The sequence below is a fragment of the Pseudomonas sp. NFACC04-2 genome (assembly GCF_900119265.1).
GTDB classification, from domain to species: domain Bacteria; phylum Pseudomonadota; class Gammaproteobacteria; order Pseudomonadales; family Pseudomonadaceae; genus Aquipseudomonas; species Aquipseudomonas fluorescens_AA.
In genome coordinates this window covers 1-55,818 of the sequence record NZ_FPJC01000015.1, presented here as the reverse complement: position 1 = coordinate 55,818, position 55,818 = coordinate 1, and the positions used below count along the sequence as shown (strand labels likewise).

At 61.1% G+C, this 55,818-nt stretch carries 56 protein-coding genes and 1 tRNA gene (1 of these 57 only partly in view); 30 read left to right on the top strand and 27 right to left on the bottom strand.

The window, feature by feature from the left end; genetic code table 11:
• Positions 1 to 650: the 5' portion of a thioredoxin-disulfide reductase gene (gene trxB / locus BT125_RS19520; RefSeq protein ID WP_003205459.1), read on the bottom strand. Its footprint begins 313 nt before the window's first position; only the first 650 of its 963 coding nucleotides appear in the window; its start codon is at positions 648 to 650; its stop codon lies off the left edge, out of view.
• Positions 651 to 960: 310 nt separating this feature from the next.
• Here trxB and cysZ point away from each other — a divergent pair, with 310 nt between their 5' ends.
• Both cysZ and BT125_RS19510 read left to right on the top strand, forming a co-directional pair.
• The gene (gene cysZ / locus BT125_RS19515) at positions 961 to 1,716 is read left to right on the top strand and encodes a sulfate transporter CysZ (protein ID WP_072409404.1); all 756 of its coding nucleotides are present in this window, start codon (positions 961 to 963) and stop codon (positions 1,714 to 1,716) included.
• 39 nt (positions 1,717 to 1,755) lie between these two features.
• Positions 1,756 to 2,955, top strand: a complete 1,200-nt coding sequence (locus tag BT125_RS19510) for a glycosyltransferase family 4 protein (RefSeq protein ID WP_072409402.1) — start codon at positions 1,756 to 1,758, stop codon at positions 2,953 to 2,955.
• A gap of 138 nt (positions 2,956 to 3,093) precedes the next feature.
• Here BT125_RS19510 and BT125_RS19505 read toward each other — a convergent pair whose 3' ends face one another.
• The 3 genes from BT125_RS19505 to BT125_RS19495 all read right to left on the bottom strand — a co-directional run bounded on the left by BT125_RS19505 (position 3,094) and on the right by BT125_RS19495 (position 5,546).
• Complete coding sequence (locus BT125_RS19505; protein WP_072409400.1) at positions 3,094 to 4,197, bottom strand: NADH:flavin oxidoreductase; 1,104 nt, start codon at positions 4,195 to 4,197, stop codon at positions 3,094 to 3,096.
• A 263-nt stretch (positions 4,198 to 4,460) separates the two neighbouring features.
• Positions 4,461 to 4,943, bottom strand: a complete 483-nt coding sequence (locus tag BT125_RS19500; RefSeq protein ID WP_072409398.1) for a glutathione peroxidase — start codon at positions 4,941 to 4,943, stop codon at positions 4,461 to 4,463.
• A 117-nt stretch (positions 4,944 to 5,060) separates the two neighbouring features.
• Complete coding sequence (locus tag BT125_RS19495; protein ID WP_072409396.1) at positions 5,061 to 5,546, bottom strand: FKBP-type peptidyl-prolyl cis-trans isomerase; 486 nt, start codon at positions 5,544 to 5,546, stop codon at positions 5,061 to 5,063.
• Here BT125_RS19495 and BT125_RS19490 point away from each other — a divergent pair.
• The 3 genes from BT125_RS19490 to BT125_RS19480 are packed head-to-tail and all read left to right on the top strand — an operon-like array spanning position 5,515 to position 8,922.
• The gene (locus tag BT125_RS19490) at positions 5,515 to 5,853 is read left to right on the top strand and encodes a DUF3565 domain-containing protein (protein ID WP_072409394.1); all 339 of its coding nucleotides are present in this window, start codon (positions 5,515 to 5,517) and stop codon (positions 5,851 to 5,853) included. The genes BT125_RS19495 and BT125_RS19490 overlap by 32 nt on opposite strands.
• Positions 5,854 to 5,913: 60 nt before the next feature.
• Positions 5,914 to 8,013, top strand: coding sequence for a phosphate acetyltransferase (gene pta, locus BT125_RS19485; RefSeq protein ID WP_072409391.1), 2,100 nt, complete (start codon positions 5,914 to 5,916; stop codon positions 8,011 to 8,013).
• Entirely contained in the window at positions 8,014 to 8,922 is a 909-nt protein-coding gene (locus BT125_RS19480) for an acyltransferase (RefSeq protein ID WP_072409389.1), read from the top strand.
• Between the two features lie 175 nt (positions 8,923 to 9,097).
• On the opposite strand, the gene cysN is transcribed toward BT125_RS19480, so the two are convergent.
• From cysN to BT125_RS19465, 3 genes are all read right to left on the bottom strand, one after another.
• Positions 9,098 to 10,996: a sulfate adenylyltransferase subunit CysN gene (gene cysN, locus BT125_RS19475; protein ID WP_060740680.1), complete on the bottom strand. Its 1,899-nt coding sequence runs from the start codon at positions 10,994 to 10,996 to the stop codon at positions 9,098 to 9,100.
• 9 nt (positions 10,997 to 11,005) lie between these two features.
• Entirely contained in the window at positions 11,006 to 11,923 is a 918-nt protein-coding gene (cysD, locus tag BT125_RS19470) for a sulfate adenylyltransferase subunit CysD (protein ID WP_003178041.1), read from the bottom strand.
• 249 nt (positions 11,924 to 12,172) lie between these two features.
• Entirely contained in the window at positions 12,173 to 12,931 is a 759-nt protein-coding gene (locus BT125_RS19465; RefSeq protein WP_072409387.1) for a Nif3-like dinuclear metal center hexameric protein, read from the bottom strand.
• A gap of 103 nt (positions 12,932 to 13,034) precedes the next feature.
• On the opposite strand from BT125_RS19465, the gene algW reads away from it, so the two are divergent.
• The 3 genes from algW to BT125_RS19450 all read left to right on the top strand — a co-directional run bounded on the left by algW (position 13,035) and on the right by BT125_RS19450 (position 17,177).
• A complete protein-coding gene (algW, locus tag BT125_RS19460) occupies positions 13,035 to 14,195 on the top strand; it encodes a Do family serine endopeptidase AlgW (RefSeq protein ID WP_072344423.1) in 1,161 nt (386 codons plus the stop codon).
• 143 nt (positions 14,196 to 14,338) lie between these two features.
• Entirely contained in the window at positions 14,339 to 16,444 is a 2,106-nt protein-coding gene (locus tag BT125_RS19455; RefSeq protein ID WP_072409385.1) for a TonB-dependent siderophore receptor, read from the top strand.
• 13 nt (positions 16,445 to 16,457) lie between these two features.
• Complete coding sequence (locus tag BT125_RS19450; RefSeq protein ID WP_072409383.1) at positions 16,458 to 17,177, top strand: DUF4198 domain-containing protein; 720 nt, start codon at positions 16,458 to 16,460, stop codon at positions 17,175 to 17,177.
• 137 nt (positions 17,178 to 17,314) lie between these two features.
• Here BT125_RS19450 and BT125_RS19445 read toward each other — a convergent pair whose 3' ends face one another.
• From BT125_RS19445 to BT125_RS19435, 3 genes are read right to left on the bottom strand one after another with little or no spacing between them, the layout of a single operon-like run.
• Positions 17,315 to 17,938 carry an SOS response-associated peptidase gene (locus tag BT125_RS19445; RefSeq protein ID WP_072409381.1) on the bottom strand — a complete coding sequence of 208 codons (624 nt, stop codon included), beginning with the start codon at positions 17,936 to 17,938 and terminating at the stop codon, positions 17,315 to 17,317.
• Positions 17,939 to 17,977: 39 nt separating this feature from the next.
• Entirely contained in the window at positions 17,978 to 18,238 is a 261-nt protein-coding gene (locus BT125_RS19440) for a putative signal transducing protein (protein WP_072409379.1), read from the bottom strand.
• A gap of 10 nt (positions 18,239 to 18,248) precedes the next feature.
• Positions 18,249 to 18,431, bottom strand: coding sequence for a CPXCG motif-containing cysteine-rich protein (locus tag BT125_RS19435; RefSeq protein ID WP_072409377.1), 183 nt, complete (start codon positions 18,429 to 18,431; stop codon positions 18,249 to 18,251).
• 139 nt (positions 18,432 to 18,570) lie between these two features.
• Between BT125_RS19435 and BT125_RS19430 the strand changes: the two genes are divergently transcribed.
• Positions 18,571 to 19,737, top strand: coding sequence for a 1-acyl-sn-glycerol-3-phosphate acyltransferase (locus BT125_RS19430; RefSeq protein ID WP_072409375.1), 1,167 nt, complete (start codon positions 18,571 to 18,573; stop codon positions 19,735 to 19,737).
• Between the two features lie 222 nt (positions 19,738 to 19,959).
• Here BT125_RS19430 and BT125_RS19425 read toward each other — a convergent pair whose 3' ends face one another.
• Entirely contained in the window at positions 19,960 to 20,241 is a 282-nt protein-coding gene (locus tag BT125_RS19425) for a hypothetical protein (RefSeq protein WP_060740672.1), read from the bottom strand.
• A gap of 365 nt (positions 20,242 to 20,606) precedes the next feature.
• On the opposite strand from BT125_RS19425, the gene BT125_RS19420 reads away from it, so the two are divergent.
• Positions 20,607 to 20,813 (top strand): hypothetical protein, encoded by a 207-nt coding sequence (locus BT125_RS19420; protein WP_003185312.1) that lies wholly within the window; start codon positions 20,607 to 20,609, stop codon positions 20,811 to 20,813.
• Between the two features lie 116 nt (positions 20,814 to 20,929).
• Here BT125_RS19420 and BT125_RS19415 read toward each other — a convergent pair whose 3' ends face one another.
• On the bottom strand, positions 20,930 to 21,514 hold the full coding sequence (locus tag BT125_RS19415) for a YajG family lipoprotein (RefSeq protein WP_003205489.1): 585 nt from the start codon (positions 21,512 to 21,514) through the stop codon (positions 20,930 to 20,932).
• 205 nt (positions 21,515 to 21,719) lie between these two features.
• Here BT125_RS19415 and BT125_RS19410 point away from each other — a divergent pair, with 205 nt between their 5' ends.
• Positions 21,720 to 21,953: a hypothetical protein gene (locus BT125_RS19410; protein ID WP_014340171.1), complete on the top strand. Its 234-nt coding sequence runs from the start codon at positions 21,720 to 21,722 to the stop codon at positions 21,951 to 21,953.
• Between the two features lie 737 nt (positions 21,954 to 22,690).
• Positions 22,691 to 24,196 carry a malate dehydrogenase (quinone) gene (gene mqo / locus BT125_RS19405; RefSeq protein WP_072409374.1) on the top strand — a complete coding sequence of 502 codons (1,506 nt, stop codon included), beginning with the start codon at positions 22,691 to 22,693 and terminating at the stop codon, positions 24,194 to 24,196.
• Between the two features lie 64 nt (positions 24,197 to 24,260).
• Here the strand turns inward: mqo and BT125_RS19400 are convergent, their stop codons facing one another.
• The 3 genes from BT125_RS19400 to BT125_RS19390 all read right to left on the bottom strand — a co-directional run bounded on the left by BT125_RS19400 (position 24,261) and on the right by BT125_RS19390 (position 25,747).
• Positions 24,261 to 24,722, bottom strand: coding sequence for a hypothetical protein (locus BT125_RS19400; protein ID WP_072409372.1), 462 nt, complete (start codon positions 24,720 to 24,722; stop codon positions 24,261 to 24,263).
• A 189-nt stretch (positions 24,723 to 24,911) separates the two neighbouring features.
• Complete coding sequence (locus tag BT125_RS19395) at positions 24,912 to 25,199, bottom strand: PA4642 family protein (protein ID WP_072409370.1); 288 nt, start codon at positions 25,197 to 25,199, stop codon at positions 24,912 to 24,914.
• Positions 25,200 to 25,261: 62 nt separating this feature from the next.
• Positions 25,262 to 25,747 (bottom strand): hypothetical protein, encoded by a 486-nt coding sequence (locus BT125_RS19390; RefSeq protein ID WP_072409368.1) that lies wholly within the window; start codon positions 25,745 to 25,747, stop codon positions 25,262 to 25,264.
• A 265-nt stretch (positions 25,748 to 26,012) separates the two neighbouring features.
• Here BT125_RS19390 and dauA point away from each other — a divergent pair, with 265 nt between their 5' ends.
• Entirely contained in the window at positions 26,013 to 27,755 is a 1,743-nt protein-coding gene (gene dauA / locus BT125_RS19385; RefSeq protein ID WP_072409366.1) for a C4-dicarboxylic acid transporter DauA, read from the top strand.
• A 94-nt stretch (positions 27,756 to 27,849) separates the two neighbouring features.
• On the opposite strand, the gene BT125_RS19380 is transcribed toward dauA, so the two are convergent.
• Positions 27,850 to 28,323, bottom strand: a complete 474-nt coding sequence (locus BT125_RS19380) for a WbuC family cupin fold metalloprotein (RefSeq protein WP_072409364.1) — start codon at positions 28,321 to 28,323, stop codon at positions 27,850 to 27,852.
• Between the two features lie 3 nt (positions 28,324 to 28,326).
• Positions 28,327 to 28,884 carry a hypoxanthine-guanine phosphoribosyltransferase gene (locus BT125_RS19375; protein ID WP_053125250.1) on the bottom strand — a complete coding sequence of 186 codons (558 nt, stop codon included), beginning with the start codon at positions 28,882 to 28,884 and terminating at the stop codon, positions 28,327 to 28,329.
• Positions 28,885 to 29,048: 164 nt separating this feature from the next.
• On the opposite strand from BT125_RS19375, the gene upp reads away from it, so the two are divergent.
• Together upp and BT125_RS19365 are read left to right on the top strand one after the other, a co-directional pair.
• Positions 29,049 to 29,687, top strand: a complete 639-nt coding sequence (gene upp / locus BT125_RS19370; protein WP_003185330.1) for a uracil phosphoribosyltransferase — start codon at positions 29,049 to 29,051, stop codon at positions 29,685 to 29,687.
• Between the two features lie 2 nt (positions 29,688 to 29,689).
• Positions 29,690 to 30,964: a uracil-xanthine permease family protein gene (locus tag BT125_RS19365; RefSeq protein WP_072409362.1), complete on the top strand. Its 1,275-nt coding sequence runs from the start codon at positions 29,690 to 29,692 to the stop codon at positions 30,962 to 30,964.
• 115 nt (positions 30,965 to 31,079) lie between these two features.
• On the opposite strand, the gene hemH is transcribed toward BT125_RS19365, so the two are convergent.
• Together hemH and BT125_RS19355 are read right to left on the bottom strand one after the other, a co-directional pair.
• Entirely contained in the window at positions 31,080 to 32,105 is a 1,026-nt protein-coding gene (gene hemH / locus BT125_RS19360; RefSeq protein WP_072409360.1) for a ferrochelatase, read from the bottom strand.
• Positions 32,106 to 32,118: 13 nt separating this feature from the next.
• Positions 32,119 to 33,018 (bottom strand): TIGR01777 family oxidoreductase, encoded by a 900-nt coding sequence (locus tag BT125_RS19355; protein ID WP_072409358.1) that lies wholly within the window; start codon positions 33,016 to 33,018, stop codon positions 32,119 to 32,121.
• A gap of 196 nt (positions 33,019 to 33,214) precedes the next feature.
• Between BT125_RS19355 and BT125_RS19350 the strand changes: the two genes are divergently transcribed.
• The 6 genes from BT125_RS19350 to BT125_RS19325 all read left to right on the top strand — a co-directional run bounded on the left by BT125_RS19350 (position 33,215) and on the right by BT125_RS19325 (position 38,978).
• Positions 33,215 to 34,201 (top strand): NAD(P)/FAD-dependent oxidoreductase, encoded by a 987-nt coding sequence (locus tag BT125_RS19350; RefSeq protein ID WP_072409356.1) that lies wholly within the window; start codon positions 33,215 to 33,217, stop codon positions 34,199 to 34,201.
• Between the two features lie 176 nt (positions 34,202 to 34,377).
• Complete coding sequence (locus BT125_RS19345) at positions 34,378 to 35,340, top strand: YbgA family protein (RefSeq protein ID WP_072409354.1); 963 nt, start codon at positions 34,378 to 34,380, stop codon at positions 35,338 to 35,340.
• Positions 35,340 to 36,287, top strand: coding sequence for a MerR family transcriptional regulator (locus BT125_RS19340; protein ID WP_072409352.1), 948 nt, complete (start codon positions 35,340 to 35,342; stop codon positions 36,285 to 36,287). The genes BT125_RS19345 and BT125_RS19340 overlap by 1 nt, the downstream gene beginning before the upstream one ends.
• Positions 36,288 to 36,299: 12 nt before the next feature.
• A complete protein-coding gene (phrB, locus tag BT125_RS19335; protein ID WP_072409551.1) occupies positions 36,300 to 37,751 on the top strand; it encodes a deoxyribodipyrimidine photo-lyase in 1,452 nt (483 codons plus the stop codon).
• Positions 37,752 to 37,871: 120 nt separating this feature from the next.
• A complete protein-coding gene (locus tag BT125_RS19330) occupies positions 37,872 to 38,645 on the top strand; it encodes an SDR family NAD(P)-dependent oxidoreductase (protein WP_072409350.1) in 774 nt (257 codons plus the stop codon).
• A gap of 27 nt (positions 38,646 to 38,672) precedes the next feature.
• Complete coding sequence (locus BT125_RS19325) at positions 38,673 to 38,978, top strand: YkgJ family cysteine cluster protein (protein WP_060740657.1); 306 nt, start codon at positions 38,673 to 38,675, stop codon at positions 38,976 to 38,978.
• 117 nt (positions 38,979 to 39,095) lie between these two features.
• Here BT125_RS19325 and BT125_RS19320 read toward each other — a convergent pair whose 3' ends face one another.
• The 6 genes from BT125_RS19320 to hemA form a co-directional block, all read right to left on the bottom strand.
• Positions 39,096 to 39,614, bottom strand: coding sequence for an acyloxyacyl hydrolase (locus BT125_RS19320; protein ID WP_072409349.1), 519 nt, complete (start codon positions 39,612 to 39,614; stop codon positions 39,096 to 39,098).
• A gap of 112 nt (positions 39,615 to 39,726) precedes the next feature.
• A complete protein-coding gene (murI, locus tag BT125_RS19315) occupies positions 39,727 to 40,518 on the bottom strand; it encodes a glutamate racemase (RefSeq protein WP_072409347.1) in 792 nt (263 codons plus the stop codon).
• The gene (locus tag BT125_RS19310; RefSeq protein ID WP_072409549.1) at positions 40,511 to 41,266 is read right to left on the bottom strand and encodes a molybdopterin-synthase adenylyltransferase MoeB; all 756 of its coding nucleotides are present in this window, start codon (positions 41,264 to 41,266) and stop codon (positions 40,511 to 40,513) included. Before BT125_RS19310 ends, murI begins: the two co-directional genes overlap by 8 nt.
• Complete coding sequence (prmC, locus tag BT125_RS19305; RefSeq protein ID WP_072409345.1) at positions 41,260 to 42,090, bottom strand: peptide chain release factor N(5)-glutamine methyltransferase; 831 nt, start codon at positions 42,088 to 42,090, stop codon at positions 41,260 to 41,262. The genes BT125_RS19310 and prmC overlap by 7 nt, the downstream gene beginning before the upstream one ends.
• Positions 42,091 to 42,104: 14 nt before the next feature.
• Positions 42,105 to 43,187, bottom strand: coding sequence for a peptide chain release factor 1 (gene prfA, locus BT125_RS19300; RefSeq protein WP_072409343.1), 1,083 nt, complete (start codon positions 43,185 to 43,187; stop codon positions 42,105 to 42,107).
• Positions 43,184 to 44,473 carry a glutamyl-tRNA reductase gene (hemA, locus tag BT125_RS19295; protein ID WP_072409341.1) on the bottom strand — a complete coding sequence of 430 codons (1,290 nt, stop codon included), beginning with the start codon at positions 44,471 to 44,473 and terminating at the stop codon, positions 43,184 to 43,186. Before hemA ends, prfA begins: the two co-directional genes overlap by 4 nt.
• A 172-nt stretch (positions 44,474 to 44,645) precedes the next feature.
• On the opposite strand from hemA, the gene BT125_RS19290 reads away from it, so the two are divergent.
• From BT125_RS19290 to BT125_RS19250, 9 genes are all read left to right on the top strand, one after another.
• Positions 44,646 to 46,370 (top strand): tetratricopeptide repeat protein, encoded by a 1,725-nt coding sequence (locus tag BT125_RS19290; protein WP_072409339.1) that lies wholly within the window; start codon positions 44,646 to 44,648, stop codon positions 46,368 to 46,370.
• Between the two features lie 4 nt (positions 46,371 to 46,374).
• Entirely contained in the window at positions 46,375 to 46,992 is a 618-nt protein-coding gene (gene lolB, locus BT125_RS19285) for a lipoprotein insertase outer membrane protein LolB (protein ID WP_072409337.1), read from the top strand.
• A 1-nt stretch (position 46,993) separates the two neighbouring features.
• Positions 46,994 to 47,845 (top strand): 4-(cytidine 5'-diphospho)-2-C-methyl-D-erythritol kinase, encoded by an 852-nt coding sequence (gene ispE, locus BT125_RS19280; protein ID WP_072409335.1) that lies wholly within the window; start codon positions 46,994 to 46,996, stop codon positions 47,843 to 47,845.
• Between the two features lie 37 nt (positions 47,846 to 47,882).
• Positions 47,883 to 47,957: transfer RNA gene (locus BT125_RS19275), tRNA-Gln, on the top strand.
• A 47-nt stretch (positions 47,958 to 48,004) separates the two neighbouring features.
• Entirely contained in the window at positions 48,005 to 48,946 is a 942-nt protein-coding gene (locus BT125_RS19270; RefSeq protein WP_003171603.1) for a ribose-phosphate pyrophosphokinase, read from the top strand.
• Between the two features lie 142 nt (positions 48,947 to 49,088).
• On the top strand, positions 49,089 to 49,691 hold the full coding sequence (locus BT125_RS19265; RefSeq protein WP_060740648.1) for a 50S ribosomal protein L25/general stress protein Ctc: 603 nt from the start codon (positions 49,089 to 49,091) through the stop codon (positions 49,689 to 49,691).
• 166 nt (positions 49,692 to 49,857) lie between these two features.
• The gene (gene pth, locus BT125_RS19260; RefSeq protein WP_003185374.1) at positions 49,858 to 50,442 is read left to right on the top strand and encodes an aminoacyl-tRNA hydrolase; all 585 of its coding nucleotides are present in this window, start codon (positions 49,858 to 49,860) and stop codon (positions 50,440 to 50,442) included.
• Positions 50,443 to 50,464: 22 nt separating this feature from the next.
• On the top strand, positions 50,465 to 51,565 hold the full coding sequence (gene ychF / locus BT125_RS19255) for a redox-regulated ATPase YchF (protein WP_060740647.1): 1,101 nt from the start codon (positions 50,465 to 50,467) through the stop codon (positions 51,563 to 51,565).
• Between the two features lie 296 nt (positions 51,566 to 51,861).
• Complete coding sequence (locus BT125_RS19250) at positions 51,862 to 53,070, top strand: MFS transporter (RefSeq protein WP_072409333.1); 1,209 nt, start codon at positions 51,862 to 51,864, stop codon at positions 53,068 to 53,070.
• 108 nt (positions 53,071 to 53,178) lie between these two features.
• Here the strand turns inward: BT125_RS19250 and BT125_RS19245 are convergent, their stop codons facing one another.
• Both BT125_RS19245 and BT125_RS19240 read right to left on the bottom strand, forming a co-directional pair.
• The gene (locus BT125_RS19245; protein ID WP_072409331.1) at positions 53,179 to 55,242 is read right to left on the bottom strand and encodes a calcium-binding protein; all 2,064 of its coding nucleotides are present in this window, start codon (positions 55,240 to 55,242) and stop codon (positions 53,179 to 53,181) included.
• Between the two features lie 306 nt (positions 55,243 to 55,548).
• A partial coding sequence (locus BT125_RS19240) for an integrase core domain-containing protein (protein WP_139271762.1) occupies positions 55,549 to 55,818 on the bottom strand: 270 nt, incomplete at its 5' end.

Sequence of the window (55,818 nt, the reverse complement as noted above, 5' to 3'; positions counted from 1 at the left end):
CCCATGTTGTCGCCCAGCACTTCGTCCAGGGTCGCATTGAGCTTGAGGATGATCTTGCCTTCGGCGACGCGGGCGTTGAGCTTGTCGATCAGGATCTTCTCGGCGCGGAAGGTTTCGCGACGGTGGATCAGAGTGACTGTGCTGGCGATGTTGGCCAGGTACAGCGCTTCCTCGACCGCGGTGTTACCGCCACCGACCACAGCCACTGGCTTGTTGCGGTAGAAGAAACCGTCGCAGGTGGCGCAAGCCGACACACCTTTGCCCATGAAGGCTTCTTCCGACGGCAGGCCCAGGTAACGAGCGCTGGCGCCGGTGGCGATGATCAGGGCATCGCACGTGTAGGTCGCGCTGTCGCCGGTCAAGGTGTATGGCTTGGCGGCGAAGTCCACGGCATTGATGTGGTCGAAAACGATCTCGGTCTCGAAGCGCTCGGCGTGTTCCTTCATGCGCTCCATCAAGGCCGGGCCGGTCAGGCCATGGACATCGCCCGGCCAGTTATCGACTTCGGTGGTGGTGGTCAATTGACCGCCGGCCTGCATGCCGGTGATCAGCAGCGGCTTGAGGTTGGCACGGGCCGCATAAACCGCAGCACTGTAACCGGCAGGGCCGGAACCAAGGATAATCACTCGCGAATGACGCACTTCAGACATGACCTGCTCCTGTTGACCGGACCTTGCGGGCCGGAACGCCGGGTGAGCGGCGTGAATAAAAAAGGACCGTTGACGCACTTGGGGAAGGCTTGGGTTCGACAGTCCTGGAAAAGAATGGGTGCAGCGTATCGAGGGAGCGAAGATTAAGGAAATACGGTTTAACAATCCAGCTCATAGGTGAGCTCTATCCCCAGTGCCCTGTTCAATAGGCGCATTCGCTGCATAAAGGTTGTTACGCGCCATGTCGCCGCTTTCCCGCGCTGGGTAAAGCCGGTAAGGTCGGCGCGTTCACCTTCGCTCGGAGTCATCTATGCCCGCCCCCGTCCTGTCCGGCCCGCAATATTTGCGAGAAGGCCTCAAGCTGGTCCTGAGCCCGGGCCTGCGTCTGTTCGTACTCTTGCCCCTGGCGATCAATCTGGTGCTGTTCGTCGGATTGATTTACCTGGCCGGCCATCAATTCAGCCTGTGGGTCGATACGCTGATGCCGTCGCTGCCAGAGTGGCTGAGTTTCCTCAGCTATGTACTCTGGCCGCTGTTCGTGGTGCTCGTCGTGCTGATGGTGTTCTTTACCTTCACCATGCTCGCCAACATCATTGCCGCGCCGTTCAACGGTTTTCTCGCGGAAAAAGTCGAAGTGGTCGTCCGTGGCACCGACGACTTCCCGGCCTTCAGCTGGGCCGAGTTGATTGCCATGATCCCCCGGACCCTCGGGCGGGAAGCGCGCAAACTCGGCTATTTCCTGCCCCGCGCCCTGGGGTTGTTCGTGCTGTCGTTCATCCCTGTGGTCAATCTGGTGGCGGCCCCCCTGTGGCTGCTGTTCGGCGTGTGGATGATGGCGATCCAGTACATCGACTACCCAGCGGACAACCACAAGCTGGGCTGGAACGAAATGCTCGCCTGGCTGCGGGAAAAACGCTGGCAGAGCCTGGGTTTTGGCGGCAGCGTGTACCTGGTGCTGCTGATCCCGGTGGTGAACATCCTGATGATGCCAGCGGCGGTGGCCGGGGCGACCTTGTTCTGGGTGCGCGAGCAAGGCGCCGAGACCGCCTTGGCCCGTCAGGGCTGAGCCGTCACAAATCCATCATCCTGGCGTCACAATGACGAAATGGCCCCGGTCGACACTGGGGTCATGACCACACCCCTGCACATTACCCTGATCACCGAAACCTTCCCGCCGGAAATCAATGGCGTGGCCAATACCTTGGGCCGCCTGTACGACGGCTTGCGCGCCCGCGGGCATCGGGTCGAGTTGATACGGCCTCGCCAGGCCGACGACTTACGCCAAGCCGGTGACGAGCAGTTGCTGCTGTGCCGGGGCTGGCCGCTGCCGGGCTATCCGGGTTTGCAGTGGGGCCAGGCGTCGATGCACAAGCTGCTCAGGCGCTGGAAACGTCATCGTCCGGACGTGCTCTACATCGCCACGGAAGGGCCGCTGGGTTTGTCGGCGCTGCGGGCGGCAAGGCGCCTGGGCATCTCGGTGGTCAGTGGTTTCCACACCAATTTCCAGCAATACACCCAACAGTACGGCCTCGGGCTGTTGAGTCGCGTGCTCACCCATTACCTGCGCTGGTTTCACAACCGCTCCAGCTTGACCCTGGTGCCCAGTCTCAGCCAGCGCCTGGAACTGGAACGACGGCATTTCGAGCGCGTGGCGTTGTTGTCCCGCGGCGTGGACAGCCAACTGTTTCACCCAATCAAGCGCTCGTCGAGCCTGCGCGAAACGTGGGGCCTGGGCGACGACGACATCGCCGTGCTCCATGTCGGACGTTTGGCACCGGAAAAAAACCTGGGGCTGCTCAAGCGCAGTTTCGACACGCTGTGCAGCGCTTTTCCGGGACGACGGATGAAGCTGGTGGTGGTCGGCGACGGCCCGCAGCGGTCCGAGCTGGAGCAGGAATTGCCCGAGGCGATCTTTTGCGGCTCGCAACGCGGTGAGGCGCTGGCCAGCCACTATGCGTCCGGGGATGTGTTTGTCTTTCCGAGCCTGACCGAAACCTTCGGCAACGTGGTGTTGGAGGCGCTGGCGTCCGGCCTGGGTGTGGTGGCCTACGATCAGGCCGCGGCTGCGCAACACATTCGCCACGGCTATAACGGCGTGCTGGCGATGCCGGGGGATGAAGAGGCGTTCTGCGATGCCGCCCGTTGGCTGCTGGAGGAGCGCGAGGCCTTGCGTTGCGTGCGGCTCAATGCGCGCCAGCATGCCAGTCGCCAGGGTTGGGCGGCGGTGATCGAGCAATTTGAGGCGCAGTTGCGTGGGGTTTGTGTCGGCGAATCAGTGATGCCCGCTGAGCCGACAGTACGCTGAGTCTTCGGCGATATTGAGATCGCCATCGCGAACAAGCTCGCTCCCACAGCGGGGTCTTTGTCGAACACCAGACTCATGTTCGCTGAAGATCAAATGTGGGAGCGAGCTTGCTCGCGATAGCGTCAGATCAGGCGTCGCTTAAACCAATGTCATCAAGGCTTCGCGACTGAACGGCAAGATTTCCTGCTCCCGCCCTTCACGGACTTTTTGCGCCCAGTCCGGATCCACCAGCAACGCACGCCCCACCGCCACCAGGTCGAACTCATCGTTATTCAAGCGCTCCAGCAGCTTTTCCAGGCTGGCCGGTTGCGCGACTTTGTCGGTGTTGACCATGAACTGCAAGAACTCGCCATCCAGGCCGACGCTGCCGACGGTGATGGTGGGCTTGCCGGTGAGCTTGCGGGTCCAGCCGGCCAGGTTCAGCTCGGAGCCTTCGAACTCCGGCTCCCAGAAGCGCCGTGTCGAGCAGTGGAAAATGTCCACGCCCGCCTCGGACAACGGCTTGAGGAATTCGCCCAAGGCTTCGGGGGTCTGCACCAGGCGCGCGGTGTAATCCTGCTGCTTCCATTGGGAGAAGCGGAAAATGATCGGGAAACCCTCGCCCACTGCCGCTCGCACGGCACGGATCAATTCGATCGCGAAGCGCGAGCGGTTGGCCAGGCTGCCGCCATAACCGTCAGTGCGCTGGTTGCTGCCTTCCCAGAAGAATTGGTCCACCAGGTAGCCGTGGGCGCCGTGGATTTCCACCCCGTCCATGCCGATGCTCTTGGCGTCTTTCGCCGCCTGGGCGAACGCAGCGATAACCTCGTCGATATCAGCCTGGGTCATGCCGTGGACCACCACCTGGCCGTCCTTGAGTTTTTCGCTCGGACCATAGCCGGGCACGCTGGCGTCCGGCTCGGTGCCGATGCGGCGCACACTGCCCACATGCCACAACTGTGGAACGATTTTGCCGCCTTCGGCGTGCACCGCATCGACCACTTTTTTCCAACCGGCCAGCGCGGCATCGCCATAGAAATGCGGCACATTTGGATAACCGTTGGAGGCCTTGTGCCCGACCGTCGTGCCCTCGGTGATGATCAGGCCTACCCCGGCCGCCGCACGGCGACGGTAGTACTCGACCACCTTGGCGTTCGGCACGCCACCCGGCGAAAAGGAACGGGTCATCGGCGCCATCACCACCCGGGTTGGCAACTCGAACGCGCCGAGGTGGAAGGGTTTGAACAGGGCTTTTGCAGGCATGGGGCACTCCACGGGACGAAGTCACAGGTCGGATATGACGACGATAATATGGAGCATGGGGAGCGCTGGGTAGCACTATTGATTTGAATGATTAAGGATCAGAAGGAAGCGCTGAGAAGGGGCTAAGCCAGGACCCTGTGGCGAGGGAGCTTGCTCCCGCTCGGTTGCGCAGCAATCGCAAGGAAAAGGGCTGCTACGCAGCCCAGCGGGAGCAAGCTCCCTCGCCACAGGGGGGCATCATCATGGCTGCAATGTCTTGAGAATCAACCCAGCGCTTTTTCGATCGCCTGGATCACCGTGGGGTCATCCGGCGCCGTACGCGGCGAGAAGCGCGCCAGCACCCGGCCGTCCTTGCCGAGCAGGAATTTTTCGAAGTTCCAGGTAATGTCCCCGGGAAACTCGGCTCCCTCGCCCGCCAGCAGGCGATACAACTGATGACGATCATGACCGTTCACGTCCAGCTTGCTGGACAGCGGAAACGTCACGCCGTAGTTGAGGCTGCAAAATTCCTGGATTTCCTGCTCGGTCCCCGGCTCTTGCCCGGCGAACTGATTGCAGGGCAGGCCCAGCACGCTGAACCCCTTGTCCTTGTATTGCTGATAAAGATTTTCCAGCGCCGCGTACTGAGGCGTCAGGCCACATTTGGAGGCGACGTTGACCACCAGCACGACTTGCCCCTTGAACGGCGCCAGAGCAAGCTCCTGACCATCCAGGGCTTTGAGTTTAAGGTCGTGGAAAGCACTCATGACGAACTCCAGGTTTGCGGATCTTTTTTCGAAAACAGCCACGGGTGATGCTAACAGCAAGCGACTAAAAAGGCGCCATAGGGCGCCTCTCCAGTCAACTTGAGCGTAGCGCACAAATCAGTGGTGATGACCACCTTCGCCATGGACGTGACCATGGGCGACTTCTTCCTGGCTGGCGTCACGGATGTCGACGATCTTGACCTTGAAGTTCAAGCGCTGCCCAGCCAACGGGTGGTTGCCGTCAACGGTGACATCATCGCCTTCCAAGTCGCGGATGGTGACGATCTGCATCTGGCCATCAGGTGCCGAGGCGTGGAACTGCATGCCCACTTCCAGCTCATCCACGCCTTCGAACATGCTGCGGCTCAGGGTGCTGACCAGTTCGGCGGAGTATTCACCGTAAGCGTCTTCCGGCTCGACGGCAACGTTCAGGTCGTCACCGACCGCTTTACCTTCCAGGGCTTTTTCCAAGCCCGGGATGATGTTGCCTGCGCCATGCAGGTAGACCAGCGGAGCGCCGCCGGCAGAGCTGTCGATGACCTCACCAGCGTCGTTGGTCAGGGTATAGTCAATGGAGACAGCCTTATTGGCGGCGATCAGCATGGGGCGAGACCTTTTGCATAAGAATGAAGAACGGACAAGTCTAAACAAGGATTTGCCCGAAAGCGAACGGAACCCGGACAAACGGGCCTGCTCGAACAGACCGACGGTCACCGGCTTCCATCAGGATGAGGACGGGCACTGGGTGGCCGAGCTGTCCTGCGGCCATACCCAGCACCTGCGCCACCAGCCACCCTGGCAGTCCCGGGCCTGGGTGCTGGACCCTGTGCAACGTATTGAAAAAATAGGCCAGCCCTTTGCTTGCGGCTGGTGCGCTCAAGGCTCGGTTAGCGATAACCTTGGCGACTGAATTGTGGGTAGACGGCCAGACATAGGCCGCGCCATTGCCATGCTCCTTTAGAGAATCCGCATGCAAACTTTTTTTATCGCGCCCACCGATTTTGGTGTGGGTCTGACCTCCATCAGCCTCGGGCTGGTGCGTACTCTTGAACGGGCCGGACTGAAAGTCGGCTTTTTCAAACCCATTGCCCAGCCGCACCCCGGCGACACCGGGCCGGAGCGTTCCACCGAGCTGGTGGCCCGCACCCATGGCCTCAAGCCCCCGCAGCCCCTGGGCCTGGCGCACGTCGAGCGCATGCTCGGCGACGGCCAGCTCGATGAGCTGCTGGAAGAAATCATCACCCTTTACCAGCAAGCGGCCATCGGCAAGGACGTGCTGGTCGTCGAAGGCATGGTCCCGACCCGCAACGCCAGCTACGCCGCCCGGGTCAACCTGCACCTGGCCAAGAGCCTCGACGCCGAGGTCATCCTGGTATCGGCGCCGGAGAACGAAGTGCTGACCGAGCTTTCCGGGCGGGTGGAGTTGCAGGCGCAGCTGTTCGGCGGGCCGAAGGACCCGAAAGTCCTCGGGGTGATCCTGAACAAGGTCCGCACCGAGGAAAGCATGGAGGCGTTTTCCGCACGCCTCAAGGAGCACTCGCCCCTGCTGCGCAGCGGCGATTTCCGCCTGCTCGGTTGCATCCCGTTTCGTCCCGAACTCAACGCCCCGCGTACCCGCGACGTGGCCGACCTGATGAGCGCCCAAGTGCTCAATGCCGGCGACTACGAAACCCGGCGCATGAGCAACATCATCATTTGCGCCCGCACCATGCGCAACACGGTGGAACTGCTCAAGCCCGGCGTACTGGTGGTGACCCCCGGCGATCGCGACGACATCATCCTCGCCGTGAGCCTGGCGGCGATCAACGGCGTGCCACTGGCCGGCCTGCTGCTGACCAGCGACACCCTGCCCGACCCACGCATCATGGACCTGTGCCGCGGCGCCTTGCAGGCAGGGTTACCGGTGCTGTCGGTAAGCACCGGCTCCTATGACACCGCCAACCTGCTCAACGGCCTGAACAAGGAAATTCCCATCGATGACCGCGAACGTGCGGAGATCATCACCGATTTCGTCGCCAGCCACCTGGATGCCAAATGGCTGCACCAGCGTTGCGGCACCCCGCGGGAAATGCGCTTGTCGCCGGCGGTGTTCCGCTATCAGTTGATCCAGCGCGCCCAAGCCGCCAACAAACGCATCGTGCTGCCCGAAGGCAGCGAACCGCTGACCGTCCAGGCCGCCGCCATTTGCCAGGCCCGGGGCATTGCCCGCTGCGTGTTGCTGGCCAAACCGGCCGACGTCGAAGCGGTGGCCCGCGCCCAAGGCATCGAGCTGCCACCGGGGCTGGAGATTCTTGACCCGGATTCGATTCGCGAGCGTTATGTCGAACCGATGGTGAGGTTGCGCAAGAGCAAGAGCCTGAACGCGCCAATGGCCGAGCAGCAGTTGGAAGACACTGTGGTCATCGGCACCATGATGCTGGCCCTGGATGAAGTGGACGGGCTGGTATCCGGGGTCATCCACTCCACCGCCAACACCATCCGTCCGGCGTTGCAACTGATCAAGACCGCGCCGGGTTGCTCCCTGGTGTCCTCGGTGTTTTTCATGCTGTTTCCCGAAGAAGTGCTGGTCTATGGCGACTGCGTGATGAACCCGCACCCCAGCGCTGCGGAACTGGCGGAAATCGCCCTGCAAAGCGCCGACTCGGCCGCGGCGTTCGGCATCACGCCGCGGGTGGCGATGCTCAGTTATTCCAGTGGCGAGTCGGCCAGTGGTGAAGAAGTGGAAAAAGTCCGTGAAGCCACCCTGCTGGCCCACGAAGCCCAGCATGGCCTGCTGATCGACGGTCCGCTGCAATATGACGCCGCCGCCAATGAAACCGTGGCGCGGCAATTGGCACCCAACAGCCAAGTGGCCGGCCGGGCGACGGTGTTCATCTTCCCCGACCTCAACACCGGCAACACCACCCACAAGGCCGTGCAGCGCAGCGCCGATTGCGTCAGCCTCGGGCCCATGCTGCAAGGCCTGCGCAAACCGGTGAACGACTTGCCTCGCGGCGCCCAGGTCGACGACATCGTGTACACCATCGCCCTGACCGCGATCCAAGCCGCCAACCGACCCATGGATATTTAAATGCTGGATTTCCTGCCTGCCGCCGTGCGCGGCGTCATTGCCTCGCTGCTGTTGGCGCTGAACACCATCGCCTGCTGCACGCCGCTGTTCATCGTGGCGATTTTCAAGCTGTTGCTGCCCTTCCCCGCTGCCCAACGCTTCACCGACTGGCTGATGGGCCATATCCACGAGGCGTGGATCAGCAACAACAAGGCCTGGATGAACCTGCTGCGCCGTACCCGCTGGCACCTCAGTGGCCTGGAGGGCCTGGACTACCAGCATTCCTACCTGATCACCAGCAACCACCAGAGCTGGGTCGACATCATGGTGTTGCAGTACGTGCTGAACCGGCGCATCCGGCCATTGAAATTCTTTCTCAAGCAGGAGCTGATCTGGGTGCCGGTGATCGGCCTGGCCTGGTGGGCCCTGGGCTTCCCGTTCATGAAGCGCTACTCCAAGGCATACCTGGAAAAGCATCCGGAAAAGAAAGGCAAGGACCTGGAAACCACTCGCAAGACTTGCGCGAAGTTTCGCAACAACCCCGTGGGCATTTTCAACTTCGTCGAAGGCACGCGTTTCACCGACGGCAAGCATGCCCAACAGCAGTCACCGTTCCGCTACTTGCTCAAGCCCAAGGCCGGTGGCATCGCGTTCGTGCTCGATGCCATGGGTGAGCAACTGGAGTCGATCATCAACGTGACCATCCATTATCCGGGCGGGCGTCCGGGGTATTGGGATTTGCTCTGCGGCAACGTTGGAGACGTGGTGGTGCATTTCCAGGAGCTGAAGATTCCGCCGCAGTTCATCGGCAAGAACTACGACCAGGACGGTGCGTATCGCCTGGAGTTCCAGGGCTGGATCAACCAGCTGTGGCAGGACAAGGATGCGTTGCTGGAGCAGATGCACCGCGAGTATCCAGACCACCGTTAATCCATGTGGGAGCGGGCTTGCCCGCGAAAGCGGTGGATCAGCTCATGGAGATGTTGGATGTTCCACCGTCTTCGCGGGCAAGCCCGCTCCCACATTTGATCGAGCGACCCTCTGGAAATGAAAAAGCCCGCAGACGATCACTCATCCGCGGGCTTTTTACTGACAGCGGCGTTCCTTAGATCGCCCCACGCTTGCGCAGCAGATCCAGCACCTGCTTGACGCTCTCTTCCAGGGTCAGCGCCTGGGTGTCGATGACCAGGTCGGCATCCAGCGGCACGTCATACGGGAAGGACTCGCCCGGGATATTGTCGCCGGCGGCGGCATACAGCCCTTGCGGATCACGCTGGGCACACACTGCTGGCGAGGCCTGGACGTAGACCGTCAGCAGACGCTCACGGCCGATCAGGTCCTTGGCCTGCTCACGCCCTTCGGCACTCGGCGCAACGAACGCGGCGAGGGTCAGCAAGCCGGCTTCGTTGAACTGACGAGCGACATGCGCCGCACGGCGCCAGTTCTCGGTCCGCCCGGCACGATCCTGGGGCAGGCCCTTGTTCAGGTCATGGCGCAGGTTCTGGCCATCGAGGACAAAGACCGCACGACCCGAGTCGAACAACTTGCGCTCGACCGCATAGGCCAGGGTGCTTTTACCCGCGCCCGACAGGCCACTGAACAAGACCGTGGCCGGTTGCTGGCCGAAGCGCTGGGCGCGTTCTTCCACCGACACATGGGCCAGTTTGCCGTGGTGCGTGCTGCTGCCGTGGGTCAGCGGCTGGGCGACGATCATACCGGCGCCGACCGTGCCGTTGGTCAGGCGATCGATGACGATGAATGCGCCGGTGGTGCGGTTGCTTTCGTAACCGTCCAGGGCGATCGGCGCATCCAGGGCGATCTTCACCTTGCCGATTTCGTTGAGCTGCAGCGCGCTGGCCGGGCCCTCTTCAAGGGTGTTCACATCCACTTTGTTGACGATGCTGGCAATGGAGCCCGGCACGTAGCTGGTGGCGCGCTTGATGTCGTATTTCTTGCCGGGCAACATCGGCTCTTCAGCCATCCACACCAGCATCGCTTCGAAGCTGTCGGTGACCGGCGGGACGTTGTCGGCATGCACCAACAGGTCGCCACGGGAGATGTCGATCTCGTCTTCCATGGTCAGCGTGACCGCCTGGCCTGGACCGGCGTGCTCCAGCTCGCCTTCGAAGGTGACGATGGATTTCACGCGGCTGCTCTTGCCCGACGGCAGCACCACCACTTCGTCGCCCTTGTGCACGATGCCGCTGGCGAGGGTGCCGGCGAAACCGCGGAAGTTCAGGTTCGGACGGTTGACGTACTGCACCGGGAAACGCAGGTCGGTGAAGTTGCGGTCGCCCGCCACTTCCACGGTCTCGAGGATTTCCATCAGCGACTGGCCGGTGTACCACGGCGAGCGCTCGGATTTGTTCACCACGTTGTCGCCCTTGAGGGCCGACATCGGCACGAAATGCATGCTGGTGGGCTTCATCTTCAAGCCTTCGGCGAACTTCAGGTAGTCGGCCTTGATCGACTCGAACACGCCCTGGTCGAAGTCCTTGAGGTCCATCTTGTTGATGGCCACGACGATGTGCTTGATGCCCAGCAACGAGGCGATGAAGCTGTGGCGACGGGTCTGGGTCTGCACGCCGTAGCGGGCATCCACCAGGATGATCGCCAGGTCACAGGTGGACGCACCGGTGGCCATGTTGCGGGTGTACTGCTCATGGCCGGGGGTATCGGCGATGATGAACTTGCGCTTGGCGGTGGAGAAATAGCGGTACGCGACATCGATGGTGATGCCCTGTTCGCGCTCGGCCTGCAGGCCGTCGACCAGCAGCGCCAGGTCGATATCGTCCCCGGTGGTGCCGACTTTCTTCGAATCGCGGGTGATGGCTTCCAGGTGATCTTCGTAGATCATCTTGGAGTCGTGCAGCAGGCGCCCGATCAGGGTGCTCTTGCCGTCGTCGACGTTACCGCAGGTCAAAAAGCGCAGCAGCTCTTTACGCTCGTGCTGGCCCAGGTAGGCGAGGATGTCCTCGCTGATCAAATCAGATTGATGCGACATGACAGCCCCTTAGAAATAACCTTGACGTTTTTTATCTTCCATCGAGCCTGCGCCATCGTGGTCGATGACCCGGCCCTGGCGCTCGGAAGTTCGCGTCAGGAGCATTTCCTGAATGATGTCCGTCAGGCTCTCGGCCTCGGACTCCACCGCCCCCGTCAACGGGTAGCAGCCAAGGGTACGGAAACGCACTTTCTTCTTGACGATACGGGCTTTGTCTTCGTCGGACAGGTGCTCGAGGATGCGCTCGTCGTCGATCATGATCAGCGTGCCGTTCTTCTCGATCACTTCACGCTCGGCGGCGAAGTACAGCGGCACGATCGGGATGCCTTCGAGGTAGATGTACTGCCAGATGTCCAGCTCGGTCCAGTTCGAGAGCGGGAATACGCGGATCGACTCGCCCTTGTTGACCTTGCCGTTGTAGACGTTCCACAGCTCCGGACGCTGGTTCTTCGGGTCCCAGCGGTGCTTGCTGTCACGGAACGAGTACACGCGCTCCTTGGCGCGGGACTTCTCTTCATCGCGACGGGCACCGCCGAACGCGGCGTCGAAACCATATTTGTCCAAGGCCTGCTTGAGGCCTTCTGTCTTCATGATGTCGGTGTGCTTGGCACTGCCATGGGTGAACGGGTTGATGCCCTGCGCCACGCCGTCCGGGTTCACATGGGTGATCAGGTCCAGGCCCAGTTCCTCGACCATGCGGTCGCGGAACTTGTACATTTCCTGGAATTTCCAGCGGGTGTCGACGTGCATCACCGGAAACGGCAGCTTGCCCGGGAAGAACGCCTTGCGTGCCAGGTGCAGCATCACGGCGGAGTCTTTACCGATGGAGTACAGCATCACCGGGTTATCGAACTCGGCGGCCACCTCGCGGATGATGTGGATGCTTTCCGCCTCCAGCTGTTTCAGATGCGTCAGTTTGTCGACCATGGCTACTCACGAAAACTTTCTTATGAACGGCCAGCGGGCCGTGTTCGAGCGGGGAATCCTAGCACAGCGACCTCTTCTAATCAGGACGCCAACTAGATCGAAACAGCATATGGATATGCCTGGGGGTTCGGGTATTGCGCCGACCTTTGTGGGAGCGGGCTTGCTCGCGAATGCGGTGGTTCAGTTGCATAACTGTTGACTGACCCACCGCATTCGCGAGCAAGCCCGCTCCCACAGGTTCGGTTACAGTCAGATGGGATTCGGACAATCGATGAAGATGTGCTCCAGGGCAAACCGTCGCGCCAGGTAGTCGCCCAATGCTTGGACACCGTAGCGCTCGGTCGCATGGTGCCCGGCGGCGATGAAGCTGATGCCGTTTTCCCGGGCGCTGTGGAAGGTCTGTTCCGACGCCTCGCCGCTGAGGTACAGGTCGACCCCGGCCTGCACCGCCTGGTCGATATAACCTTGGCCGCCACCGGTGCACCACCCAACTCGGCGGATCATCTGCCCGCCTTCGATCAGCAAGGGCTCGCGCCCCAGGCTTTCCTGAACCTTGCGCGCGAAATCCCGCGCCGTCATTGGTTCGGACAGGGAGCCGACCAGACCGACAACCTTGGGATTATCCGGATCCAGTGGTCCCTCGACGGTGATGTCCAACTGGCGGGCCAACTGCACGTTATTGCCCACCTCGGTGTGCAGGTCCAGGGGCAAGTGATAGGCCAGCAAGCTGATGTCATGCTTGAGCAGCGTCTTGAGGCGACGCTGTTTCATACCGGTGATGCAAGGGTTCTCGCCCTTCCAGAAGTAACCGTGATGCACCAGCACCAGGTCGGCCTCGGCCTCGACGGCGGCATCGAGCAGCGCCTGGCTGGCGGTGACACCGCTGACGATGCGCATCACCTGGGGCGCGCCTTCGACCTGCAGGCCGTTGGGACAATAATCGGCAATCCGGCTGCTGGCCAGGTAACGGTCCGCTTCTTCAACCAGGGTGTTCAGGGCTACGGCCATAAAAGACTCCTAAATATCCCGTTCAGAGGCGCGCGCGGCCTCGTATAATGCGCGACATTATGGGCGGTCTCATACCGCCTGCAACCTTTGTAGGACGTGCTTAATGCTCAAGGCGCTGCGTTTTTCCGGCTGGCCGCTGTTGGCCGGCGTGCTTGTCGCTCTACTGATTATCCAGCGCTACCCGGAATGGGTCGGCCTGCCGAGCCTCGACGTCAACCTGCAGCAGGCGCCGCAAACCAAGGCGGTGCAGCAGGGGCCGGTGTCCTATGCCGACGCCGTGACCACCGCCGCGCCGGCCGTGGTGAACCTGTACACCACCAAGGTCATCAACAAACCCAGCCATCCGCTGTTCGAAGACCCGCAATTCCGGCGTTTCTTCGGCGACAACTCGCCCAAGCAGAAACGCATGGAGTCGAGCCTGGGCTCGGGCGTGATCATGAGCCCGGAAGGCTACATCCTGACCAACAACCACGTCACCAGCGGTGCCGACCAGATCGTGGTGGCCCTCAAGGACGGCCGTGAAACCCTGGCTCGGGTGATCGGCAGCGACCCGGAAACCGACCTGGCGGTGTTGAAGATCGACCTGAAGAACCTGCCAGCCATTACCATCGGCCGCTCCGACAGCATCCGCATCGGTGACGTCGCCCTGGCTATCGGCAACCCGTTCGGCGTCGGCCAGACCGTGACCATGGGCATCATCAGCGCCACCGGGCGCAATCAGCTGGGCCTGAACAACTACGAGGATTTCATCCAGACCGACGCCGCGATCAACCCCGGCAACTCCGGCGGCGCGCTGGTGGATGCCAACGGCAACCTCACCGGGATCAACACGGCGATCTTTTCCAAGTCCGGCGGCAGCCAGGGCATCGGTTTCGCCATTCCGGTGAAGCTGGCGATGGAGGTGATGAAGTCGATCATCGAACACGGCCAGGTGATCCGTGGCTGGCTGGGCATTGAAGTCCAGCCGCTGACCCAGGAGTTGGCGGAGTCCTTCGGCTTGTCCGGGCGGCCCGGTATCGTGGTGGCGGGGATTTTCCGCGATGGTCCGGCGCAGAAGGCCGGCCTGCAACTGGGCGATGTGATCCTGAGCATCGATGGCGAACCGGCCGGCGATGGCCGCCGCTCAATGAACCAGGTGGCGCGGATCAAGCCCACCGATAAGGTGACGATCCAGGTCATGCGCAACGGCAAGGAGCTCAAGCTCACCGCTGAAATCGGCCTGCGGCCACCGCCGGCGCCGGTGGTGCTCAAGGAAGAGCAATAAGCCTCCCAGATCCCATGGCGAGGGAGCTGGCTCCCTCGCCACAAAAACAGTGTCCGGTTCGGTTTCCACCGAAAATACAGATAGCATAAATTCTCATTAGTAGTGTTATATTGTTTCAATACTAAAAATTGGAACAACATAACATGTCATCCTTAAAACGGATTTCAGCTGCCAGCCTTGCCTTGGGCCTACTGGGCGATCCGGCCTGCGCCGAAGAAACCCAGCCACTGGAACTGGACGCCATCACCGTGACGTCCGACTACGAATCCCCCACCGGACCTGTCACGGGTTATCGCGCCACCCGCTCGGCCAGCGCCACCAAAACCGACACCGCCCTGCGCGACATCCCGCAATCGATCAGCGTAATTCCCGCCAGCGTGCTCAAGGACCTGGGCAGCACCAGCGTCGAGCGGGCCCTGGAATATGCCGGTGGTGTGTCGAAGCAGAACAACTTCGGCGGCCTGACGCTCTACGAATACAGCGTGCGCGGCTTCACCACCTCGGAGTTCTACAAGGACGGTTTCAGCGCCAACCGCGGTTATCCGAGCACGCCGGACGCCGCGAACATCGAACGCATCGAAGTGCTCAAGAGCCCGGCCGCCAGCCTGTATGGCCGGGGCGATCCCGGCGGTACGGTGAACATTGTCACCAAGAAACCGCAACCGGAAGCCTTCACCACCTTGCAGACCAGCGCCGGCAGTTGGGACCGCTACCGCACCGCACTGGATGTCAACACACCACTGGACGCCGAGGGCCAATTGCTGTCGCGGGTCAACCTGGCGGTGGAGGACAATCACAGCTTTCGCGATCACGTCGACAGCAAGCGTGTCTTCGTCGCGCCCTCCATCAGTTGGCAGTTGAACCCCGACACGCGGTTGTTGGTGGAAAGCGAAATCGTGCGCCACAGCTCGACATTCGACCGTGGCATCGTCGCCCCGAACAATCGCTGGAGCGGCGTTTCCCGTTCGACCTTTTTGGGCGAACCCAACGACGGCGACATCGACAATCACAACAACATGCTCCAGGCCGCCCTGGAGCATCAGCTCAACGACACCTGGCAACTGCGCCTGGCCAGCCACTACAAACAAGGTGAACTCTGGGGCTTCGCCTCTGAAGCGCGCCCGCTGAACGCCGACGGCCACACGGTGAATCGCCGCTATCGCGAGCGCGACAACAATTGGCACGACAGCATCACCCAGCTGGAATTACGCGGCCTGTTCGACCTCGGCCCGTGGCAGCACGAACTGCTGGTCGGCAGCGAATACGAGGACTACCGCAAAAACGAGCGCGTAACCACCATCGGTGGCAGCACCTACCCCATCGACATCTATCAGCCGATCTACGGCCAGCCGAAACCCAATGGTGCCCGGACCGGCACAGACTTCTTCGAACATGTGCAAAGCCGCGCGTTGAACCTGCAGGACCAGATCGTCTTCACCGACAAGCTGCGGGGCATGCTCGGCGTGCGTTATGAGCATTTCGAGCAGAGCATCGACGACCACACCCGCGGTAAAACCAGCCGCCAGCGCCACGACACCCTGACGCACCGAGCCGGCCTGCTGTATCAACTGACACCCGAAGTCGGACTGTTCGCCAACGCCTCCACCTCGTTCAAGCCCAACAACGGCCTGGATGCCAGCGGCAAGACTTTCGATCCCGAGGAAGGGGTGGGCTATGAAGTGGGGATCAAGAGCGAGTTGTTCGACGATCGCCTGAGCACCACCCTGGCGGCCTTCCATATAGAGAAGGAAAACGTCCTGAGCCCGGTCGCCGGGACCGACTTCAGCCGCGCCATCGGCAAGGCCCGCAGCCAGGGCATCGACCTGCAAGTGACTGGGCAGGTGACCGACGCCGTGCGCGTGATCGGCGCCTATGCCTACATCGATGCCGAAGTGACCCAGGGTGACCGGGAAAATCCCACCGGCAGCCGGATCCTCGGCGTCGCCAAACACAGCGGCAGCGTGCTGGGAGTCTACGAGTTCCAGGACGGGCACCTGCGCGGTTCGGACCTGGGCGCGGCGTTCACGTATGTCGGAGATCGCTCGGGCGAAACCGGCAAGGATTTCGAACTGCCGGCCTACCACACCGTGGACCTGCTGGCCCATTACAAGGCCAGCGACGACGTCACCGTGGGCCTGAACCTGAATAACGTCTTCGACGAAAAATATTACGAGCGCGCCTACAGCAACTACTGGGTCACCCCCGGCGCGCCACGCAACTTCACCGTCAGCCTCACCCTCGCTCTGTAAAAGGAAAAACGGCATGAAACACCCCAAGACCTTCGCCCTGCTCGGCCTGCTCCTGACCACACAGGCCTCGGCCCATGGCCTGTGGACCGAACAGCGTCGCGGCAACATCGAAGTGATCTACGGCCACGGCGCCGAAGACAATGCCTTCAAGGCGCAGAAAATCAGCGGTGCCTGGGCCTATGACCTGGGCGGCAAGATGATCCCGGTCACCGTAGAACGCCTGCCGGACCACGCCCGCCTGCAACCGCTCAAGCCGCCCGCCGTGCTGGCAGTGGCGCTAGACAATGGCATGTGGTCCCAGACCGCGGACAAGAAGTGGATCAACGAAGGCCGCAGCAAAGTGCCCGGGGCGATCGAGTCGACCCAGACGTTCAAGTACAGCCTGGCGATCTATGAGCCGGGGGCGAAACTGCCGGCGCTTGCACCGATCAAGTTCGTGATCCTGCCGGAAGTCGACCCGCTGACCGTAGGCCCGGGCCAGTCATTGCCGGTACGGGTGCTGCTGGATGGCAAACCGGCGTCCGGTGTGAAACTGGTGGGCGACTACCGCAGTGCGCCGAACACCGTCTCGACTGAAACCGACGCAGAAGGCCGAGCCAAGGTGCTGGTGCGCAACGAGGGCCTGAATGTGATCGCGGCGCAGATGGAAATTGCGCTCAAGGACAACAAGGACGTGGCCACCCGCGGCGTGTTCACCTCGCTGACCTTCCTGGGCGAACCGCATCACGAGTAGGTTGACTGACACGACGCCATCGCGAGCAAGCTCGCTCCCACAGGGGAGAGGCGGTGAACACATTTTTTGTGAACACCCAGTAACCCACTGTGGGAGCGAGCTTGCTCGCGATGATGCCGGCACAATCGCCGCAAAACTCAAGCAGGCGTCAAGCACTCCGGCCCATTGAGCTTCGGATCATTGACCATATTGGCCAATACCCGCTCGCGCAGTGGCGCCGGCTCGCTTGCCAGCAACCCTTGCAAGGCATGCAGCGGTGTCTGCGGGTCGAGCCACAGGCGCTGGCCTTCTTCGTCCAAGATCAACGGCCGGCGCTGGCCCGCCGCCGGCTGGGTGATGACCGCCGTGCTCAGCCACACCTGCTCCTGCACCGGATACGCTTCCCAGATCGCGGCAAAAAACAACGACGAGCCCTCCCCCGGCGTCAGCCAGTACGGGCGCTTGCGCGTGCCGCCGCGCCACTCATAAAAGCCGTTGGCCGGCAGCAGGCAGCGGCGCAGGCGCAAGGCCTCGCGAAACATCGGCTGCTCGGCCACGGTTTCGGCCCGGGCGTGGGCCGGGGTGCGGGACAGGTCGGTCAGCCACGGCGGCGTCAGGCCCCAGCGCGCCCGAGCCAGCTCGCGCTGGCCCTCGGCGCCGGCCCGCAGTATCAGCACCGAATCGTTGGGCGAAATATTCCACTGGGCCTTCTGATCGGCGGGAAAACCGGGCAGGGCCGCAAAGGTGGGGTTCCAGCGAAACAGGGCATAACGTCCACACATGGGGCAACACAACTCTTGATCGAACGAACGACCACCAGCCTAACAGACCAGCGTGCCGGGGTAGCTGTCCGGTTCGTCGCCGGGCAGCGGCAGCGCGGCATTGTACGCGGCGATCAACTCACGGGCGTATTGCGCCTGCTCGTCCTCCACCGCCAGCCCCAGCAGGCCCCGCATGGGCAACTCCCCCGCGCCGCCCAGCAAATCACGTCCCACCAGATGCGCCGTGATGCCTTCGCTCGCAAGCATCCCTTGCAACAACTCGCCTTCCATCAGGTTTTCCAGTTCGTAGATTCGCTGCATGGGCGCCCCATCATTCGTTTTCGCTGAAGACTTCGAGATGCCATTCCTCGCCATGGACCTGCAGCACAAAGGTGATCGGTCGACAGCACACCTGACAGTCTTCGATGTAGGTCTGGTCGCCGCCGGACAAGTCCACGGTTGTCTCCACATTCTCCCCGCAATAGGGACAATCATAATGAGCCTGCTCCAGCATCGCGGTCTCCCAAGTGACTTGTGCGTATAATCGCCGGTCTATTTGCAGGGCTATTTTCGTCTGGCTTATCTTCCAGGCCGTGCCCCGTCGTTTTTTCGATCGAACCTTTACTTACCCTAGCCGTTTCCAACAAGAGAGCATGATGGGCGAATTCGATGCCATCCGACCTTACGACGACAGCGAAGTCCCAGCGGTGCTGGCACGGCTGCTCGGCGACAAGGCGTTTCTAGATATCCTCACCCACTTCCGCTTCCCACGCCTGGCCGGCGCCTTCGGCTGGATGCTCAAACCCCTTATAGCGCAAAGATTGCGCCGTGAGTTCGCCGGTGTGACGTCGGTCGCCACTTTGCAGGACAAGGTGGAGTTCTACGTCGACCACACCATCGAGCGCGCCACCGATGGCGTGACCTACACCGGCGTGGAGCAATTCAAGTCCGGCAGCGCCTACCTGTTCATCGCCAACCACCGCGATATCGTGATGGACCCGGCCTTCGTCAACTACGCCGTGTACCACGCCGGTCTGCCGACGCCGCGCATCGCCATTGGCGACAACCTGCTGCAAAAGCCTTTTGTCAGCGACCTGATGCGCCTGAACAAGAGCTTCATCGTGCACCGCTCCATCACCGGACGGCGGGAAAAAATGGCGGCGTACCAGTTGCTGTCGGCGTACATCAACCATTCGATCCGCAACGACTGCGCCTCGATCTGGATCGCCCAGGCCGAAGGGCGGGCCAAGGACGGTGACGACCGGACCGAATCGGCGATCCTCAAGATGTTCCACATGAGCCGCAAGGAGGAGCCGTTCGGCGAGGTGATCCAGTCGCTGAACCTCACGCCGGTGTCGATCAGCTACGAATACGACCCGTGCGACCAGGCCAAGGCCCGCGAGTTGTACATCCGCGCCACCACCGGCACCTACACCAAGGCACCGGGCGAAGACGACGTGAGCATCGCCAAGGGCATCACCGGCTACAAGGGCCGGGTCCACGTGAACTTCGCCGCGCCCATCACCGAGCTGTTCGAGGACACCAAGCAATTGGCCCTGGAAATGGACCGGCAGATTCTCGGCGGCTACCGCCTGTTCCCGGTGCATTACCTGGCTTACGCCCAATGGGCCGATGCCGACCCGCAGTTGCAGGTGCCGACGGCGGCCGAGGTGTTTGGCGCCGATGAACTGGCCAAGGCCCAGGAAGAATGGCAGCGTCGGCTGGACGCTTGCCCGCCGGAACACCGGCCGTTCCTGGTGCTGCAGTATGCGACGCCGGTACGTAATCAGTATCGGGTCAAGGCGGGGTTGGCGCTTTAAGCGATAGGTCTGAGGACATGGGCTCCCTGTGGCGAGGGAGCTTGCTCCCGCTCGATTGCGCAGCAATCGCAAAACGGGCTTGCGGTTAGTCAGAGCCTTGAGGTTGACCGTTCAAGAGGGGGCTGCTTCGCAGCCCAGCGGGAGCAAGCTCCCTCGCCACAAAAGCACCTTTGCCTAGCGGCCCTCGCTTGCGCTGCAAGCGCCCTCGCCACGGCTACGCAGTCAGAACTGCGTACTGATCCACGACACCAGCAACGCCAGCGCCAGGCAGCCAAAGCCGAACCGATAGAAGAACCGGTTCATGCGCTGGGTGGCCAGGTCCAGCAGTGCTTCGAAACGCTCCTCGCCATTGCCATTGCGTGCTTGCAGGCAGGCTCGCGCCCGTTGTTCACGACGACGCGTCGCGTGCAGTACCCAGCCGCCCGGGCAGGCAAACAGCAACGCGAGCAGGTTGATCAGTTTGGCGGGGTGGGCAGCGAACAACGAAAACAGATGCAACGACATCACGAACCTCAAGCGATAACGGACAGGACTGACACGCCCGTGGCCTACGAACAGGGCGCGAATTCTACCGAAAGCCCGCCGCCCTGCACCGTTTTTTCCGACCAGTAACGAACGGCAGGGATAATGGCCTGGTGACTTCGTGGCGAGGGAGCTTGCTCCCGCTGGACTGCGCAGCAGTCCCAAAAAAAGCTTGCACGATTAACCTGACACACCGAGACGCTAGTCGGGGGCTGCTGTGCAGCCCAGCGGGAGCAAGCTCCCTCGCCACAGGCTCCGCAATCAAGCCTTGGCTTAATTTCCCCCGTCACGGTTTCGTCATCTGATTAGGCCACTCTGTCGCCCTTCAAACCCGCACGGAACCCGTCATGCTCCACGCCGAAAACCAGGATCGCCTCTATCTCATCAGCCCAAGCGACGAACAGCAGAACCTCGTCGACAGCCTGTCCTTCAATGTGCAGGACCGCCATTGGCTGGTGTATTGCGCCCTCGGCGGCCATCAACATGCCGACCTGCCTGAGACAGACCTACTGACAGGGATCAGCGTGCTGGAATTCTATTCCCAGGCCGCCTGAAAAAAACTGTGGGAGCGAGCTTGTTCGCGCTAGCGGTGGATCAGCCAACATCGAGATGGCTGACACTCCGCTATCGCGAGCAAGCTCGCTCCCACAAGGGTTACAGGACTTGATGCTTACTCAGCCAGCACCTGGCCAATGGTCGGGTCCTTGAACAGCCGGGTCAGGGCATCGCTCAACACGTCGCTGACCAGCTTGGTGTTGGTATCCTGGTTAGGCGCCATGCCGAAGCGCTGGTCCAGGGACGCCCCGTAACGACCGCTGTAGCGGCGGTTGGCATTCTGCACGTCGGAGCGGAAGGTCGCGCCGATGGTGGCTTCGGTCACGTACATGCCTTCCTTGGGCGACTGGTACTTGAGCTCGGCCAGGGTCACGGTCAGTTGCGGTGCATTCAAGGCATTGGCGGTCGGCGTGAAGCCCAGCAAACGCACCGCGGCTTCCGCCTGGGCCTGCAGCTTGGGCAGGATCTGCGCACCCTGCACCGTGATCACACTGGTTTCCGGGTACAGCCCGCCACGGGTGCCGAGGGTCGGCGACGGACGCCCGTCCACGACCCGCACCACCACCGGCTGGCCACGCCCCACAGGCGCCAGTTGGGCATTGAGCTTGGGCTCCGGGTTAAGTTGTTGCGGGCTGTGGGCGCAGCCGACGAGGGTCAGACTGGTCACAGCGATCAAACCGAACAACAGGCGTTGCAACATGCTCTTCTCTCCAGAATCGGGCACAAACAGGCCGGCAGTATAGCGGTGCGCCATCGCAGTGAACTAGCGCCTTACGATGAATACTGAAATGTCTGACACGGGCCGTGATTGCCGGTTCCTGTCACCCCATTGTCACGGTCCTTACACCGGTATGTCATGGCCCGCTGTCAGCCTTGCTCCAAGCTCCCTGACCCGGTATCCGCTCATGCGCTTCCTCATTTCCCTGTTCACCCCACGTCCCCATCACCGCAGCTTCGCCCTGCTCGATCGCAACGGCCGTTGTCAGGCCTTCAAGCAGTGCAGCCTGCAACCGATGGGCGAGGGCTGGGTGGAAATCGACGAAATCCGCCTCAACTGGTTGCACCAGCCATTGCCCGCCAGCGCCCGCGTGCAACCGCTTCGTGCCCGCGCACGCAACCGACAACTGTTGACCATCTGACCGGACGGCTAATAAAAGTCATTAAACACGACCATTTCCCTGCGTTTCTTCGATACAATCTCCCCCCGATTATAAGGACGTCTCCTGATCGGGCCTCGCAACACCGCTGATGCGCTGGTATTGGCACCCCGCACCGCCCACAGAGAGCCGCCCACACAGATCGAGTGAAGCTGGCGCGCTTGCTGTTCTCCAGGCAAATCACCACTTTTCGCGAATCTGCAGAGCTGTCATTACGCTCGGTCACTGAGCTGTCTGCCTGTTTTGCCTGTCATGTACTACATGGGGGCAACCAAACCGGGCACGGTGCCAGGCTGGGGCAGCCCTTTTTTGAGGTTCACGTCTTCAAAAGAGCGTGAAAAAACGGGTTTTCACAACTTCACGAGAGTGTGGCGAGCAAATGAAGAGTTTTGCGTCTGAACAAGCACCATTAGCGTCTGAAACAGCCCAACGACACAGGACCGGATATCGCTCAAGAACCGGCGCCTGAAGCCTTTCCGCTACGGATTTGGTTGCACGAACGGATGTCTCGGCCATAAGTCGAATTGCCCGCCCGGCGCTTAAATGAGTTCATGTGACTCTTGAGGCCAGGCTGCATGCATCCGCAGTAGGTGCGAAAAATTGCGAAGATTCGGACATGGCGATCCTGGCCATGGATAACTGGGGCGCAACTGACCTGCCCCGCCACTCCTGGCCGCTATGCCGACAATTTGGTGCTGCAGATTTTGGAGACGCGTTAAATGGCGCATAACGAAGCAGTCGATGTAGTTCTGGTAGGGGCCGGCATCATGAGTGCCACCCTGGCCGTGCTGCTCAAGGAGCTCGATCCCGCGATCTCGCTGGAAGTCGTCGAGCTGATGGACTCCGGTGCCGCGGAGAGTTCCAACCCGTGGAACAACGCCGGTACCGGCCACGCCGGGCTGTGTGAGCTCAACTACACCCCCCAGGCGGCCGACGGCACGGTCGACATCAAAAAAGCCGTGCACATCAACACCCAGTTCGAAGTGTCGAAGCAGTTCTGGACGTACCTGACCCAGAAAGGCACGTTCGGCTCTTCCAAGTCCTTCATCGCCCCGGTGCCACACCTGAGTTTCGTACAGGGTGAGAAAGGCGTGGCGTTCCTGAAGAAGCGCTTCGAGCTGATGCGCCAGCATCACGCCTTCGCCGACATGGAATACACCGAAGACAAAGGCCAGATGGCCGAGTGGATGCCGTTGATGATGCCTGGCCGGCCGGACGATGAAGTCATCGCCGCCACCCGCGTCATGAACGGGACCGACGTCAACTTCGGCGCCCTGACCAATCAGTTGCTCAAGCACCTGACCAGCGCCCCGGACACCCAGGTCAAATACTGCAAGCGCGTCACCGGCCTCAAGCGCAACGGCAGCGGCTGGACCGTGAGCATCAAGGACGTCAATTCCGGCAGCACCCGCGAAGTCGACGCCAAGTTCGTCTTCCTCGGTGCCGGCGGCGCGGCCTTGCCGCTGCTGCAAGCCTCGGGCATCGAGGAAAGCAAGGGCTTCGGTGGCTTCCCGGTCAGCGGCCAGTGGCTGCGTTGCGACAACCCGGAAGTGGTCAAGCACCATCAGGCCAAGGTCTATAGCCAGGCCGCCGTGGGCTCGCCGCCAATGTCGGTGCCGCACTTGGACACCCGCGTGGTCGACGGCAAGAAATCCCTGCTGTTCGGGCCATACGCCGGTTTCACCACCAAGTTCCTCAAGCACGGTTCGCTCATGGACCTGCCGCTGTCGGTACGCGCCGGCAACATCGGCCCGATGCTGGCCGTGGCCCGGGACAACATGGACCTGACCAAGTACCTGATCAGCGAAGTGATGCAGTCCATGGAGCAGCGCCTGGAATCCCTGCGTCGCTTCTACCCAGAGGCGAAAGCCGAAGACTGGCGCTTGGAAGTGGCCGGCCAACGGGTGCAGATCATCAAGAAAGACCCGAAGAAAGGTGGCGTCCTGCAGTTCGGCACCGAACTGGTGGCGGCCAAGGACGGCACCCTCGCCGCCCTGCTCGGCGCATCGCCGGGTGCTTCGGTGACCGTATCGATCATGCTGGAATTGATCGAGCGCTGCTTCCCGGACAAGGCCAAGGGCGAGTGGGCTGGCAAGCTCGCAGAGATCTTCCCGGCCCGGGAAAAAGTACTGGAAACCGACGCGGCGCTGTATCGCAAGATCAACACGCAGAACAACATTGCGTTGGAGTTGGTTGAAGACAGCAAGGCTCAAAGTTACGCCTGATACCTTGCCGCCAATATAAAAAAGCCTCCCGTGCAGACGGGAGGCTTTTTTTATTTTCTCGGTGTTAGTTCATGCTGAATTTGACGCGTGTTCCACCGTGACTGACATAGTCGTCATCATCTTCAACATAAAACAATTCAGCGACACAGGAACCCGCCGGCTCCGCCTTGACCCAGCGATGATAAGGCATTGCCTCTTTATCATTGCCCGGTGCCCTTGCGACATGTCCAAAGCTGAAATGACAGGTTCGACCGCCTTGCGTATAGCTGAAGGCCTCTCGCTCGGCCCGTGCCTGGGGCAGGTAGTAGGTTAACTCCTGGCTCTCGCCCGGGTTTATCGAGAAGCTGTGGCCTGCATTGGCCGGATTCTGCGTCCAGGTAAAATCGCTGCCGGGAACGATGACGGCGGCGGTTGCGTTGTAGACTTCAACATTGACAATTTCATCCCGCGCACAGGAAGCGGAACTTGCCAGACATGCCGCCAGGGACAATAACACCCCGGAGATACACTTCTTTTGATCTTCCATGATGAATACAGCTCCATTTAAACGATGACGTCAAAGCCACTTGGCTTCGACGCAAAAGTAATGGAAATTCAAATAAAACAAAACAGTCCGAATGGTGACATAACCTTTCGGAACAACTTGCAGAAGAAAAATTAGTTGCGATCAGCCCGAATGATTCAACGCTCCGAAGAGCGTCGACAGAGGTTCAATTCAGCGGCGCGCCTTGTTGATCAATTCGATGTATTCCTCGGCATTGCGCTGGTCCTGGATCAGCGCAACGAAATCGTTGCCGTGCTCATCCTTGCCGTCGAGGTCATGGCCCGCCTCGACGAAAAACGTCAAGAAGCGCTCGAAATCATCGACCCGCAGGCCACGGTAGGCCTTGATCAGTTTGTGCAACGACGGCGAAGTGGCATCGACCGGTTCGAAATTGAGGAACAGCTTGATCTGCTCGTCGCTAATCTCGTCGCCAATCACTTGTTTCTTGTCTTTACGCATTGCCGGCTCCAACTCGCACAATTCACGGGGGCGGGCAGTTTACCCCCGGCAGGCCTCAGGGCTCAACGCGGGCGTTCGGTGCCGGTGTGCAGGTCGGCCCAGATATGGCCATTGGCGTAGGTGAGGAACTGCACGTAGACCGTGTTGTTGCGCAACAGATCGATGACCACCCGGTACTGGGCCTGTGGATAAGACAGCGTCAGGGTCTTGCTCGCCTCGTCGAAGGCCGGTTTCTTCAAGCTTTTGCTTTCGCCGTCGAAGTTGAGGATCACCTGGCTGATGGTCGCCCCCTTGTTCAAAGACTTGCCCTTGAGACGGACCAGCAAGGGCGAAGTGACCGGGATCGGTTGCTGGTTGGACTGGCGCTGGTTACCCAGCACCACCGAATACTCGGTCACTTGCAGCAACTGTTGCTGTTCGGGCTGTTCCTGGCGCACCACCAGGTCATCCGGCGGCAGGAACTGGCTGTGCATCGGCGCGGCCACGGCCATCAAAGGCAGGCTGGCGATCAACAGTGAAGTGGCGCAGCGACGGATCGATACACGCATGACAACCTCCAGAATCTTGGCCGGGCACTCTAGCATGAGCAGGAATAGTAAAAATAAGCGATCCGGATCAATACATCCGGACAGCGGGCGCGGCATACTCAAAGAGGCCATCAGCGTCGATCTCACTGGCGCCTGCCTTTGTGGCGAGGGAGCTTGCTCCCGCTGGATGGCGCAGCCGCCCCAGGATATTGCGAGCGCTACGCACTCGAGCGGGAGCAAGCTCCCTCGCCACGGCCAGTGCCAGCCCCCCTTGCGAGGAGTATTCATGTCTTTCTCCGCCCCACCGTTGTTCGCCGCCTGGCGCCAGACCTGGCGTGCCGGCTACACCCTGGAACGCCTGCGCGGCGACCTGGTGGCCGGGCTGACCGTCGGCATCATCGCCATCCCCCTGGCCATGGCCCTGGCGATTGCCGTCGGCGTGCCGCCACAGCACGGCCTGTACACGGTGTTGGTGGCGGCGCCGCTGATCGCCCTCACCGGCGGCTCGCGCTTCAACGTGAGCGGGCCGACAGCGGCGTTCGTGGTGATCCTGCTGCCCATCACCCAACAATACGGCCTCGGCGGCCTGCTGCTGTGCACCATGCTCGCCGGCCTGATCTTGATCGCCCTGGGCCTGATACGCGCCGGCCGCTTGATCCAGTACATCCCCTATCCGGTCATCCTCGGCTTCACCGCGGGCATCGGCGTGGTCATCGCCACTTTGCAACTGAAGGATCTGCTGGGGCTGACCACCGCAGGGCAAGCCAAACACTACATCGAACAACTGGGCGAATTGATCGTGGCGCTGCCCGGTGCCCGTCTGGCTGACGGGGTCATCGGGGCCGCGTGCCTGGCGGTGCTGATCGTCTGGCCGCGCTGGGTGCCACGGGTGCCCGGGCATCTGGTGGCGCTGCTGGTGGGCACGTTGCTGGGGCTGGCGATGGAGCGCGGCGGATGGCCGATCGCGACGCTGGGCGAACGTTTCAGCTACGTCATCGATGGCATCGCTCACCCGGGCATCCCGCCCTTCCTACCCAGCTTCGACTGGCCTTGGAACCTGCCGGACAGCCAGGGCCATCCGTTGATCCTGTCCTATGACCTGATCCGCCAATTGCTGGCGCCCGCCTTCGCCATCGCCATGCTCGGTGCCATCGAATCGCTGTTGTGCGCGGTGGTGGCCGACGGCATGACCGGCAGCAAGCACGATCCCAATGCCGAGCTGATGGGCCAGGGACTGGGCAACCTGGTAGCACCGCTGTTCGGTGGCATCACCGCCACCGCCGCCATTGCCCGCAGCGCCACCAATGTGCGCAGTGGCGCCTTTTCACCGCTGGCCGCGATCATCCACAGCCTCGTGGTGCTGGTGGCGATTGTGCTGCTGGCGCCGCTGTTCAGTTACTTGCCCATGGCCGCACTGGCCGCGCTACTGGTGATGGTCGCCTGGAACATGAGCGAAGCCGGGCATGTGCTGCACACCCTGCGCATCGCCCCGCGCAGCGACGTGCTGGTGCTGCTGACCTGCCTGGGCCTGACGGTGCTGTTCGACATGGTCCTGGCCGTCGCCGTCGGCCTGCTGCTGGCCGCCGGGCTGTTCATCAAGCGCATGAGCGAATTGACCGACAGCGCCGAGTTGCCGCGCGACTTTCACCAAGCCCTGCTGGACATGCCCGAGCATGTTCGCTGCTACGCCATTCGTGGACCGTTGTTCTTTGGCGCGGCTGAAAAAGCCCTGGATGTGCTGCGCCGGTTCGACCCGGCCGTTCGGGTGGTGGTCGTGGAAATGAGTGCCGTGCCCATGCTGGACATGACCGCGCTGGCTGCGTTTGAAAATATCCTGAAGGATTACCGCAAGCACGGCATCGGGCTGATCTTGGTGGCGACCGCGCCCAGGGTGCGCCTGAAACTGCGCCGCGCCGGTATTCATCGCGAACAGCGGCAATTGGCGTATGTGCAGACCCTGGAGCAGGCGCGGGTCAAGAGTGAGCAGTGGTTGGCTGGAGGCAGCACCGCTCACCCAAGACTTGCTTGATTCATAGTGAGATCGCTGGTGCACAGCAGATTCATGTGGCGAGGGGATTTATCCCCTCGCCACAAAAGCTCCGTGCCAGCGACTGATTCGGTGCTCAGTCGAACTGAGCGCGCATCCAGGCCTGGTACTCGGCCACGCCCGCCTCGCCTTCGCGGGGTGCCCAGTGGGCCAGTTCGCCCTCGCCCACGGGCCGGTAAGGACCGGCCTTGCACTCGAACATCAGGCTGTCGGCTTCCAGCACCACCAATCCGTGATACACACCGGCCGGCAGGTCGACACCGAGGCAATCTCCACCGGCCTGCAGGATGCGCTTGTCCACCACCGCACCGGCCTCGTCGAAAATCAACACCCCCAGCCGCCCCTTGAGCACCAGCAAGGTTTCCGCCTTATCGGCGCTCAGGTGACGGTGCGGCGGGATGTAGGTGCAAGGCTGCAAGCCAACCGCCATGCGGTGGCACGGCTCATCCATCTCATGGAAATTATGGTGCTGTCGTCCGCGAGGACTGGCCGCGGCTTTCTCGGCCAATTCATCGAACAACGCTTGTTCCAGGAAACTTGGCCGAGTCATCGACTACATCCCCTTGACGGCGAAAATGCCATTGGCGTTGCGCCAGTAACCTTTGTAGTCCATGCCGTAGCCGAAAATGTAGCGGTCGATACATGGCAGGCCGACGAAATCGGCTTTCAAGTCCGGCCGCGCCTTGCGGTCATGGTCCTTGTCGATCAGCACGGCGGTGTGCACGGCGCGGGCGCCGGCGTGTTTGCAGAAGTCGATGATCGCGCCCAGGGTGTGACCTTCATCAAGGATGTCGTCGATGATCAGCACGTCGCGGTCGATGAACGAAACTTCCGGCTTGGCTTTCCAGAACAGGTCGCCGCCGCTGGTCTCGTTGCGATAACGCGTCGCGTGCAGGTAGGACGCTTCCAGGGGGAAGTTCAGATAGGTCAGCAGCTTGCCGGAGAAAATCAGGCCGCCGTTCATGACGCAGAACACCACCGGATTGGCATCGGCCAGTTGCTCGTTGATTTGCGCACCGACACGGGCGATGGCCGCTTCGACTTCGGCTTCGGTGTACAGGCAGTCAGCCTCTCGCATGATTTGACGGATATGCTCGAGATCAGCGGACATGGCGCTCTCCAAGGGTGGCAGGATTCGGAAAAGCCGGCAAAGGTACGCATCCCGCCCGGCCAGATCAAGCGTTTGTGGACTAACGTTCTGTATTGTCTATAGGACAACACCCTCGGATAGATTAATCTAGGCCGGTTTTTTTGCCCGCCGCCGGAGCCTTCCCCATGCCCATCCTCGAGATCCGCCATCCGCTGATCAGACACAAACTCGGCCTGATGCGCCGCGCCGATATCAGCACGAAGAACTTCCGTGAACTGGCCCAGGAAGTCGGTGCCCTGCTCACCTATGAAGCCACCAAGGACCTGCCGCTGGAGTCCTACGAAATCGATGGCTGGGCCGGTACGGTCCAGGTCGAGAAAATCGCCGGCAAGAAAATCACCGTGGTACCGATCCTGCGCGCCGGCATCGGCATGCTCGAAGGCGTACTGAGCCTGATCCCAGGGGCCAAGGTCAGCGCCGTGGGCGTGGCTCGCAACGAGCAGACCCTGCAAGCCCACACCTACCTGGAAAAACTGGTGCCGGAAATCGACGAGCGCCTGGCGATGATCATCGATCCGATGCTCGCCACCGGCAGCTCCATGGTCGCCACCATCGACCTGTTGAAAAAGGCCGGTTGCCGGGACATCCGCGCCATGGTGCTGGTTGCTGCCCCCGAAGGCATCAAGGCCGTGCAGGACGCCCACCCGGATGTGACCATCTACACCGCGTCCATCGACCAGAAACTCAACGAACATGGCTACATCATCCCGGGCCTGGGCGATGCCGGCGACAAGATCTTCGGCACCAAGCAGAAGGACGCTTGAGCATGCGGGATGAGTTCAACGATCCGCTCTGGCGCCAGGTCCTGTCAGGCGCGCAGATGCTGTTCGTCGCCTTCGGCGCGCTGGTATTGATGCCGCTGATCACCGGCCTGGACCCTAACGTGGCGCTGTTCACCGCCGGCCTGGGAACGATCCTGTTCCAGCTCGTCACCGGGCGCCAGGTACCGGTCTTCCTGGCCTCGAGCTTTGCCTTCATCACCCCGATCATCCTCGCCAAAGGCCAGTTCGGCCTGGCCGCGACCATGGGTGGGGTGATGGCGGCGGGTTTCGTCTACACCTTCCTGGGCCTGGCGGTGAAGATCAAGGGCACCGGGTTCATCGACCGGCTGCTGCCGCCAGTGGTCATCGGTCCGGTGATCATTTCCATCGGCCTGGCCATGGCGCCGATTGCCGCCAACATGGCAATGGGCAAGGCCGGCGATGGCACCGAGCTGATTCATTATCAGACCGCGATGATGATCTCGATGCCGGCCCTGCTCACCACCCTGATCGTGGCGGTGTTCGGCAAAGGCATTTTCCGCCTGGTGCCGATCATTTCCGGCGTGCTGGTGGGCTTTGCCATGGCGTTTTTCTTCGGGGTCGTGGACACCGCGAAAATCGCCGCCGCCCCCTGGTTCGCCCTGCCAGCCTTCACCGCACCGGAGTTCAATTGGCAGGCGATCCTGTTCATCGTGCCGGTCGCCCTGGCGCCGGCCATCGAGCACATTGGCGGCGTGATTGCCGTGGGCAGCGTGACCGGTCGCGACTACCTGAAAAAACCCGGCCTGCACCGTACCCTGCTGGGTGACGGCATTGCCACCACCGCCGCCGGCCTGTTCGGTGGCCCGCCCAACACCACCTATGCCGAAGTGACCGGCGCGGTGATGCTGACCAAGAACTACAACCCGAAAATCATGACCTGGGCGGCGATCTTTGCCATCAGCCTGGCGTTCATCGGCAAGTTCGGCGCGCTGCTGCAAAGCATCCCGGTGCCGGTGATGGGCGGGATCCTGTGCCTGTTGTTCGGTTCGATTGCGGCGGTGGGCATGAATACGCTGATCCGCCACAAGATCGACCTGGGCGAGGCGCGCAACCTGGTGATCGTTTCGGTGACGCTGGTGTTCGGCATTGGCGGCGTACTGGTGGGCACCGGCACCGGTCCGGACGACTTCGGCCTCAAAGGCATCGCGTTGTGCGCGGTGGTGGCGATCGCACTGAACCTGCTGCTGCCGGGCAATGACGGCTGGAAGCAGAAGAAGGCGGATGAGCCGCTGTTATAAATCAGCCTGTTCTATTGTGGCGAGGGAGCTTGCTCCCGCTTGGGTGCGAAGCGCCCATACCAGTGGGACTGCTTCGCAGTCCAGCGGGAGCAAGCTCCCTCGCCACAGGTTTGCATTACAACGCGATCGGAGCCCGTTCGCAGAGAGCACTCAACGCCTGCGCCCACTGCGGCTCATCATTGAGGCAAGGCACCAGCACCAACTCCTCCCCCCCTGCCGCGCGGAACTGCTCGCGACCGCGATCGCCGATTTCCTCCAGGGTTTCAATGCAATCGGCCACGAACGCCGGGCACATCACCAGCACTTTCTTCACGCCGCTTTTGGCCAGTTCTTCCAGGCGCGCCTCGGTGTAGGGTTCGATCCACTTGGCCCGCCCCAACCGCGACTGGAACGACACCGACCATTGGCCATCCGCCAGCCCCATGCGTTGGGCAAACAGTTCGGCAGTGCGGATGCATTGCGCGCGGTAACAGGTCGCCATGACTTCCGGCGGCGCATTCTTGCAGCAGTCGGCATCCTTGAAGCAATGAAATCCCGTCGGGTCGAGCTTGGTCAGGTGCCGTTCCGGCAAGCCGTGGAAACTCAACAACAGATGATCGTGTTCCTGCATCAGGTACGGCTTGGCGCTGGTCACCAGGGCGTCGAGGTATTCGGGCTGATCGTAGAACGGTTGGAGGATCGAAAACTGCACATTGAGCTTCTTTTCCCGTACGACCCGCTTGGCCTCCTCGATCACCGTGGTCACGGTGCTGTCGGCGAACTGCGGATACAACGGCGCCAACGTGATCTTCTTGTGTCCCTGACTCGCAAGCCGCACCAGCGCCGATTCAATGGACGGCTCGCCATAACGCATCGCCAGCTCCACCGGACCCTGGGTCCACTGCGCGGTCATGGCCTGTTGCAGCCGGCGACTGAGCACCACCAACGGCGATCCTTCCTCCCACCAGATCGAGGCGTAGGCGTGGGCCGACTGTTCGGGCCGCTTGATCAGGATCAGCGACACCAGCAAGCGCCGCACCGGCCATGGCAGATCGATGACATACGGGTCCATCAGGAATTGATTGAGGTAGCGGCGCACATCGGCCACCGAGGTGGAGGCAGGCGAACCCAGATTCACCAGAAGCAACGCGTGATCGGTCATGCAACGTCCTATTTCAAAGGCGGCTGGACAAGTCTTCCAGGGCCGCAGGCAAATCAGTGAACCGGAATGTGAAGCCCGCCGCCTGCAATCGGGCCGGCGTGGCGCGCTGGCCGCCGAGCAACAGCAAGGACAACTCCCCCAGCGTGACCTTCAGCGCCAGCTCCGGCATCGGCACTACGGCCGGCCGATGCAATACGCGCCCCAGGGCCTTGGCAAAATCGCGGTTGCGCACCGGGTTCGGCGCGCATGCATTATAAGGACCGCTGGCATCGGTGCGATGCAGAAGAAAATCAATCAGGGCGATTTGATCGTCAATGTGAACCCACGGCATCCACTGCCGACCATTACCGATACGCCCGCCCAGCGCCAGTTTGAATGGCAACAGCAGCCGCGACAAAAAGCCGCCCTCGGCGGACAGGACCAGACCGGTACGCACCAGCACCACGCGCAGGCCCAAGGCCTCGGCCCGTTGCGCGGTTTCTTCCCAGGCGATGCACAACTGGCTGGCGAAATCTTCGCTCACCGGTCCCGATTCCTCGGTCAACTCACGCTCACCACCGTCGCCATACCAGCCCACCGCGGAACCGGAAATCAGCACCTGCGGCTTCTGTTCGCAACGCTCCAGCCACGCCAGCAAAACTTCCGTCAACGTGATACGACTGCTCCACAACAACATCTTGCGTTTGTGGCTCCAGGGCCGGTCGGCGATGGGGGCGCCGGCGAGGTTGACCACCGCGTCCACAGGGTCGTCAATTTCGTCGAGCTTGGCCACGCCCCGCACCGAGGTCCCGCAGATTTTCGCCACCTCTTCGGGTCGACGACTCCATACCGTCAGGCGATGCCCCTGCTGCAACCAGAGGCGGCAGAGCTGACGTCCGATCAAACCAGTACCGCCGGTCAGCAATATGTGCATGAGATGTTCCTCGAATCGCGTTTTACCCGGCCCATTAGTCTATTTTTATAAGCAGGGATTTTTCGTATCGGACAGGGTCTGTGTTTAACAATAGGACAACCTGTCCAAACGCGAACGGTAAAACTTATACCAAAAACCCGAATTGTACAGGTTTAAACGACGGCGTAGTCTGTACAGAAAGGTAAACGAGGCCCTCATGACTGTACCTATCGCGATCATCGGCACCGGCATCGCCGGACTTTCAGCCGCCCAGGCCCTGACGGAGGCCGGGCATATCGTTCAACTCTTCGATAAAAGCCACGGCAGTGGCGGACGCATGTCGAGTAAGCGCAGCGACGCCGGCGCACTGGACATGGGCGCGCAATACTTCACCGCCCGCGACCGCCGCTTTGTCACGGAGGTCCAGCGCTGGCAAGCCAACGGCTGGGCCGCGGAATGGAACCCGCAGCTCTACAATTTCCAGAATGGGCAACTGAGCCCATCGCCGGACGAACAGACTCGCTGGGTCGGCACCCCGCGCATGAGCGCCATCACCCGTGCCTTGCTCGACAAACTGCAGGTGCAGTTTTCCTGCCGGATCACCGAGGTGTACCGCGGCCAGGAGCATTGGCATCTGCAGGACGCGGAAGGTTTCACCCATGGCCCCTTCGGCCACGTGGTGATCGCCACGCCCGCACCCCAGGCTACCGCATTGCTGGCGGCCGTACCGAAGCTGGCCGCCGTGGCCGCCGGCGTGAAGATGGACCCGACCTGGGCTGTGGCCCTGGCCTTCGAAGCAGCGCTGGATACGCCCATGGAAGGCTGCTTCGTACAGGACAGCCCTTTGGACTGGCTGGCGCGCAACCGAAGCAAACCGGGACGCGACAGCAAGCTCGACACCTGGGTACTGCACGCCACCAGCGACTGGAGCCGGCAGCACATCGACCTGCCCAAGGAAGCGGTGATCGAACACCTGCACGGTGCCTTTGCCGAACTGCTGCACAGCGCGATGCCCGCACCAAGCTTCAGCGTGGCCCATCGTTGGCTCTACGCCCGCCCCGCCGGCAGCCATGAATGGGGCGCCCTGGCCGATGCCGACCTGGGGCTGTACGTGTGTGGTGACTGGTGCCTGTCCGGCCGGGTCGAAGGCGCATGGCTCAGCGGCCAGGAGGCTGCGCGTCGCCTGCACGCAAGCTTGCAGTAGATCGCGTCACCCATCGCTCTTCGCTGCTGTCGAAAGAGACAGCAGCCTGCCCGCAGCACCACTGACGTCACCCAGTCCCTCTATGAATCCGGTTGACTTGTGTGCATTCGGATCTATGATGAAAATATTGTACATAAATATAAATTTGTACAAGATTAAGCCATCAGAGGTCGCCCATGCCCAGCGCAGCCATCGCCAAACCCAGAATCGCCGTCAGCGCCTGCCTGATGGGGGCCGAAGTTCGCTTCAACGGCGGGCACAAGCAATCGCCGTTGTGCAGCCGCACCCTCATCGATTACTTCGATTTCGTGCCGGTGTGCCCCGAAGTCGCCATCGGCCTGGGCATTCCCCGGGAGCCGATTCGCCTGGTGGGCAATCCTGAACACCCCGAGGCGCTTGGTACGGTGAATCGCGACCTCGACGTGACCCGGCCATTGGCCGACTATGGGCAGCAAATGGCCGAGGAACTGGATGACCTCTGCGGCTACATCTTCATGCAGAAATCGCCGTCCTGCGGACTGGAGCGGGTCAAGGTCTATGACCATAACGGTGTCCCCCAGGAAGGCGGCGGGCGCGGCATCTATGCCCAGGCCTTTTGTGAACGCCATCCCGATCTGCCGGTGGAGGAAGACGGTCGCCTCAACGACCCGGTACTGCGGGAGAACTTTCTGACCCGGGTGTTTGCCTATGCCGCCTGGCAACCCTTGCGCCGCCAGGGCCTGACCCGGCGCGACCTGCTCGAATTCCACTCGCGCTACAAATACCTGCTCATGGCTCACAACCCCGAACAGTACAAGACCCTGGGGAAATTGCTGGGCGACATGGGCAAGGCCGATCCCAATGAACTGGGCTCACGCTATTTCAGTGCATTGATGGCCGCCTTGAAGAAATGCGCCACCCGCCGCACCCATACCAATGTGCTGCAACACCTGAGCGGTTACCTCAAGCGCGCCATCGATGCCGAGGACAAGCAGGAGGTACAACATCTCATCGGGCAATACCGCCTCGGCATTGTGCCCTTGGTGGTGCCGCTGACGTTGCTCAAGCATCACCTGCGCCAGCACCCTGACCCTTACCTGGCGCAGCAGGTCTACCTGCAACCACACCCGGAAAACCTCAGCTTGCGAAACGCCATTTAATGAAAAACGCCCCCGATTCCAGCGCCCGCGAAGACCTGGGTGCCGACTTTGCCAAGGCCTTGGCGCAAGGCTGGCTGCCCATACGCGAAGTCGCCCGGCAGACCGGTGTCAACGCCGTCACGTTGCGGGCCTGGGAGCGCCGTTACGGACTGATCGTGCCCCATCGCACGCCCAAGGGCCACCGCCTGTTCAATGCCGAGCATGTGCAACGGATCCTGAGTATCCTCACCTGGATTGATCGTGGCGTTGCAGTAAGCAAGATCAAGCCGTTGCTGGACACACCACCGCTGGCGACGGACCCCATGCAGCCGCCGGAAGATGACTGGCAGCGTCAGCGCCACGCGTTGGTGCTGGCGGTGACGCAACTGGCCGAGCGTCAGATCGATGATCTGGTTAACCAGGCGATGGCGCTGTATCCGCCCTGGTCCGTGTGCGAGCAATTGCTCTTGCCGTTGCTGGCCGAGCTGCACTCGCGCTGGCAAGGCCAGTTCGGCGCGCAACTGGAACGGGTCTTCCTGTACTCATGGCTGCGCAGCAAGTTTGGCAGCCGGATCTACCACAACAACCGTCAGTTGCGCGGTGCGCCACTGTTGCTGGTCAATCATTCGGACTTGCCCCATGAGCCGCACCTGTGGCTCACCGCCTGGCTGGCCAGCAGCGCCGATTGCCCGGTGGAGGTGTTTGACAGCCCGCTACCGGCGGGCGAACTGGCCCTGGCGGTCGAACGCCTCAAGGCTCGCGGCGTCCTGTTGTACTCCAGTCACGCCATCAACCTGTCCCAACTGCCCAAGCTACTGGGTGGAATCGATTGCCCGATCATCATTGCCGGCCCGGCCGCGTCGATCCACCACGCCCGGTTATCCACAGGCGTTTCGATGATTGACCTGTCCTGGGCTGAAGACCCGCTATCGGCTCATCGCGAACTGAGCCGCAGAGAACTCCTTTAGATGGAAAACAGCCTGCAACTGATCTGGCTGCGCAGCGACTTGCGCCTGCACGACAACACCGCCCTCGCGGCGGCCGCAGCTCAAGGGCCATGCGTAGCGGTGTACCTGACCAGCCCCGAACAATGGCGTGCCCATGACGACGCAGCGTGCAAGATCGATTTCTGGCTGCGCAACCTCGGCGTATTGAGCACGGCCCTGGATGAATTGAACATCCCGCTCTTGATTCGCGAGGCAACGCATTGGCACCAGGCGCCGCACGTGCTGCTCAAGCTATGTCGCGAACTGAACGTTGGCGCCGTGCATGTCAACGAAGAGTACGGTCTGAATGAAACGCAGCGTGACACCGAAGTCGCCCGTGCATTGAATGACCAGGGCATCGAGCTTCACCGTCACCTCGATCAACTGCTGTTCAGGCCTGGCAGCGTACTGACCAAGACCGGCAATTATTTCCAGGTGTTCAGTCAGTTCCGCAAGGTCTGCTACAACCGTCTGCATTTTTCGCTGCCGAGCCTGGTCGCCACACCGCTCCAGCAGGCCCGCACCGGCATTGCCCGAGATCCGGTGCCGACGCACGTCGATGGGTTCGCCTCGCCCAGCGAAGCACTGCGCGCCCTCTGGCCCGCCGGTGAAACCGAAGCCCGACGGCGACTGGACAGTTTTGTCGACCAGCACCTCGACGATTACCAGCACGAACGGGACTTCCCGGCCCGGCCAGGCACCAGCCAGCTCTCGGCCTACCTGGTAGCCGGGGTGGTGTCGCCACGTCAGTGCCTGCATGCCGCGCTGCAAGCCAACCGGGGTGAATTCGAGAGTGGAAGCGTCGGCGCCGTGACCTGGATAAATGAGTTGCTCTGGCGCGAGTTCTATAAACACATTCTCGTGGGCTATCCACGTGTATCGCGCCACCGCGCGTTCCGCCCGGAAACCGAGGCGCTGGCCTGGCGCAAGGCCCCCACCGAACTGGAGGCCTGGAAACAGGCACGCACCGGCCTGCCGATTATCGACGCGGCCATGCGCCAATTGCTGGAAACCGGTTGGATGCACAACCGTTTGCGGATGGTGGTCGCCATGTTCCTGACCAAGAACCTGCTGATCGATTGGCGTGAAGGCGAGCGTTTTTTCATGCAGCACCTGATCGACGGGGACCTGGCCGCCAATAATGGCGGCTGGCAGTGGAGCGCCTCCACCGGCACCGACTCGGCGCCTTGGTTCCGCATCTTCAACCCGTTGAGCCAGTCGGAAAAATTTGATCGCGAGGGCCTGTTCATCAAGTACTGGTTACCTGAACTGAACGATCTGGATAGGCAACAGGTCCATAGCCCAAACAGCCAAGGCGGCTTGTTTGGCCCAGTGGATTACCCGGCACCGATCGTCGATTTGCGCGAGTCCAGGGCGCGTGCGCTGGCAGCGTTCAGAAACCTGCCGACGCGACAGGATGCAGCCGTTGAAGGCGTGGGCGATTAGCGAACATGAAATTGCCGTGGCGCGGGATGCAATATTTACCCGATAACATATAGTCGTACTAATCGTACGAACTCTACTGAAAGTCGTGTATCAGCGGTAGGCAATCGAAAGGAGTACGGCATGGGTTTAAGACTGCCCCGGCGCTATTGGCTTACCGGGGCCGGCAACGGAATTGGCGCTTCGTTGGCTGAAGCGATACTCGAGACAGGTGCACACCTGGCCGTCAGTTCACGCTCGCCCCGCTCGTGCGAAACCCTTTCGGTACGTTATCCAGGACAAGTGCTGATCGTGCCCGGCAATTTGACCGACAGCCAGACCGTGCGCGAGATCGGTGAACAGATCGCCCGGCAATGGGGTGCTCTGGATCAGGTGATCCTCAATGCTGGAACGGCTGAGTACGTTGACGAACGGCATACTGACCACACGTTGATCGAGCATATCGTGCGCAGTAACCTGCTGGCCGCCAGTTTCTGCATCGAAGTGGCCATGCCCTTGTTGCGCGTCGGGACCCAACCTCATCTGGTGGGTATTGCCAGCCCGGCAACTTATCTGCCGCCCTCGAACATCGAAGCGGGTGGAAGCGGGATCCGCCATCTGTTCGAGTCGACTCGGGCAGAGCTGGCCTCTGCAGGCGTTGATGTGACATTGGTGCACCCTGGCTACGATGCCCCATCGCAGGGGCCCGACGATTGTTTCCCATTCCCGGCCCACTGGTCGCCAGAAGAAGCGGCGCGGCATGTGCTGGATCACGTGGTCGAACGCCCCTGGGAAGTCGCGCTTCCCATCGCGTCCATGACCGCACTGTGGCCCTTGCCTTCATCCACCGAAACCCTGCCGGCCGACATCGACTCCTGCCAGGCAAAAAACGGCTATCCGATCAAGGGACGACCCTGAGCCGCCGATTGCCTTACACTGCGCGCCATGAAAACCATCCCCCTCCATGAAATCCCGGCACCGGCCGTCACATGCTCGACATGCGCGGCGTGCTGCTGCCAGTTGGAAGTGATGCTGATCACCGACACCGGGGTCCCGGAGCGTTTTATCGACACGGACGATTGGGGTGGGGAAGTGATGTTGCGGCTCGACGACGGTTGGTGCGCGGCCCTGGATCGCGACAGCATGATGTGTACCATCTACGAAAAGCGCCCGCTGATCTGCCGCGAGTTCGAGATGGGCGCGCCGGAATGCCTGGAAGAGCGCCAGGGCATTGCGACGGCGTATCGGTAGGAAAATAGATCCGATTTTTGTGGGAGCGGGCTTGCTCGCGAAAGCGTCGGATCAGCCAGCACTGAAGTGATTGACACTATGCCTTCGCGAGCAAGCCCGCTCCCACAGTATTTAATGTTACAGCGGCATCGTGTAGTGCAGCGCGTAGCTTTCCACACCGTCGTTGGTCGACTTGATACCTGCGTTGGAGTAGTGAGTGGCGCGAACGCCCACTTCATGTCCACCATTGAAGCGCAAGCCGAAACCGATGCGGTCCTCGAACTGGAAAGCCGTGCCCAACTTGTTGGTTTCCACCTCGGTGTTGGCAAACAGCGCAACACCTACCCCCGCCTCGATGTAAGGCTTCACGTTCTGGCCGGAAAACTCGTACACAAATACGGGCGAGAACGACAGGCTATGGTTGCTGGAAGTTTCGTCCCCTTCCCAATAGGTATAGGCGCCGCTCCAGTAACCGGTCAGGCGACCGACATCGCTCTGCCACCAACTCTTGTCCCAGTCGAACTGCATGCCCAAGCGATAGGTCATGGTCGAGTCGCTAGTTTGGCCAACCCCAAACTCCACACCCGCCGCCTGAGCGGTGTAAGTGTGCCCCAGCAATGCAGCCGCAAACGCGGCAAAGCAGAATAAGCGCTTCATTAGAACATCCTTTCCGAACAGACTTAGTTAGTTTAGTTACAAACAGACAAAGCTATAGAAATCCGCGGTAAAACAGAAGTTCAGCCCGTTTCACACAATTTTCACGTTTTTCTTACAGTTCGAAGCTTCGCACAACGCCAGACGAATGCCATAGCAATGGTAGGATTTTTCTAAAATGTATCGGATCTGCACTTGTCCAAAACTCGGTCTCGCGGGCCGGCCCTTCGGCCAATAGGTCTCGCTCGGCCAACAGCCGTTGAAGTTGGCGTGCCACGGCGGCACCGGTGTCGATCAGGCTGATGTGGGTCGGAATCATTGGCTTGAGCAATGGCTTGAGGAATGGATAGTGGGTGCACCCCAGGATCAGCGTATCGCAACCGGCTGCAAGCAACGGCTCGACGTAATGTTGCAGCAGTTGATGCAAGGCCTGGCTGTGCAGGTCCCCCGCTTCGATCAACTCGACCAGGCCCGGGCACGGCTGGGTGATCACGCGCACATCGGTGGCGAAACGGTCGAGCAAGGCGGCGAACTTGGCGCTCTGCAAGGTGCCGGTGGTCGCCAGTACGCCGACGATACCGCTGCGGGTCGCGGCGGCCGCCGGTTTGACCGCCGGCTCCATGCCGACGATCGGCCAGTGGGGGAAATCATGGCGCAGGTCGGCAACGGCGGCGACCGTTGCGGTGTTGCAGGCCACCACCAGCGCCTTGGCGCCCTGGCCCAGGAGAAAGTCGGCAATGATCGTGCTGCGCTGTCGGATGTATTCTGGAGTTTTCTCGCCGTAGGGAATATGCCCACAGTCAGCCACGTACAGCAGCGACTCATTGGGCAGCAACTGACGGATCTCGCCCAGCACCGACAGCCCGCCGACGCCCGAGTCGAGCACTCCGACCGGCGCTTCACTCATGTTGATCACCACACACGCTGCAACCTGGATCACGCTTGACCCGCAGCTCTCTGAATCGCGTGCCCAAGGCATCGATCAACAGCAAGCGCCCCACCAGCGGCTCACCGAAACCGACCAGCAACTTCAAGGCTTCAAGGGCTTGCAGACTGCCCACCAACCCCACCAGCGGCCCGATCACACCGGCTTCGCTACAGGTCAGCTCGGCTTCGCTACCGTGGCCGTAGAGACAGTGGTAGCAAGGGCTTTCAGGGCGACGCGGATCGAACACCGACAACTGCCCTTCCAGGCGAATCGCCGCGCCGCTGACCAGCGGCTTACCCGCCGCGACACAGACCGCGTTCACCGCCTCGCGGGTCGAGAAATTGTCCGAGCAGTCGAGCACCACATCCACCGCCGCGACCGCAGCGGCCAGACTGTCTTCGTCCATGGCGGTCCGGTGAGGTACCAACCGAACCTCGGGGTTGATCGCCCCCAGGCGCCGCATCGCCGAATCGACCTTGCTCAGGCCGACGCTGTCGGTGTCGTGAATGACCTGGCGTTGCAGGTTGGTCAGGTCGACGCTGTCGAAATCCGCCAGGTGCATCTCGCCCACGCCAGCGGCGGCCAGGTACAACGCCACCGGGGCGCCGAGCCCGCCGAGGCCGATGATCAACACGCGGCTTTGCTTGAGACGCAATTGGCCGTCGATGTCGACGTGCTGCAACAGAATCTGCCGGCTGTAGCGCAACAGCTCCTGATCGTTCAGCACGGCAGGCACCCCAGGCTGATGCGCTCATGCCCCCCCAAGTCCTTGCGACTGTGGACCTCGACAAATCCTTGGGCGCTCAGCAAATCGCGCACCGCCTCGGCCTGGTCGTAACCATGCTCGAGCATCAGCCAGCCACCCGGTTCGAGGTGCGCCGGCGCCTGGGCCACGATCTGGCGCAGATCATCGAGCCCGTCCGGCCCGGCCACCAAGGCACTGGCCGGCTCGAAACGCACGTCGCCCTCGGCCAGGTGCGGATCGCTGGCCGCGATGTACGGCGGGTTGCTGATGATCAACTGGAAACGCTCGCCTTCCAAGGCGCTGAACCAGTGGCTGCTCAACACCGTGACATTACGCAGGTCCAGGCGCTGGCGATTGCGTTCGGCCAGGGCCACGGCCTCCAGCACCCGGTCGACCGCCGTGACGTTCCAGGCCGCACGCTCACTGGCCAATGCCAGGGCAATCGCGCCGCTGCCGGTGCCCAGGTCCAGGACCCGGGCCGGTGTCGCGGGCAGCAAGGCCAGTGCGGTTTCCACCAGCAACTCGGTGTCGGGACGCGGGATCAGCGTATGGGGCGCGACTTCCAGGTCGAGTTTCCAGAAGCCCTGTTGCCCAAGGATGTAGGCCACCGGCTCGCCGGAGCGACGGCGACGCAGGTATTCGGAGAACAGCAACGCCGCCTCGCTGGGCACGATCCGCTCGGGCCAGGTGTGCAGGAAGCTGCGGGACTTGCCCAGGGCAGCGGCCAGCAACAACTCGGCGTCCAGCCGCGGCGTGGGCGAATCCGGCAGCTCGGCGGCGCGTAACAGACTGGCGATGATGGTCATTTATTCACCTGTGCTTACTCGCCAATCGCCGCCAACTGGTCGGCCTGGTACTCGGCCAGCAACGGCTCGATGACCGCGTCGACACCACCGGCCAGGATCTCGTCCAGGGAGTACAGGGTCAGGTTGACGCGATGGTCGGTGACCCGGCCCTGGGCGAAGTTGTAGGTACGGATCCGTTCGGAACGATCGCCCGAGCCCACTAGCAATTTGCGTTCGCTGGCGATGGCATTGGCCGCGGCGCTGGTCTGCTGGTCATTGAGCTTGGCCGACAACCAGGCCATGGCCCGCGCGCGGTTCTTGTGCTGGGAACGTTCTTCCTGGCACTCGACCACGATGCCCGAGGGCAAGTGGGTGATGCGGATCGCCGAGTCGGTCTTGTTGACGTGCTGGCCGCCCGCGCCAGAGGAACGGTACGTGTCGACCCGCAGGTCCGCCGGGTTGATCTCGATGGCTTCCTGCTCGTCCGGCTCGGGCAATACCGCCACGGTGCAGGCCGAGGTGTGGATACGCCCCTGGGACTCCGTCGCCGGCACGCGCTGCACGCGGTGGGCGCCGGATTCAAACTTCAGCTTGCCGTAGACATTGTCGCCTTCGACCCGGGCGATGACTTCTTTATAGCCGCCGTGTTCGCCTTCGTTCTCCGACAGGATCTCCACCCGCCAACCGCGACGCTCGGCATAACGCGAATACATGCGGAACAGGTCGCCGGAAAAAATCGCCGCCTCGTCGCCGCCGGTACCGGCACGGATCTCGAGGAATACGTTGCGCCCGTCATTCGGGTCCTTGGGCAGCAGCATGCGTTGCAGGTTGCTTTCCAGTTCGAGCAACTGTTCCTTGGCTTCGCGCACTTCCTCCACGGCCATTTCGCGCATGTCCGGGTCGCTGTCCTTGAGCAGCGCCTGGGCGCCTTCGAGGTCGTCCTGCACTTTAAGCAGCTGTTTATAGGTGGCGACAATCGGCTCGACTTCCGCGTATTCCTTGGAATAGGTGCGGAATTTGTTCTGGTCGGCAATGACTTCGCCATCGCCCAGCAAGGCGGTCAATTCTTCGAAACGGTCCTGGAGGATGTCCAGTTTGTTGAGCAGTGACGCTTTCATTGCGGTTTTTTATCCGAAAAGCTATCCGGTGAGCCCTCACCGAGGGCAAAGAGTTCCTGGGCCATGGCCAGCGCATCGAGGCGGCCTTCGGCAGTCAGCTTCTTGAGCTGGACACTGGGGGCGTGGAGCAACTTGTTGGTCAGGCCGCGGGCCAGTTGCACCAGCACCTCTTCGGCACTGCCGCCGTTGGCCAGCAGGCGCTGGGCTTTTTGCAGTTCCTCGTCGCGCAGGCGTTCGCTCTGTTGACGATAGGCCTTGAGCACATCCACCGCCGCCAGCTCGCGCAGGCGCACCATGAAGTCCTCGGCACCGACGCTGATCATCTCTTCCGCCGCCTGGGCTGCGCCCTGCCGGCTCTTGAGGTTCTCGGCCACCACCTCGTGCAGGTCGTCGACGCTATAGAGGTAAACGTCGTCCAGCTCGCCGACCTCCGGCTCGATGTCCCGGGGAACGGCGATGTCCACCATGAAAATCGGCTTGTGCTTGCGCAGTTTCAGGGCACTTTCCACGGCGCCCTTGCCGAGGATCGGCAACTGGCTGGCAGTGGAACTGATGACGATATCGCTGTGCACCAGCTCGGCGGGAATGTCCGACAGCAGCACCGCATGGGCACCAAACTGTTCGGCCAGGGTACTGGCCCGCTCCAGGGTCCGGTTGGCGACGACAATGCGTTTCACCCCCAGGTCATGGAGATGGCGAGCGACCAGGGTGATGGTCTCGCCGGCACCGATCAGCAGCGCCTGGCTGCGTTGCAAATCACTGAAAATCTGTTTCGCCAGGCTGACGGCGGCGAACGCCACGGACACCGGGTTCTCGCCAATGGCGGTGTCGGTGCGCACCTGCTTGGCGGCATTGAATGTGGCCTGGAACAAGCGCCCCAGCAGCGGGCCGACGGTGCCGGCCTCGCGGGCCACGGCGTAGGCCGACTTCATCTGGCCGAGAATCTGCGGCTCGCCCAGCACCAGCGAGTCGAGCCCCGAGGCGACGCGCATCATGTGACGAACGGCCGCATCGTCTTCATGCACATAGGCGCTGGCGCGCAGCTCTTCAAGGCTCAGGTTGTGATATTCGGCCAGCCAGCGCAGCACTGAATCGGCCGAAACGTGATCCTGTTCTATATAAAGCTCACTGCGATTGCAGGTGGAGAGGATCGCAGCTTCGCGGCTGTCGGTGAGTCGGCAGAGCTGCTGCAGGGCCTCAACCAGCTGCTCAGGCGTAAAGGCCACGCGCTCGCGGACGTCTACTGAAGCAGTCTTGTGGTTAATACCGAGTGCAAGGAAGGCCATTCAAGGTCGCTGATGGTGACGTGAAGCCGGCAATTGTCCTACTTCGTCAGATTCAGAACAACCACTCGATCTCTATCGCCCTGCCCTGGCTTGTAAATCGACGGGGCGGTTATGTTTGACCCAAGGCTTGTGTCATGATGATCCGACCGCAGGTTAGTTGTCCTCTTCCTATATGAATAGATCTTCCGCGTTGCTCCTCGCCCTTGCCTTGCTCAGCGGCTGCCAGTCCATGGCCCCCGTTTCGACGGACGGTACGCCGCCACTCGAAAACAGCGTGCAGGCCCCTGAAAAACCCAAGGTCTATGGCTCGTTCAGCGAAGAAACCATCTTCAGCCTGTTGAGCGCCGAACTGGCAGGCCAGCGCAATCGCTTCGACATTGCGCTGGACAACTACGTGACCCAGGCCATCAACACCCAGGACCCGGGCATCTCCGAACGGGCATTTCGCATTGCCGAATACCTGGGCGCCGATCAGCCCGCGCTCGATACCGCGCTGATCTGGGCCAGGAACGCCCCCGATGACCTGGAAGCGCAGCGCGCCGCCGCCGTGCAACTGGCCCGGGCCGGGCGCTACGACGACTCCATGGTCTATATGGAGAAAGTCCTGCTGGGCAAGGGCGACACCCATTTCGACTTCCTGGCGCTGTCCGCCGCCGATACCGACCAGGAAACCCGCAACGGCCTGATGAAAAGCTTCGATCGCCTGTTGCAGCGCCACCCGAATAACGGCCAGCTGATTTTCGGCAAAGCCCTGCTGCTGCAACAGGATGGCGACACCCAGGGCGCCCTCACCCTGCTGGAAGACAACCCGCCGGAAGCCGGCGAAGTAGCGCCGATCCTGCTGCGTGCTCGCCTGCTGCAAGGCTTGAACCGCGGCGACGAAGCCTTGCCGCTGCTGGAAAAAAGCATCAAGAAGTACCCGGACGACAAACGCCTGCGCCTCACCTACGCCCGCATGCTGGTGGAAAACAACCGCATGGACGACGCCAAGGTGGAGTTCTCCAGCCTGGTCCAGCAATACCCGGAAGACGACGAGTTGCGCTATTCCCTGGCGCTGGTCTGCCTGGAGGCCAAGGCTTGGGAAGAGGCCAAGGGGTACCTGGAGGACCTGATCGCCCGGGAAAGCCATGTCGACTCGGCCCATTTGAACCTGGGTCGCATCGCCGAGGAACGCAACGACCCCGAGAGCGCACTGATCGAGTACGCCCAGGTCGGCCCGGGCAACGACTATCTGCCGGCGCAGTTGCGCCAGGCCGATATCCTGATCAGCAATGGCAAGACCGCCGATGCCCAGAGCCGCCTCGCGGTACAACGCGACTCCCAGCCGGACTACGGCATCCAGTTGTACCTGATCGAAGCCGAAACCCTGGCGGCCAACAATCAGGGCAACAAGGCCTGGAACGTACTGCAGCAAGCCTTGAAGCAGTACCCGGACGACCTGAACCTGTTGTATACCCGCGCCATGCTGGCGGAAAAACGCAATGACCTGGCCCAGATGGAAAAAGACCTGCGCCTGATCATCCAGCGCGACCCGGACAACGCCATGGCCCTCAATGCCCTGGGTTACACCTTGTCGGATCGCACCACCCGCTATGACGAAGCCAAGGTGCTGATCGAACAGGCCCACCAGATCAATCCCGAAGACCCGGCGGTACTCGACAGCCTTGGCTGGGTGAATTTCCGCCTGGGCAATCTCGACGAAGCCGAACGCCTGTTGCGCCAGGCCCTGGAGCGTTTTCCCGACCAGGAAGTCGCCGCTCACCTGGGCGAGGTCCTGTGGGCCAACGGCAAACAACGCGAAGCCCGGCAGATCTGGAGCCGATTCCTCAAGGATCAGCCTGACAGCCCTATCTTGCGCAGCACCATCAAACGCCTGACCGGATCCGAGACTCTTTAAGATTATGTTTTTGCGCCATCTCATCGTTTTCAGCTTCATTGCCTTGCTCGCCGGTTGCGCGGGCTTCGGCGCCCGTGAATCCGTCCAGGGCCAGGGCAACCAGGCCCAGTGGCGCGAGCACAAGCAACAACTGAGCGGCCTCGACGGCTGGCAGATCGACGGCAAGATCGGCATCCGCGCCCCGAAAGACTCGGGCAGCGGCACGCTGTTCTGGCTGCAACGCCAGGACTACTACGACATTCGTCTGTCGGGCCCACTGGGTCGCGGCGCGGCCCGCCTGACTGGCCGGCCGGGCCAGGTTTCGCTGGAAGTGGCCAATCAGGGACGCTACGAGGCCCCCACCCCCGAAGCGCTGCTGGAAGAACAGCTGGGCTGGAAACTGCCGATCTCCCACCTGACCTGGTGGGTTCGCGGGCTGCCGGCACCGGACAGTAAAAGTCGCCTGACCCTCGACGCCGATAGCCGCCTGTCCAACCTGGAACAGGATGACTGGCAGATCGAATACCTCAGCTATGCCCAGCAGAACGGCTACTGGCTGCCCGAACGCATCAAGTTGCACGGCAGCAACCTCGACGTCACGCTGGTGATCAAGCAATGGCAGCCGCGCAAGCTGGGGCAATGACATGACCGCTGCACGCCTGACCCTGCCCTCCCCGGCCAAGCTCAACCTGATGCTGCATATCCTTGGCCGTCGTCCGGACGGCTACCACGAGTTGCAGACGATCTTCCAGTTCCTGGACTACGGCGACGACATCACTTTTGCCGTGCGCGACGATGGCGTGATTCATCTGCACACCGAGTTCGAAGGCGTGCCCCACGACAGCAACCTGATCGTCAAGGCCGCGAAACAACTCCAGGCACAATCCGGTTGTGCGCTGGGCATCGATATCTGGATCGAAAAAATTCTGCCCATGGGCGGCGGCATCGGTGGCGGCAGCTCCAATGCGGCGACGACTTTATTGGGCCTCAACCATTTGTGGCAGCTTGGCTGGGACATCGATCGCCTGGCTGCCCTGGGCCTGACCCTGGGCGCCGACGTGCCGGTTTTCGTGCGTGGCCACGCCGCTTTCGCCGAGGGTGTCGGGGAAAAACTAACCCCAGTGGAACCCGAGGAACCCTGGTACTTGGTGCTGGTGCCGCAAGTATCTGTAAGTACAGCAGAAATTTTTTCAGATCCACTGTTGACACGTAACTCTCCTCCCATTAAAGTGCGCCCCGTTCCCAAGGGAAACAGTCGAAATGACTGCTTACCGGTGGTAGCAAGGCGTTATCCAGATGTTCGTAACGCTTTGAATTTGTTAGGTAAATTTACCGAAGCAAAACTCACCGGAACTGGAAGTTGTGTGTTTGGGGGCTTCCCAAGCAAAGCTGAAGCTGATAAAGTCTCGGCCCTTCTTACAGAGACCCTTACAGGGTTTGTAGCAAAAGGAAGCAACGTTTCGATGTTGCATCGCAAGCTGCAAGACCTGCTCTAAAAGGAATCGAGTGCTGGGCACTCGCAGCAACAGATACAGGGGCGTCGCCAAGCGGTAAGGCAGCAGGTTTTGATCCTGCCATGCGTTGGTTCGAATCCAGCCGCCCCTGCCATTTTCCTATACTCATCCAGGTATACCCTCAGCCTTCAGGTACTGCGCGTGTCCAAGATGATGGTCTTTACGGGGAACGCCAACCCCGATCTGGCTCGACGTGTCGTACGTCAGCTGCATATCCCTCTCGGTGACATTTCTGTCGGTAAATTTTCCGACGGCGAAATCACTGCCGAGATCAATGAAAACGTTCGCGGTAAAGACGTCTTCATTATTCAGCCGACTTGCGCTCCGACCAACGATAACCTGATGGAACTCGTCGTGATGGCTGATGCCTTCCGCCGCTCCTCGGCTACTCGTATCACTGCTGTTATTCCTTACTTTGGTTATGCCCGTCAGGATCGCCGTCCGCGTTCCGCACGTGTGGCGATCAGCGCGAAAGTCGTGGCTGATATGCTCACCGTAGTCGGCATCGACCGTGTCCTCACGGTTGATCTGCATGCTGACCAGATTCAGGGGTTCTTCGATATTCCCGTGGATAACATCTACGGCTCCCCAGTCCTGGTGGATGATATTGAAGACCAGCGCTTCGAAAACCTGATGATCGTGTCCCCGGACATTGGCGGCGTCGTGCGTGCACGAGCTGTTGCCAAATCCCTGGGCGTGGATCTGGGTATCATCGACAAACGCCGTGAGAAAGCCAATCACTCCGAAGTGATGCATATCATCGGCGACGTCGAAGGGCGCACCTGTATCCTGGTCGACGACATGGTCGATACCGCCGGCACCCTGTGCCACGCGGCCAAGGCCCTGAAAGAGCATGGCGCTGCCAAGGTCTTTGCCTACTGCACACACCCTGTGCTGTCCGGTCGGGCAATCGAGAACATTGAAAATTCCGTGCTGGACGAGCTGGTGGTGACCAACACCATCCCGCTGTCCGCTGCAGCACAAGCCTGTGCGCGTATCCGTCAACTGGATATCGCACCGGTGGTTGCCGAAGCGGTTCGCCGCATCAGCAATGAAGAATCGATCAGCGCGATGTTCCGCTAAGGGCCCTGCCCTTTCCAGGACACCTCGTTGACGAAAAGCGCCCCGCCCCGACATCACCTGTCGGGGCGGGGCTTTTTTGCCCATACCGTGCCTGACGCTGGTCGCAAACGTCACTCGGTCATGGCTATTTTGGAGATACAACATGAACGATTTTACTCTGAATGCTGAAGTGCGTTCCGACCTGGGGAAAGGTGCGAGCCGCCGCCTGCGTCGTCTCGCAAGCCTGGTTCCAGCTGTAGTCTACGGTGGCGACAAAGCCCCTGAGTCCATCAGCATGCTGGCCAAAGAAGTTGCCAAACTGCTCGAAAACGAAGCGGCCTACAGCCACATCATCGAGCTGAACGTTGGCGGCACCAAGCAAAACGTCGTGATCAAAGCTCTGCAGCGTCACCCGGCCAAAGGCCACGTGATGCACGCTGACTTCGTCCGCGTTGTTGCCGGTCAGAAGCTGACTGCTGTTGTTCCAGTGCACTTCATCAACGAAGCTGCTCCGGTCAAGAAAGGCGGCGAGATCTCGCACGTGACTTCCGAGCTGGAAGTTTCCTGCCTGCCGAAAGACCTGCCTGAATTCATCGAAGTCGACCTGGCTGACGCCGAAGTCGGCACGATCATTCACCTGTCCGACCTCAAGGCTCCTAAAGGCGTTGAGTTTGTTGCTCTGGCACACGGCGATGACAAGGCTGTTGCCAACGTCCACGCTCCACGTGTTGCTCCAGAAGCCACTGAAGAAGGCGCTGCAGAGTAATTTCACTCTGTCGCCGGAGTGACCGGAAACATCGCGGACTGGAACGTAGCGAGACAGCGGGCGAGAACGCGAAGTTTACTTAACGGTAAATCCGCCATTTTCGTCCACTGTCGCAACACCGCCTGATTGCGACATCGTTATCCACACTCCAGGAAGGGCCCCTATCGTGACTGCCATTAAACTGATCGTTGGCCTGGGAAATCCAGGCGCTGAATACGAACAGACCCGGCATAACGCAGGGGCCCTTTTTGTTGAGCGCATCGCGCACGCACAAGGCGTCAGCCTGGCAGCCGATCGCAAGTATTTCGGCCTGACTGGGCGTTTCTCGCATCAGGGTCAGGATGTTCGCCTGTTGATTCCCACCACCTACATGAACCGCAGCGGCCAGGCCGTGGCGGCATTGGCCGGTTTCTTTCGCATCAAGCCTGAAGAAATCCTGGTGGCCCACGACGAACTCGACCTGCCTCCGGGCGTTGCCAAGCTCAAGCAAGGCGGCGGCCATGGCGGTCACAACGGGTTGCGCGACATCATCGCGCAACTGGGTAATCAGAATACCTTTCACCGCCTGCGGCTTGGCATCGGCCACCCGGGCGTTGCCAGTATGGTTTCTAACTTTGTCCTGGGTCGTGCGCCTCGCGCCGAACAGGAAAAACTCGATGCCAGCATCGACTTTGCCCTCGGCGTGCTGCCGGATATTCTCGCCGGTGAATGGAACCGCGCGATGAAAAACCTGCACAGCCAGAAGGCCTGACACTTATCCGAGGGGAAACACCATGGGATTCAATTGCGGCATCGTCGGCCTGCCTAACGTCGGCAAGTCCACCCTGTTCAACGCCCTGACCAAATCCGGTATCGCGGCCGAGAACTTCCCCTTCTGCACCATCGAGCCGAACAGCGGCATCGTGCCGATGCCCGATCCGCGCCTGGAGGCCTTGGCGGCTATCGTCAACCCCAAGCGCATCCTGCCGACCACCATGGAATTCGTCGACATCGCAGGCCTGGTGGCTGGCGCGTCGAAAGGCGAAGGCCTGGGCAACAAGTTTTTGGCCAACATCCGTGAAACCGATGCCATCGCCCACGTGGTGCGCTGCTTCGAAGACGAGAACGTGATTCACGTCTCCAACAGCGTCGACCCGAAACGCGACATCGAAATCATCGACCTGGAACTGATCTTCGCCGACCTCGACAGTTGCGAAAAACAGCTGCAGAAAGTTGCCCGCAACGCCAAGGGCGGCGACAAGGACGCAGTCGTGCAGAAAGGCCTGCTGGAGCAGTTGATCGCCCACTTCACCGAAGGCAAGCCTGCGCGCAGCCTGATGAAGAACATGAGCACCGACGAGAAACTGGTGATCAAGGGCTTCCACCTGTTGACCACCAAGCCGGTCATGTACATCGCCAACGTCGCTGAAGACGGCTTCGAGAACAACCCGCACCTGGACGTGGTCAAGGCCATTGCCGAGGAAGAAGGCGCCATGGTCGTTCCGGTCTGCAACAAGATCGAAGCGGAAATCGCCGAACTGGACGACGGTGAAGAGAAAGACATGTTCCTTGAGGCCCTGGGCCTGGAAGAGCCTGGCCTGAACCGCGTGATCCGCGCCGGCTACGAGATGCTCCACCTGCAGACCTACTTCACCGCCGGTGTCGAAGAAGTCCGCGCCTGGACCGTCCGCGTGGGTGCCACCGCACCGCAAGCCGCCGGTGTGATCCACACTGACTTCGAAAAAGGTTTCATCCGTGCCGAAGTCATCGCCTACTCGGATTTCATCCAGTACAAGGGCGAAGCGGGCGCCAAGGAAGCGGGTAAATGGCGTCTGGAAGGCAAGGAATACATCGTCAAGGACGGTGACGTGATGCACTTCCGCTTTAACGTCTAACCCGCCACGCCGCTTCCACGCAGCATTCAAAAAGCCCCGTTATCGCCCCGCGATGCGGGGCTTTTGCGTTGGAGCATCTCATGGCAATTCAGACCGTCCGATATCAATCCGTCGCCCGATCCCCTGGCCTTCGCTTGCTTGAATAGTAGCGACGTGTACCGTGTTGTCCTGCCCAAATAACGTGTAACGGTCCATTCGCAGGCGTGCTCAAATGACCAGCCGCCGGTTTGCCGCCCCATCAGTTTGTGTCACAGGCAGCGGGTTATTCATCAGTGTCACATGATAAAGGAAGCATCATGGCAAACCCCTACCGCGAACTGTTCTCCGCCCCGGGCGCCATCGGGCTAGTGATGACGAGCGCCATTGCCCGTCTGCCACAGGCAATGATCGGCATTGGCATCATCACCATGTTGGTGCAGCAGACAGGACTTTATTGGCTGGCAGGCGCGGTCGCCGGTACTTATACCCTGGCGACTGCGCTTATCGGTCCGCAAGTATCGAAACTTGTCGACCGGCGGGGACAACGCCGAGTTCTGCCCCCTTTGGCGGCCTTCAGCACCAGTATGCTGCTCGCGCTGATCATTGCCGTGTATATGAGCGCTCCGGCCTCACTACTTTTTATTCTCGCGGCATTGGCGGGCACGATGCCAAGCATGCCCGCCATGATAAGGGCACGCTGGATACAACTTTTCCGTGGCAAGCCACTGCTACACACAGCCTTTTCCCTGGATACCGTTATAACTGAACTAGCCTTTGTCATCGGCCCACCACTTGCCATTGGTTTGAGCATCAGTTTTTTCGCCCAAGCCGGGCCCCTTGCTGCGGTCTTGTTGTTGGTCGTCGGCGTGACGGCGTTTCTCATGCAGCGGCAGACGGAACCGAAGGTGGTCGTGGGCACGGCGAGGAGCACAGGGTCGGCCTTGCTTATCCCCGGCGTTCCCACCATCGTGCTAGCACTGTTGGCGATGGGCGTCATTGGAGGATCCGTTGACGTGGCGGTTGTCGCCTTCGCCAACGCACAGGGCTGGCCGGCGTCTGCCAGCTTCATCCTGGCAACCTATGCCCTCGGCTCACTGATCGCAGGCCTGACGTTCGGCGCCTTGAGGGTTTCCATGCCGATGGATCAGCAGTTTTTTATCGGCTCGCTGGTAACGGCAGTCACTGCTGTGTTGCCCATTCTTTCACCGAACGTCTATGTCCTTTCCGGAATGCTATTTTTGGCAGGCATGTCGTTTGCGCCAACGATGGTCATCATCATGAATCTCGGTACGATGATTGTTCCGCCTTCCAGGATCACCGAAGGGTTTACGTGGATGTCGACCGGCGTCAGCATCGGCGTGGCGCTCGGCGGCGTATTGGCGGGCTTGGTCATCGACGTCTATGGCGCGCAGGCAGGGTTCGGCGTCGCGATTGTCGCGGGCCTGGCCATGGTGCTGATAGTGCTTCTAGGGCTGCGTACGCTGCGCACTTCGTCTGCAACTGGTCACGAAATCACCTTCCAGTGATGTGCGTTACTGGCCTTGATGCATGCCTCGACTTCCAGAATTCAGCGTGGAGGCGCCAGCTGGCGGGGCGTGGCAGCAATCACTGCCACGCAACTTCTCATGTGGCCGTCAAGTCAATAGATGCCCTGGATCGATCTCCGGGGCAACTCCAATCAGCCCTACCTCCCCGTCGGTGGCAAAGATCATGTCATCTTCGTCAAGACTCTCCCGCCAGTCCCCGGCAATCGCGATCTGGAACCAGTGGCCTTGTGCGTCCGCTTGCGCATCCTTTAGATAAGTGCGGTCCAGCTCCTTGTTGTAAACCATCTCCAGCGTAGTGCCCGTTCCATCTCCGAAGGCGGTATAACCCAGGGCCGCTACATCGATCCTGTCGTCAACCGTGAAGCCTTCGATCAAGTCGGCAAAGCTCTGGTTGTCAGTGCGGTAGCTGTCCTCGGCAGAGGTATAGCGGAACACATCGTCGTTTTGGTGGTTATCTGTCCACAACGAAATGTCGCTTCTATCCCCACCGTTGAGGCGGTCAGCGCCGGCGCCGCCGATAATGACATCAGCCCCCGCCCCCCCGTTGATACGATCATTGCCGCCCAGGCCATAGATGATTTCCGACAAGGCAGAACCGGTAAGCGTATCCCTGGCCGACGTACCTACAACAGTGGGCGCGGTGAACACCAGGTTGGTGCTGTCCAGTTGCCCCACCAGATTGCCGTCCAAGACCAGTTCAAACCGTTGCCCGGAGTCATCCGCGTCGTAGCTCTTGAGGTAAGTGCGAGTGCCGTCCGCGCTGGCCGTGATGGCCAAGGTGCCGTCATGGCCGTCGCCAATGCCGGTGAAGCCCAGGGCAATCAGGTCGATGCGGTCCTCAGCGGCGTCGAAGTCCTGGACCCGGTCGCTGTTGTTTTGCGTGGCCGTGCGGAAACTGTCGTTCAATTCGGAAAAACGGAAGATGTCAGCGCCAGCGCCACCTTGCAGAAAGTCGCGTCCGCCGTTGCCTTGAAGCACATCGTCACCCGCCAAGCCGTGGATGATTTCGGCGGCATCGGTCCCCTGCAAGATTTCTTCACCGGCATATCCGTCCACATGGAGCTTGCCGTCCTGGCTGCCAAAACGGGTATCCACACTGCCATCCGCGTTCAGGCGGATGACGCTGAAATCCCCATTGCTCGTGCCGGCAGCCAGGATCTTGCCATCGCCTTGTACCGTCAGAGCCACAGGCGTGTCGGCCTCGAAGGTCACCGTACCATTGGAACCAAAGCCGGTATCAAAGGAGCCGTCAGTGTTAAGCCGCGCTACAGTCGCCAAGGTGCTGCCTGCGCCATGCCCCATCACGATGATCTTGCCATCAGCCTGCACGGTGACCACTGAATCTTCGCCAAACCCCATGGCACTGCTCAAGTAGAGGACACCGCCATCACCGAAATGGGTATCTGGCTGGCCGTCGGAGTTGAAGCGCTGCAAGGCGTACGTCGGATCGCCCCCAGCAACGGCATTGTATGCAGCCCCGACTACAACGCCTCCATCTGCCTGCACCGCAGTGGAAATCCCGCCGTTGTAGTAGGCGTCTTCGGGAATGTTGACGGTCAGCACGCCATGGTCGCCAAAGCCATCGACGAACGTGCCGTCATTGCCAATCCTGGTCACTGTGGCCTGGTCAAACCCGCGGGCGCTGACCTGGAATGTGCCATCGGTATTGGCCGTCAGGTCGATGTCCTTGAAGTCATGGCTGATGTCGACCGTAATAGCGCCGTCTTGGCCGAAGGTGGCATCGCGTGTTCCGCCGCTGTTGAAGCGCTCCACCTGTACGCCGGTGTCCAGCGCTATGGCGATAAGCACCTTGCCATCGGACTGTACCGCCGTCAGTTCGTAGCGCGACGCCGGGGCTATGGCGGCCGGTATGCTGTCGACGCCACCCTCATGGAAGCTGGCGTCCAGGCTACCGTCCGCGTTCAGGCGGATAACGGAATGGTTCTGTTCGTAGCCGTAGCTCTCCTCGCCCGGCGCCCCGGGGTATCCCCATGCCAAGTACTCGGTGTAGCCTCCGACCAGTATCTTGCCGTCCGGCTGGATAATGATGCTCTGGTTATCATCGAATTGGCCGGTGAGGTCGACCTGGACAGTGCCCGGGCCAGTTCTCACGGTATGGGTATTTGCCATCGCGCTGTCGGTGGTTGCCATGAGTTAGTCCTTTAACGGGTGCTGGATCCGTCACTCTAGTAGAGCGATAAGGATTCGCACGCCGCCCCATCGTTGGCACGAGCAGAGTCCGACCGGTGGTTTGTTGTAGGCGCTTGGCTTCGCTGATTCTTCTCAGGATTTAGGTTTGGGTGTATATCCGTTTCTGCGGTAACGGCCGCTGGCGGTTCCGCTCTTACAGCGGCTCACTTTTGAGAAGCCTGCGCGGCCCCGGCATCTTTGTAGCTGAACTACCGCTATCGCGAGCAAGCTGAACTGGTCAACTAATTTTGGACACCAGTTACGGTTTCATGCCGCCAGTTTCTCCATAGCTACAGGCGACCGGTAGTCGTTGTAGCTATGGAGTCTGACGTTGTTGTAACGCATCACATAACGCTGCACATCCACACGAGCTTCATGCTCCGAGCTGTAGCCATCTTCTGGTACCCACTCTGACTTCAGGCTCCCAAAGAAACGCTCCATCGGGGCGTTGTCCCAGCACTCACCTTTGCGACTCATGCTTTGCAGGAGTCCATGCTTACGCATTTCATTCCTGAATTTGTGGCTGGTGTATTGGCA

Excerpts from the sequence above, each read along its gene's own strand:
- cysZ (WP_072409404.1), top strand. The coding sequence starts at position 961 with ATGCCCGCCCCCGTCCTGTCCGGCCCGCAATATTTGCGAGAAGGCCTC.
- BT125_RS19510 (WP_072409402.1), top strand. The coding sequence starts at position 1,756 with ATGGCCCCGGTCGACACTGGGGTCATGACCACACCCCTGCACATTACC.
- BT125_RS19505 (WP_072409400.1), bottom strand. The coding sequence starts at position 4,197 with ATGCCTGCAAAAGCCCTGTTCAAACCCTTCCACCTCGGCGCGTTCGAG.
- BT125_RS19500 (WP_072409398.1), bottom strand. The coding sequence starts at position 4,943 with ATGAGTGCTTTCCACGACCTTAAACTCAAAGCCCTGGATGGTCAGGAG.
- BT125_RS19490 (WP_072409394.1), top strand. The coding sequence starts at position 5,515 with ATGGAGACAGCCTTATTGGCGGCGATCAGCATGGGGCGAGACCTTTTG.
- BT125_RS19495 (WP_072409396.1), bottom strand. The coding sequence starts at position 5,546 with ATGCTGATCGCCGCCAATAAGGCTGTCTCCATTGACTATACCCTGACC.
- pta (WP_072409391.1), top strand. The coding sequence starts at position 5,914 with ATGCAAACTTTTTTTATCGCGCCCACCGATTTTGGTGTGGGTCTGACC.
- BT125_RS19480 (WP_072409389.1), top strand. The coding sequence starts at position 8,014 with ATGCTGGATTTCCTGCCTGCCGCCGTGCGCGGCGTCATTGCCTCGCTG.
- cysN (WP_060740680.1), bottom strand. The coding sequence starts at position 10,996 with ATGTCGCATCAATCTGATTTGATCAGCGAGGACATCCTCGCCTACCTG.
- cysD (WP_003178041.1), bottom strand. The coding sequence starts at position 11,923 with ATGGTCGACAAACTGACGCATCTGAAACAGCTGGAGGCGGAAAGCATC.
- BT125_RS19465 (WP_072409387.1), bottom strand. The coding sequence starts at position 12,931 with ATGGCCGTAGCCCTGAACACCCTGGTTGAAGAAGCGGACCGTTACCTG.
- algW (WP_072344423.1), top strand. The coding sequence starts at position 13,035 with ATGCTCAAGGCGCTGCGTTTTTCCGGCTGGCCGCTGTTGGCCGGCGTG.
- BT125_RS19455 (WP_072409385.1), top strand. The coding sequence starts at position 14,339 with ATGTCATCCTTAAAACGGATTTCAGCTGCCAGCCTTGCCTTGGGCCTA.
- BT125_RS19450 (WP_072409383.1), top strand. The coding sequence starts at position 16,458 with ATGAAACACCCCAAGACCTTCGCCCTGCTCGGCCTGCTCCTGACCACA.
- BT125_RS19445 (WP_072409381.1), bottom strand. The coding sequence starts at position 17,938 with ATGTGTGGACGTTATGCCCTGTTTCGCTGGAACCCCACCTTTGCGGCC.
- BT125_RS19440 (WP_072409379.1), bottom strand. The coding sequence starts at position 18,238 with ATGCAGCGAATCTACGAACTGGAAAACCTGATGGAAGGCGAGTTGTTG.
- BT125_RS19435 (WP_072409377.1), bottom strand. The coding sequence starts at position 18,431 with ATGCTGGAGCAGGCTCATTATGATTGTCCCTATTGCGGGGAGAATGTG.
- BT125_RS19430 (WP_072409375.1), top strand. The coding sequence starts at position 18,571 with ATGATGGGCGAATTCGATGCCATCCGACCTTACGACGACAGCGAAGTC.
- BT125_RS19425 (WP_060740672.1), bottom strand. The coding sequence starts at position 20,241 with ATGTCGTTGCATCTGTTTTCGTTGTTCGCTGCCCACCCCGCCAAACTG.
- BT125_RS19420 (WP_003185312.1), top strand. The coding sequence starts at position 20,607 with ATGCTCCACGCCGAAAACCAGGATCGCCTCTATCTCATCAGCCCAAGC.
- BT125_RS19415 (WP_003205489.1), bottom strand. The coding sequence starts at position 21,514 with ATGTTGCAACGCCTGTTGTTCGGTTTGATCGCTGTGACCAGTCTGACC.
- BT125_RS19410 (WP_014340171.1), top strand. The coding sequence starts at position 21,720 with ATGCGCTTCCTCATTTCCCTGTTCACCCCACGTCCCCATCACCGCAGC.
- mqo (WP_072409374.1), top strand. The coding sequence starts at position 22,691 with ATGGCGCATAACGAAGCAGTCGATGTAGTTCTGGTAGGGGCCGGCATC.
- BT125_RS19400 (WP_072409372.1), bottom strand. The coding sequence starts at position 24,722 with ATGGAAGATCAAAAGAAGTGTATCTCCGGGGTGTTATTGTCCCTGGCG.
- BT125_RS19395 (WP_072409370.1), bottom strand. The coding sequence starts at position 25,199 with ATGCGTAAAGACAAGAAACAAGTGATTGGCGACGAGATTAGCGACGAG.
- BT125_RS19390 (WP_072409368.1), bottom strand. The coding sequence starts at position 25,747 with ATGCGTGTATCGATCCGTCGCTGCGCCACTTCACTGTTGATCGCCAGC.
- dauA (WP_072409366.1), top strand. The coding sequence starts at position 26,013 with ATGTCTTTCTCCGCCCCACCGTTGTTCGCCGCCTGGCGCCAGACCTGG.
- BT125_RS19380 (WP_072409364.1), bottom strand. The coding sequence starts at position 28,323 with ATGACTCGGCCAAGTTTCCTGGAACAAGCGTTGTTCGATGAATTGGCC.
- BT125_RS19375 (WP_053125250.1), bottom strand. The coding sequence starts at position 28,884 with ATGTCCGCTGATCTCGAGCATATCCGTCAAATCATGCGAGAGGCTGAC.
- upp (WP_003185330.1), top strand. The coding sequence starts at position 29,049 with ATGCCCATCCTCGAGATCCGCCATCCGCTGATCAGACACAAACTCGGC.
- BT125_RS19365 (WP_072409362.1), top strand. The coding sequence starts at position 29,690 with ATGCGGGATGAGTTCAACGATCCGCTCTGGCGCCAGGTCCTGTCAGGC.
- hemH (WP_072409360.1), bottom strand. The coding sequence starts at position 32,105 with ATGACCGATCACGCGTTGCTTCTGGTGAATCTGGGTTCGCCTGCCTCC.
- BT125_RS19355 (WP_072409358.1), bottom strand. The coding sequence starts at position 33,018 with ATGCACATATTGCTGACCGGCGGTACTGGTTTGATCGGACGTCAGCTC.
- BT125_RS19350 (WP_072409356.1), top strand. The coding sequence starts at position 33,215 with ATGACTGTACCTATCGCGATCATCGGCACCGGCATCGCCGGACTTTCA.
- BT125_RS19345 (WP_072409354.1), top strand. The coding sequence starts at position 34,378 with ATGCCCAGCGCAGCCATCGCCAAACCCAGAATCGCCGTCAGCGCCTGC.
- BT125_RS19340 (WP_072409352.1), top strand. The coding sequence starts at position 35,340 with ATGAAAAACGCCCCCGATTCCAGCGCCCGCGAAGACCTGGGTGCCGAC.
- BT125_RS19330 (WP_072409350.1), top strand. The coding sequence starts at position 37,872 with ATGGGTTTAAGACTGCCCCGGCGCTATTGGCTTACCGGGGCCGGCAAC.
- BT125_RS19325 (WP_060740657.1), top strand. The coding sequence starts at position 38,673 with ATGAAAACCATCCCCCTCCATGAAATCCCGGCACCGGCCGTCACATGC.
- BT125_RS19320 (WP_072409349.1), bottom strand. The coding sequence starts at position 39,614 with ATGAAGCGCTTATTCTGCTTTGCCGCGTTTGCGGCTGCATTGCTGGGG.
- murI (WP_072409347.1), bottom strand. The coding sequence starts at position 40,518 with ATGAGTGAAGCGCCGGTCGGAGTGCTCGACTCGGGCGTCGGCGGGCTG.
- prmC (WP_072409345.1), bottom strand. The coding sequence starts at position 42,090 with ATGACCATCATCGCCAGTCTGTTACGCGCCGCCGAGCTGCCGGATTCG.
- prfA (WP_072409343.1), bottom strand. The coding sequence starts at position 43,187 with ATGAAAGCGTCACTGCTCAACAAACTGGACATCCTCCAGGACCGTTTC.
- hemA (WP_072409341.1), bottom strand. The coding sequence starts at position 44,473 with ATGGCCTTCCTTGCACTCGGTATTAACCACAAGACTGCTTCAGTAGAC.
- BT125_RS19290 (WP_072409339.1), top strand. The coding sequence starts at position 44,646 with ATGAATAGATCTTCCGCGTTGCTCCTCGCCCTTGCCTTGCTCAGCGGC.
- lolB (WP_072409337.1), top strand. The coding sequence starts at position 46,375 with ATGTTTTTGCGCCATCTCATCGTTTTCAGCTTCATTGCCTTGCTCGCC.
- ispE (WP_072409335.1), top strand. The coding sequence starts at position 46,994 with ATGACCGCTGCACGCCTGACCCTGCCCTCCCCGGCCAAGCTCAACCTG.
- BT125_RS19265 (WP_060740648.1), top strand. The coding sequence starts at position 49,089 with ATGAACGATTTTACTCTGAATGCTGAAGTGCGTTCCGACCTGGGGAAA.
- ychF (WP_060740647.1), top strand. The coding sequence starts at position 50,465 with ATGGGATTCAATTGCGGCATCGTCGGCCTGCCTAACGTCGGCAAGTCC.
- BT125_RS19250 (WP_072409333.1), top strand. The coding sequence starts at position 51,862 with ATGGCAAACCCCTACCGCGAACTGTTCTCCGCCCCGGGCGCCATCGGG.
- BT125_RS19245 (WP_072409331.1), bottom strand. The coding sequence starts at position 55,242 with ATGGCAACCACCGACAGCGCGATGGCAAATACCCATACCGTGAGAACT.